This is a genomic window from Clostridium mediterraneense (assembly GCF_900091705.1).
GTDB classification, from domain to species: Bacteria; Bacillota; Clostridia; order Clostridiales; family Clostridiaceae; genus Sarcina; species Sarcina mediterraneense.
On sequence record NZ_LT594784.1, the window covers coordinates 1 to 57671 of the forward strand.

Below are 57671 nucleotides of genomic sequence, written 5' to 3' on the forward strand. Positions count from 1 at the left end.
ACAATAAAGAACTTATACCAGCAGTTTCAAAGACTGGTAAAACAGGAACAGAAACAGGACTTAAAACACCAGAAATTCCAAAAGGATATCATATAGTTAGCATAACTAATGGAAATGGTGAAAAAGTTAGTGGAGTACCAACTGTATTTGGAAATAGCGATAACACAACAATTTATCATGTAGAAAAAGATATTACAGATAAAGTTTATGTTGATGTTAAAACTGAATCAGGAACTGTTTTAACTCCAAGTCATGAAGTAGCAAGTGGGGTACCTGGAGCTAAGATAGATGTTCAAATGCCTGAAATTCCAAAGGATTATCATATTGTAAAAGTTATAGTTGATAATAAAGTGATTACTCCAGATAGTAATGGAAAATACGAATTACCTAATACTTTATCAGATAATCAAAATCAAGAAGTTGATGATCATATAGAAGTTATTGTTGCAAAAAATCCAACAACAACGGTTGAAGAAAAATATCAAGATGGTACAAACGTTGTTCCAGATAAAACAACAATAAATCTTCAAGGAACTAAGGTAGAAACAGGACTTCCAGAGCTTCCAGAAGGATATAAAGTAATTAAGATTACTGTAAATGGAAAGGAAGTTTCACAAAATGAAGTTCCAACTGTTCAAAGTGCAGATAATCAAACAATTGTTTACACAATAGGAAAAATCCCAACAGATACTGGTAAAATAGTTGATGGAAATGGTGGTGGAGATGTAATTCATCATTTAGAAAAAGATATTACTGATAAAGTTTATATAAATGTTGTAACACAATCAGGAGATATTTTAGTACCAAATCATGAAATTGCTAGTGGTAAACCTGGAAGTAAGATAGATATTAAAATACCTAATATTCCAGATGATTATCATATAACTAAAGTAATTGTTAATGATAATATATTAACTCCTAATGAAAATGGAAATTATCAATTACCTAAGACTTTATCATCAGATAAGTCAAAAGAAGTTGATTATAATATTAAAGTTATAGTTGCTAAAAATATTTCATCAACTACAATAAATGAAGTTTATAGTAGTAATAATAAAGATGTTGTTCCAAGTAAAACTATAACAGGACCAGTTGGAAGCAAGGTAGATACTAACATTCCAGAGTTACCTAATGGTTATAAGATTGAAAAAATAATCGTAAATGGTAAGGTTGTAGAAAAATCAGAAGTTCCAACAGTTCAAGGAAATACTAATAACAATATAACTTATATAATAGGTAAGATTAATAATAGTGATATTACACCTAATAAACCAAATCATAATAATACAGGTAATACACCAAGTGATAATCATAATAATGATGATCATAAGAATAATACACCTGATAAACCAAATCATGATAATACAGGTAATACACCAAGTGATAATCATAAAAATGTAGCTCCTAATAAACCTAGTGATTCTACTCATAATAATGATGACCATAAGAACAATACACCTGATAAACCAAATCATGATAATACAGGTAATACAACAAGTGATAATCATAATAATGTAGCTCCTAATAACCCTAGTGATTCTACTCATAATAATGATAATCATAAGAATAATACACCTGATAATAATACAGGTAAAATAGTTGATGATAATAATCATAAAAATGTAGAACCTACAAAGCCAGTTGATACTGGAAATACTGAAGGTAATAAGACTATTAATCCTAAAGTAGATAATACAAATGAGTCTAATAATACTACATCAAAATCAAATGTAGATATTAATTCTTCAGGTGCTGAAAAGCAAATAAATGATCTACCTCATACTGGATTATCAAATAATGATAATAATGTAGCTAAGGAAGCTGGAGTATTAGCAGGTATACTTTCAACTCTTGCAGCATTATTCTTGTTTAGAAAGAAGAAATAAAAATATTTAATTTCTAAACTTAGGAAAGACTAATTTATTATTAGTCATAAATAATAAAAACCTCCATATGTTAAGTTTTTTATTAAAACTATAACAAATGGAGGTTTTTTGATTATAATTAGTTATTTTAAATTTTATAAACTTAAGCTATATCCTTAATTTCATAGCCTTTTTCTTCTAACAATTTAATTATGCTCTCTTCACCAAAAAAATGTAAGTAAGCTACTGCTACTATAAGCTTCTTTTTTAAGATTAAAGCTTAATAACTTTTAGCCTTATATTTTAAATAAATATTTTTTATAAGCCTAGTTATGAAATAAAAAATAATTACATTTACAACTATATCTAAAATATTTAAACTAAAGCTTTTATTATCAAATAGATTAGATAATATACTATCTCCTAAACCTTCTTTATCTTGTAATATAGTTATATAACCATATAAATAACCATATTTGAGGCTCTTACCTAGTCCATCTATATTTTGTATTTGAGGTGGTAAAAATAAGCTTAGAAATGTAAGAGTAGCAGCAATTTTAAATTCAAGTGTTTGAAATCTTCTCAATTATATCCCCCTTAAAAATTTTAATTTATTTCCCTTTATAATAATCTTTATATACATATATTAACATGAAATGGATAATAATGTATTGATTTAACTTTTCAAATTAAGTATTTATATAAAAAAAGAACTCTATATGTTAAGTTTTTATTTAAACTACAACATATAGAGTTCTTTTTAAATAATATATTTTATTTCACTTGATGGGAAATATTCATTTATCTTTTCTGTGAAAAATTCTTTTATTTCAAGCATATCTTCTTTTTTATAAACATATTTTCCATAGCCAAATTGACCATATTTATATGTTCTCTCATCATTATTCATTGGTAATGTATTACTTGGAAATATATCCATTATTAAATTTTTAGCTCGTGGAGTATATCTATGAGAAATAACTTCAAAAGTTAATTTATGATTTAAATCACTAGGTAATTTCTTCTTTAACTCATCTAATAATTCTTCATAATCATTTTTCCAGCCATCATAAATAAATACAGGGGCAATTATAAAGCCTAAAGGATAATTAGCCTTGGCTATTTTTACACTTGCATCTATTCTTCTATTTCTAGAGGCAGTCCTTTTTTCATAATTTTTTATTACAAAGTCTGTATTTATAGTGAATCTTACTTCTGTTTTATTATTATGTTCTAAATCTAATAATGAATCAATATAGGGGTACTTTGTTACAAATCTAAACCTTGCAAAATCATTTTTTGCAAAGAATTCTATTGCTCTTTTTAATGAATTAGTATATGGTTCAACTGGTATTGGATCAGAGGTAGCAGAGCCTTCAAATATTGTAATATTAGGTTTTCTTTCATCAATATATTTTTGAGCTTGATTTAAAATGTCCTCTATATTAACATTTATTTTTAAATAAGGTTTATCACCTAGATTAGTATTTAGATAACAGTACTGACAATTACCAATACAGCCACTTAACAAAGGTAATTGCCAATGTGCTGATGGCTTACATGACTGAAATTTTCCTACTTTCTTAACTCCTACTACAAGTGTGTTTTTCCCCTCTTTATAAAACTGCTGTGCATCATCTCCAGGTATATGCTGCTTTATTCTATTATTTGCAATCTGAATAATTTCTATATTTTTATCATCCTTAAAATAATCATAAATATTCTTTCCAATTTCATAATCTAATGAATTTTTTTCAAATACTATTCTCTTTGGTTTAAACATATTTTTTCCCTCTCATATTAATATTAGTTGTATATTAATATAATCAGCATAGTACCTTGAATTTATACAAAAATATTAAAGGTAAGCTATATTTCAACTTATCCTTGTTTATCTAAATTAAGATTATATGTTCATTTAATGCTTTTTCTACTTCATAAGAGCTTATACCAATATATCTTTGTGTTATAGTTGTGCTACTATGCTGAAGTAATTCTTTAACTAAAGCTATATTATAATTAGATTTTATATATATTTGTGTAGCAAAATATTTTCTAAAGCTATGTGTACTAATATTTTCTAAACCTAGATAATCACAAGCGTATTTAAGCTTTTTCTGTACTGCTCTAACAGATATATCAAATATCTTAGCAGTTGATTTTCTATCATTATCAATTGCATACATCTTTATATAAGCATATATTTCATCTGGAATTGTAAACTTTCTTAACTTCCCAGTTTTATCTTCTATTATATCTAATCTATATCTATTACCATCTTTAATTAAATCATTTAATTTTAAATTTAATACATCTCCTATTCTTAAGCCCAAATTAGCTTGGACAACAAGTATAGTTGCTATCTTATCACTTCCATGAACAGTTTGTCCATTTTCCATAACAAATCCATTTCTTATTAAACTTATTATCTCTCTCATCTGTTCAGTAGTTAAAGCAACTGTTTTTTTATTAGCCATATAATTGTAGTTTCACTCCTTATAAAAATAAATTTTAAATTATTTACTTTTCATAAAAATATTCATACTAATATTATATAATATTAGTTCGTATTTTGCATAAAAAAAGTTCGTTTATTAAAAATATATTTTTTATATTTAAGTAATATAGCTAAAGTTCGTATTATGTTATCAAATACGAACTTTTATATTTTTACTCTAAAATCTATAAAAGTTTTATAAAAAAACAACATATCAATTTTAAGATTTTTTTAAATTTCAAAAAATAATCTTATTGCTAAAGTTAAGTTTTTAATTCATCTTAAAATTTATTTTTCATTAAAATTGAATATAAAATAAATTTAAAAATAATATAAATTTTATGACTTTTTTTGTGACTCTTTATATTACTTTAGTAACACTACAAAAGAACTTTTATTTAATATAATAAAGACATCAAGTGAGGAAAACAAAAAATAAATTTACATAAGATAGATTTTAAGGAGGAAATACAAATGACAATGGAAAGCTGGATACTGATTATAGCATTACTATTATCAGTAATATTTAGACAACTTGGAGAAAGGGAGTTTACTTTTAAAAGTGTATTATTACCATTTGTGATTTGTGGCATATTTGCTTATAAATATTTAAGATCAATACCAACAGATAAAAACGATATAATAGTACTTGTAATAATGACTTTACTAGGAGCAGTATTTGGATTGCTTATGACTGCAAGTGTCAAAACTAAAATTAAGGATAATAAAAAGTATACTATATGTGGAATAACATATCTTTTACTATGGATAGTAGGACTTGGATGGAAAATTATTTTCTCTTATTATGCACAAGACTGGTATCCAGAAACTTTTGGTAAGTTTATGATAACTCACCACTTAAGCTTTAATGTAATAGGACCTGCATTTATATTCTTTACTTTTGCTATGATAATTGTAAGGGTAGTAGGAGTATTAGTTAAGTTTAAAATAAAAGAAAATACTATGATAGCATAAGGAAAAGCTAGCAAATTGCTAGCTTTTTTTCTTATTTTAAAGATATATCACTAATATTTATAATTAATTATTTAAAAATTAAAATTATTTAAAGCTGATAGAGTATACATTACAACATTTATAAGCTTTCCGCTAGTAATTTTTTTATTAAATATAGTATTTAGTAACATAAAAACTTCCCCTTAATTTATTTAGTAATTAATTTAATATATAAAATTTATATATAACTAAATACCTATGATTTATAAGTAATAATAGTATTTTACTTATACATTAATTAATTATATAATTAACTTGTAAACAAGATCACTAAAGAAAATAAATAATAATTTACTTATATAGAAATAAATTATATAATCTATTAGTGGATAAGATTACTAAAGAAAAAAATTAATAATAAAAATACAAATGAAAGGTGATAATATGATTAAATATTTAAAGAAACTTGAAAATTACCCAATAGGCATAAGTGGAACTTGTCTTTCTTTTATAACACTTAGTAACTGCTGGATGCTTAAGGGAATAGATTACTTAAAAGTATTATCAATTATCTTAGCAATTGGAATGCTAACATTGATGGTAATTAGAGCAATTATGTTCCCAAAGAAAATGGCAAAAGAAATTGAAAACCCAGTACTTGGAACATTTTATCCAACAATAGGTATGGTTACTTGGCTAGTTGCTAATTACTTCTATCCAAAGTTCCCAAAAACATGTACAATTTTATGGTTAGCAGCAGTTGTTTGGCACTATGGAATTGCACTAATTTATACTTACCTTAGAATTAAAGAAAGAAACTTTAAAAATATAGTACCTACATGCTTTATTGTTTATACTGGAATGATTACAGGAACAGTTGCAAGTAAAGGAATTGCAGGAGTTGAACCAATAGCTAAATTCATGCTTTACTTTGGATTTATATTCTATACAGCACTTCTACCATTAGTATTATATATAGTATTTAGAAGTGAAAAGATGGAAGATCATAAACTTCCAACAGTAGGAATTATTTGTTCACCTGCCCCACTTGGAATAGTTGGTATGTTAACAATATACCAAAATCCAAATAAATATATGTTATGGTGGTTAATAATAACAGGATTATTACTACTTCCAGTAGTATACTCATACATCATTAAATTATTTAAAGATGGATTTAAACCAACACATGCATCATTTACATTCCCACTTGCAATAGCAACACTTGCTGCATTTAAATTATCAGCATACTTTGGAAGAATGGGCCACAGTAATTTTTCAGCAACATTTAAATTACTTGGAAATATAGAAATATTTATCGCAACTTATGTTGTATTTGTAGTTCTTGTAAACTTCTTAATAATGTTTGTAAAAGCAATAAATCCAAGAGAAGAAGCAAAATTAGAAAGAGACTTTAAGTATATTAAAGAAGCAATAGCAGAAGAAAAATAATAATAATAAAGACAGTATCTGAGTTTTTGATACTGTCTTTTTATATTATAAAATTATCTACTTTTAAATCACCGTATTACCGATTTATTGAATAGTATATAGTTATTATTTTTAGTTGTTTATATATTTTTGATTTCAAATATCATTTACGAGTATTTTATTTAAGCAATACTTTTTCTAAAATAGTTAAGCTTTTTGATAACAACTAATATAAGACATATATATCCTAATATATAAATAGTAAGTCCTATATCAAACTTATCTTCTGAGAAAAATAAAATATCTAATAATGTAGAAAATGTTGAGCTACAAACTATAATACTTGGTAAGATTATTGATTTAATTCTACCTGCTTTAGTTTTTACATCCCTAAGATATCTAATAATTAAGCTCATTATTATAATTCCAATTATATTTATTACAATATAATAAAACTCCTCATTCTGTATAAACTTTTCCCCTAGAAAGTTTGATAATGTAAGTAATATTAATCCACTTATAGAGAAGGGAATACTAGAAAAAGCTACTCCTAGTAGGATATTATTATATATTATGTCACCTGAGTTCTTAGAAAGTTTTAAATCATTATTAGTTCTTTCCTCTAATTTTTCTTTATAATGATCATAATCTTTATACTTTCTTTTAATAAAAATATATCTAAGTATAGGAATTACTAAGGTTGCTACTATTGGAATAGCCCAATATGAATGAAAAATATCTCCCCCATATTTTATATCACCACTTATTCCTGCAATACAAATAACTATATAAATAAAACAATACATATGGCTAAATATATTCTTTAATAAACTATCCTTATCTAGTTTTATTCTAAATAAATTCCATATTAAAGCTACTATTGGAATCTCATATACAATAAGAAAAGTAGTCATAAGCCATAACATACCTGCAATATTATAAATACTCCAAATGCAGCAATAATAAAAAATAATATTGGAACTACTAATATAGCTCTTAAAAATGTAAATATTATAAGTATATTATTTTCTAAAACTCCACTAACATCTACATTATAAAAATAATTATCAAACCTAAATATTTTATGTAATACTGCTTTTAATTCACTAATAAATCCTTTCATAATTCCCTCCACCATTTCTCATATATTTACTATTTTATCATAATTAGAGATATTATTTTTAATTAAATAAATTTTTAGTTTTATATTTTGTATATTAGGAAATATGATACAATACTATTAATATAAATGGGAGTGTTTAAGATGGAGAATATTAATTGTATATTTTGTAAAATTATAAAGAAAGAAGAGTCTTCGCATATTATTTATGAAGATGAACTTTTATGCTGATTTTTAGATATAGATCCTATTAATGAAGGACATGTATTGATAGTTCCTAAAAAACATTGTGATAGTATAGATAAACTAGATGATGATATTTTACTTAGGATTATGAAAATATCTAAACATATATATAAAGCTATAAAGAAAGTATATAATTGTGATGGATATACTATGATGCAAAATGGTGGAGCATTTTCAGATTTTGGACATTATCATATGCACATTTTCCCTAGATATATAGGTGATAAGTTTGAGTGGAAATGCACGGAACTTACTAATACTAATAGTTTAGAGTTTGTCAAAAATAAACTTAAAGCTGAACTTCAAGTTTATTAAAATTAAACTCTTATATTATTATATAAAAATGGTGATTATATAAAAGATTTTAATTATAAAATTAAAAAATAGAATTAAAAATTTTTATATCATAGATAAATAAGGTTTCAGAATTTACTGATAAGTTCTGAAACCTTATTTTATATTTTCTTAAAAATATTTATTACAAAGATAATTTATAAAATTTTTAAAAGATATTGAAGAATTTATAAGTGAGATATGTAATTTATGCTTTTACACTTATACTCTTATATAAAACTGGTATTACAGCTCCTATAAGAATTATACCCATAAAGAATGGGGCAGTATGACCAAGTAATACATAAATCTCTCCTCCAATAATAGGTCCAATTATTATTGCTAGAGATTGAATAGCTTGGCTACCTCCTTGAATCCTTCCTTGTTCACTAGAATCACCAGACTTAGAAAGTATTCCATTAAATGAAGGTCCAAAGATTGAATCACCAAAGGCAAATATAAACATTCCAATAATAACAAGAGGATAGAATGAGAATATTGCTGATGCTGCAATAAAACTATAGCCTATAACTTCTGAACTCATTCCAAGAATCACTATATGTATATCACTAAACTTCTTTAAAAGTTTAGGCATTATAAATGCTTGAGAAATAATATCTTGAATTCCCATAATTGAAAACATAAGTCCAATTATTACAGGACTCCAATTAAAAGTATTTACTGTAAATTCTGAAAAAGTTGCTTGCAGCGCTCCATTTGGTACCCAAAGAAGAAACGCTGAAATAAGTAATCTTCGTAAGTTTTTCATAGAAAGTATATTTACAAGCTGTATAAATGGATTTAGTCTTGTAAAAGTGATATTTTTTAGTCTATTATTTTTATCAAGACTTTCAGGCATATAAATAATTCCATAAATAAGATTTAATAAAGTTATTATTACTACAAAGTACATAGGTACAGAATAGCCAAACTTAGCAAGAAGCCCACCTAGAGTAGGTCCAATAGCTCCTCCTATACCTGCAATAGCACTTATCCAACCAAAATATTTTGTTCTTTGCTCTCTAGGAGTAATATCTGCAAAATATGCAAAAAGAGTACTTATATTACCACCTGTTATACCATCTATTATTCTTCCAAGAAATAGTACCCATAAAGTTCCTCCCATTCCAAAGATTAAATAACCAATTGTGGATCCTAAAAGACAAATTAAAAGTATTGGACGACGTCCATATCTATCACTTAAAGCTCCAAGTGCAGGAGCTGCAAAAAATACACAAACTGCATAAATAGAAGTTAATAGTGTAACAACTATAGCTTGATTTCCAGAATTACTTACATAAGGCTCTACTAAAAATGGAACTATAGGTGTTATTATACTAAAGCCTATTCCACAAAGAAATACAGATATAAGTCCAAATATTAAAGCTTTTTTATCTATAGTTTCTCCTGTATTTTGTTTATTATATGATTTAAATTTAAACAATTAAATTCTCCTTTCAAATTTATAATATTGTTTCCCTGTCAACAATAAAGATAATAAACTATTTTTGTTTCCATGTCAACAAAAAGATAAAACAAAAAAACAGCTTACTTTTAATAAAGTTAGCTGCCTTTAATTTCATTACTTAAATTTATTCTGATTTAATATCTATATCTTGTTTCTTTAATTCTGTATCTAAATGCTTACTGTATCTTTCTACAAAATTAATCATATCTTTAAGTTGCTGCTCTGTTACTTGCTCAAATACTACTTTATCTCTTTCTAAAAACTCCTTATGTAGCTCTTCATGAGTTTCAAAAATTTCTTTTCCTTGCTTCGTAAGCTTAAAATAAATTTCTTTTTTATTTTCTGTTTTTTGGTAACTTTCTATGTAACCTTTATTTATAAGTTTCTTAGTAACTTTACTCATAGCACCTCTAGTCATATAAAAGGCCTCAGCAAGTTTTGTTACGTTGGTATCAATATTTTTCCCAATATATTCAATACAATGTACTTCTGAAGCCTTATATCCTTCAAGGCTTTTCTCCATCTTAGGCTTATTAAGATAAGCTATCTTATTAAATAGTTCCCTAAAACCATCCATAACCTGTTCTTCCTTATTCATGGCCTATCCTCCTATCTTTTGGTACATTACTAATATTATATTAAAGTTTTGTTTCTATTTCAACAATCCTAAAATACCTATCTCAAGAATTGTATAGCTTAATTCTAAAAATATATTCTATATTACAACTCATATAAATCTAATTTCAAAAAAATATAAAAAATATTTATTTTTTCTAAAAAATTCTCTAACTCAGGTATATATACTTAGTAGGGATTAATTCCTTTAAGTTTATAAAAAGTATATAGAAATTATTATGCTAATAGTTAACTACTATTTACATAATAAAATTTAGGAGAGTGTTATATTATGAAAAGTAATGAATTAAAAATAGCTAAAAATAAGTTTTTCACATTAGAAACTGAAAATAGAAGAAAGTTTTATCAAGTACCAAAGCAATTTATGGACAAAAACTCAAAATATTTTAATATGAATCTTATAAGTAAATTATTATATGGAATATTACTAGATAGGCATAGTTTATCTATAAAAAATAATTGGCTTGATAAAGAAAATAGAATTTATTTTATATTTATTCAAGCTGAACTTTGTGACCTTTTAGGAGTTAAAGACCCTAAGACAGTTAGAAAATACTTAAAACAACTTGAAGAATATAATCTTTTATATAGAAAAAAACAAGGCAAAAACTTACCTGATTTATTATACTTACTTCAAATTGATACAGAGCAAAATAATATTTCAGAAGATAATAATAAGACAGGGAAAGATTCCCCATCAAAACAAGGAGATATTCCCTCTCAGGATAAGGATGATTCCCCTAAGAATAATACTGAAATAAATAATATTAATAAAAATAATACTAAGAAAGAAAAGAAAAGTATAAAAGAAATTAATAAAGATATAGTTCAAATAAATATAGAAACTAACTCTAATCTTTCCTTTTCTACTCTTAAAAATAAAGAAAAAGATTTAAAAGTTATACTCCCAAAAGAAATTTATCCACTAGCTACTACACCATTTATTCAAAGACTAAAAGCTGATAGAGATTTTAAGGGGTTAGATTTTGATACAAAAAGCTATAACTCATTAATAGATGCTATAACTATAACATCTGAAAAAGATAAAGTTGAAATGCTTGGAATAAGTCAATATGCTTACTTTAAAAATACTTTAATTAATATACTTAAAATGCAAAAGACAATAAATAATAATAAACAAAATAATTATGCTGATGAAGATATACTTGGTTGGTAAAACTTATTTAAATCTAATTATTAATACTCTAATGATTTCAATGTATTTAAATCTTAACCATTAATTCCAATAAATATAGTATATTTAATTAAAAAGTAAAAGATATCCTTATATAAATTAAAGATATTTATATAAGGATATCTGTAAAATTAATTAGGAGTAATTATATATGACAAAACACGAAACTGTAGAAGAAAGAAGCTTAGATGAAGCGATTGAATATTTTGAAAAAAAGTATAAAAATATAAAGACAAAATCAGATGAATATAATTATTTTAGTGAGCTCTCATATTTTATCAGTGATCAACATAAGAAAATACAAAATTTAAATCTAAATGATCGTAATTGGTGTGTTAGATTAGTAAGTGGTACCAAGTATAAATTTATGATAACTATACCAGAAGTATTTCAAAATGCCCCCCTTACTTTTCAACAAATAGCTGCACTAAAAAGATATTCTGAATATGTATTAGAAAATAAAAGTACAATCAATTTACTTTATAAAAATGGATATTTTCTAATTTATATTATTATAGTTGTATGTATAGTATTTTTAGCAAATAAATAACTATCCTCTTATCTACCTCTTCCATTCTTTATCTTACAATTACTTATAATTGAATTTAATTAATATATTAATATTAGACAATAAAAAAGAAGATTAAAAATCTAACTCCTTACTCTTCAAATAATATATTTAAAAATAATTTACTCTTTACTTTCTACTACAATCCTAAACTTATTTAATACTAAATAAGTTTAGAAATAAGGATCGGGCTTTATAGCTTGTCTAATACCGGCTATATAAACTATAATTATAAATATTAAAAATAATATTTGTAAAATATAACTTTTAGCAAGAACAAAATGAACTATTATATACATTGGTATAGGTAAAATAAATAATAACGTAATAGTTTGTTGTCTCTTAATTTTTTACTTCTATTAATCTACATAAGATTATTTCAGCTGATAGTATAATAATTTCTAGTTTAAATAATAAATTATCATAACCATTCCAAATGAAAAATCCTATTAGATAAATAATAGCTAGTCCTGCTATAAAAAAATGAACTATACTTTCATAATAAAATTTCGCTTAAATATACCTTTCATATACTTTATATTCTTTATTATAAAATATATGAAAAACATAAATTGTATAGAAAATATTATTTGTAAGGTAGTAAATATATTAAAATTATATTTGTTAAGTACAATTTTAGCTTGGCTTAAATCAAGTATTAATATAATCCATGTTATTAATATATACATAAGCATAACACTTAAGTATTGATATTTTTTAATTTTTATCATATGTAACTCCTATAACTAATGTTTATTGATAATAATTATACATAAATTTATATAAATTTAAAAATATAATCCATATAATAACTAAAACTTCTTTAAAAGGGCATAATATCATTTAAAATTCTCTATATTTATTCTGTATATGGAAAATAGTTCTGATTTCTTCTTTTTTTACTTCTCTTAGTTTATTATTTAATGAACATCTACAATATTATTTGAAATATACCTAAGCATATCAGTTATTCTACATAAATTAGATCCTATTACTAGACTATAATATAAATTAAATTCTTTATTATTAAATAAATCTTCTTTAATTCATATAATTATGAATAAGGATTAGTATTTTTAATATTTTTAATACCGCTTATATAAACTATAATTACAAGTATTAAAAATAATATTTGTAAAACATGACTTTTAGCAAGTGCAAAATGAACTATTAGATATATTGGTATAAGTAAAATAATCATAAGAGCAATATTGCTACTTTTATTAAATTTTTTTAATCTATTAACTACATCTTCCCTTTCAAGATAAGTAACAAAATCTTGTAATTCTAAAATTTGTTCCTCTGTAGCACCAATATCTTCATCTTTTTTTCTTTTTAATATTTCTAATTTATACATCGTATTATGACCATAACTTTTAACATTTATATGATATTCACCATTACTTAATGTTTTAATTATTTCTCTTCGTTTTTCTGACATCCCTAAAAAATTCACAAGGTCTCTACCATAAAAAGCTAATTGATCCTCTAATTTTTTGTTACTCAAGTTCTTATTAATTATCTCATTATACCAATTTTTATATTTATCTATAGCTTCTTGAACATCATGGTATATAATCTTTTGAGGTAATAATCCTCCTGGCATCTGATCATCTTCTTTCAAAAATTATACTTATAATAATATATATTATACATTTACTATAAAATAAAAACAAAAAATATCTTGTAAATTAATTATATTTTTATCTGTAATATTTTTAGCAAATAAATAACTATCCTCTTATCTACCTCTTACCTTCTTTATCTCATAATTACTTATAACTAAGTTTAATTAATATAGTAATGTCTAAACATAAAAAAGAAGATTAAGAATCTAACTCCTTAATCTTCAAATAATATATTTAAAATAATTACTCTTCACTTCCTATTACCAATATATATATAATAAAATCTAATAAATACAAAAGTATTTATTAGGTAAATTTTTATTATTCTTTAAATAAAAGGAACTTTTGTAATATACCATAAACTTCTTACATATTCTTATTTTAAATTATTGTTATTATAATTTATCAAATATTATATTTAATAAGCTTTTATAACTTTCTTAGAATATGTTCTAAATTTAACTAATCATTATAACATTAGCAAGTATTAAAATAAAAAATAACTCCCCAATATTATATTTATAATTAATTTCAGTAAAATAATTCTACTAAATATATCTGATTGTCTCCAATCTTTAACCATATAATTTTAACTAGATGTTATATTATAGTATATTTTATATTATAAAGAAGATTTTACAAATGACCAATAATTCAAAAGAAAATTCCTACTTTAAGAAGAGTATTTTACAATATTCATTAATAATTATTATGATTATTCTTTCTATTTACATTGTATTTTATAATCTTTCTCATAATTACCCAGATAAACTTACAAATCAAACACTTTTAATCTGGTTTGTTCCTAGAATTATTTCTTCATTCATAATAGTATTTATATTACTAAGAGCATGTAGTTTATTAGTTATAAATTCTAAAAATTCTTCTTTAAAAGATTTTTTATCAATAAAAAATTATATAGTTCTAGGATCAGTATTTTTAGCAATTCTATCATCTAATTATCTATTTAGTGTTATATCAAATAGTACAGATTTAACACTGAATTTAATGCATAACTTTTCAATATTTATTGTCTTAATTTTAATTTTATTTCTTCTAATAGGAATACTTTTTTTAACAATATTAGGATTACCTAAAAAAGACTAAATATATAAAATAACCCTTAATTATTAGAGTAAATTAAATTTACAATAAGAATTAAAGGTTATTTTATTATTTATCTTTCTTTATATATTTTACTTAATATTTATATTAATAAAATTTTTTAAACCTTGATCTACCCTAAAACTCCTACTCTTTTAAGCTTAAAGAATCCTAAAAGTCCAAGTAGTGCTATACCTCCATCTACTAAAATATACTCTCCACCCCCTTCTATAAGTTTAAGTACATACGGTACTATACCTTCAAATTCTATTCCTATACTATTATCAGGTTGTGGAACTAACTTAATAGTTTCATTAGTTGTATTTATTAAAGTATATACTGTATTAGTGAAAGGGAATACAGTTAATATAAAATTTATAAATAAAACTATAAATACTCTAAAAGAAAATTCTGCTAGATTAATTGAAGAAAAGGGAGAAGATGTTTTAGAATTTTCAGATAAAACTCCAGAGATATTTGAAAGCTTAGATGAGTTAGAAAGTACAGAAAATGAAGAAATTATTATTAATACATGGGAAGATTTTGTTACATGCTTTGATTCACCAACTGGAGAAGAAGTACTTACAGCATTAGCACTTACGCTTTGTTTTTAATCTAAAATTAAATAATAGAGCTTATTTAGGCTCTATTATTTAGACACCATAATATTGTCAGTAATACTATTGTCAAATAAACAGTTGCTACCCTAATATTTTGATATTTAATATATCTTTTAACATCATTTTGCTTTAAATAATCATTAAACTTTTTTAATTCTTTTATTTGCTCTGTTGTTAAATATGTTGTAGATTTTTTTTTATCATTAAAAATATCTAACCTTAAATCATTATTAGTCCATTTTTTAGCAATAACTGTATACTTATAAGCTTCTAAATTATCAATTTTCTCAGAATTAATCTCTGGAGTAATAAAACCATGAAGTCTAGTCATATATCCTTTTTCATCTCGAGTATCTTTAACTTTTTCATAATAATCATTTAAATATTTAATTGCTTCATCTAAATCCATTTCTTCATAAGTGTAATAATTAGGCATAATATCATCTCCATCTAAATTATAGCAATATTTTATATGCAGGTATTTACAACTAAGTAAAATAGATAGCAAAATTCTAAAGATTATCAATAGTTAGTTCTAATGATGATTCACCAAATGAAGATAATTTACGAGATAAAGATGATTTATCATATATAATGGAAATATACCTATACACCCTGATATAATAGAATGAAAAAAATAAGCTAACACTTAGTGTTGTCTTATTATATTAAAAGGAGCAAGAAATCATATGAACTTTACTAAAATATATGACTATATTTTAAATAAATATAATTTAACAAAAGAAGAAGCTGAAATTATAGCAGTATATTCATATAGTTTTTCATACAGCTTTTTTATATTGGATTTAATAAAAGAAGCAAATAAAGTAATTATTGAAAATGGAAGAAAAATTATAAGAGAAGAATTTAGTACTACAGTTATAGAAAAAGATTATATAGGAATAGATGACTCCTATAATGATATTTGTTTTCTTATAGAGGATACAGATAATATAGATGAAGAAAATTTCTTGGAAATAAAGTCTCAATTAAAAGTAAAAATAGATATAAAAAAATTTTTAATGATAATGAGCGAAGTTTGTTATTTAGCTATTGAAGGATACAATAGGACTAATCAAGTTGGTAAATATTCAAAAGAAGAAGCACTTATATTATATAAATTTTTATCAGAGAATATAGATAGATTTTTATTTGACAACTGAACCTTGCATAACCAAGCTCATATGCTTCCCTTATTACTCCGTGAGTTTCTGCTTCATATTTCTCGTAAACCTACTATCTCCACAAATATTAATTTAGATAGTTCGTACCCTACTAAATCTATAATTAATTTAAGTTTATATTCTTAAATCCTTATTTTAAAACATTAATAATAGCATTTTTATTCCTATTCCATTCTGATACACAGTTAATATATATCTAAAATCTAATATCTAATAAATACTTTTCTTTTTCCCCAATTTTAGGAGGTATTATTTTAGTTAATATAAATAGAATAATACATTAATGATAACACTATAAAAATAAATCTAGCCATTAAAATTATATCTGAATATTAAAGCATTTATAACTTTCCTCTACATCATCTTACTCTAAATAAAAAAGTGGATATTTAATACTCATCTCCACTTTTTTTATACTAACATTCAAATTTAATCTATTTCTTCTTTTTATAATCTAAAGCAAGCCCAATAGCAACACCTAGACATAAGCCTATTGGTATTTGATCAAATATTACCCCAAAGATAAGCCCTACTCCAGTAAAAAGAGGAAAATAATAACTACTGTTCTTTTTAGCATTGTTTTCACTCATAAATTTTACCCCCTTAATTAATAACTACTATATTATTATACATAATCTGTATATTATAATTCTAGTGATTATCTAATAAATATAGAACTTATATAATAATTGTGCGGTAATACCTCCATTTAAATTATAAAAATATCTTATATATACTAATATAGATATAATTTATTATTTAATAAACATCTACAATATTATTTGAAACGCTACCTACAATGATAGTAACATTATCACCTATTCTCCATAAATTCGGGCTTGTTACTAAAGCATAATATAAATTATATTCTTTATTACAAAAATAATAATTTTGATCAGGGGAGTTATGCTGGGTTTCTTTTACATTAATACATCTAGCATTAATAACTATATAACTATTAAAAAAGTAATCAAAAATTTTTAAACAAATTGGTCTTCCTATTAAAAATAAAAAAAATACATATATCCCCATAGTAATTAGTACAGAATCACTATTAGTTAATATTTGTGCTAAGGTACTTATAACTCCTGATACCATTAAAGCTTCTATAAAATTTCCTAGTAACAATAACTCATTTCTTCTTCTTTTCTCCCTTAATTGATTTTTTACTATTATATTTTTTAAATAATAATTATACTCATCCTCTAATAAGTTAAATTCACACATTCTAAAAAATATAATTAAAAGTACAAATATAAATACTGGAAGTATTAAATATATATTTATATCTGATTTTAAAATAAAATACATACTTACTGATAGCATAATAATAATTTTATAAATTAATAAAATACTTTTATAAAAGTATATTTTATTAATCTTTTTCAGACTTAGTGCCTTAATATTATTAAATCCTGATATTAATAATATTAATTGTATAGCACTAATTATAAATAAAATAAAATCTTGTCCATAAATAACATGTCCACTTAGATAATTACATGCTAATACCCAAAGCCATACAAAACTCAAATATGTACTTATCTGTGAAAATTTTTTATTATATTTTAAGATAAAATCCATCTTTCTATCGTTCTACTTAAATCTTTATTTAATATTAATATTTCTAAATTTTATTATATATAGCTCCTATAAATGTAGTATATTACCAATATTACATCTAACCTTATGTAAATCCAAAATTACCCATTAACTAGATTTTTATTTATCCTTTAAATAAAAAGAACTTCTGCAATATATCAGAAGTTTTTTTACATATTTCTATTTAAAATTATTGTTATTATTATAATTTATTAAATATTATATCTAGTAAAATCCTATAACTTGTTCAGAATGTAATCCAAATATAACTGTTACAACTTGCTTATTTGTATAAATTCTTTTTTCTGTAGGAATAGATACTCTCATATCTATTCCTACAATTTTTACAATATGATGTCCCCCTGTTCTTTTTCCAGGTTGTTCATACCCAATGCAAATACCTTTAGCTTTTATAAAAGAATTATTTTTACAATCTAACATTTGTGGATAAGGCATTCTATCAATAAAAATATATATAAAAAGTATACAGAAAATTAAATAGGGGTATATAGTATTAGGAGATAAATTTAAATATGTAAGTGGATAAAGTAATGGTATCATTATTAATATAGATACAATTAAAGTTGCAAAAATAGATGAATAAAATCCTTTCCATTTATCATATCTCTCTAATTCTTTTAAACTTATTTTCTGTTCCTGAAACATAATATCTAACTTCACCTGTTCTTCTCTATAAATTTTAAAATCTAATATTATACAAAATATAAGTTCAATAGACATAAAAATAGTAGGTATCCCTACATACCAAAATCCATTAATTAAAAGATATACTCCTTCAATTATACTTAAAAGAAAGAACATACAATTTGATCTTACTCCTTTTAAGTCTTTAAATTTAAAATTAGATATTTTAAATTCATTAAAAGATATTTTATTTTTTTTGATATATCTTATAAATAAAAATGTTGGTATCAGATAAAGAATAAATACTATACCTTTCCCTATTAAAGTAAGTAAAGGGGTAATGCTATATGAAGAAGGTATAATTAAAAAAGCTATATTAGGAAGCAAGAAATTGAATAAATAAATACCATCCTTAATTGATAATTTTTCTTTCATTTAAACTAAATCTCCTAAAAAGTATAAATAATACCTAATTATATCATCTATATTTTCCAAAATAGTAAATATTAGATTTCATTTTTAAATTCTAAAATATACAAATTAGTTTTTATTTTATATTTTAATTCTGCTTTAATATAAATTTAGTCTATATCGTTTCTAATTTTTAACCATATAACTAAAATTAAATTCTATATTTAACCATATTTTTAATTATAAGGGAGATTTTATAAATGGCTAACCATGATTTAAAAGAGAAAAATTCAATTTTTAAAAAATTAATTTTACAATATTCATTAATAGTTTCTATAGTGATGATTTCCATATATATTCTATTCTTTAATGTTTCACATAACTATCCTAATAAATTTAATACTCAAACAGTTTTAACATGGTATTTTCCTCAAATTATATTTGCATTCATAATAGCATTTACCTTACTAGGAATCTGTAGTTTATTAATTGTCAATCATAATATTTCTTCTTTAAAAGATTTTTTATCACTAAAAAATTCTATAATAATACTCTTAATGTTTATAGTAATTTCAATATGTCATTATTCACTTAGTCTTTTACAAACTAGTATAAGCATAGCAGAAAATTTAATGTATGCTTTTGATATATTTTCTGCTTTATTTATAGTTTTATTTATCTTTATAGGAGTCCTATCTTTAACTATATTAAAATCACTCTCTAAAAAATAATTCACTTTATCCTATATAAAAAAAATAAGCTTTAATTCTTAAAGTAAACTAAATTTACAATGAAAATTAAAGCTTATTTTTCTATTCCTATATATTTTTATTACTCTATAATATCTATAATAAAATGTGATGTTCATTCAAGCACTAGAGTAATTTTTTGATCTTTCTTATAAGTCGTTACACGATATAAGATATATAACTAGTATTTTTTCACTAGACTTAATACATTTAACTTTCTCAGGTATTTTAAAATAAGGCTCTGTTAGATAATTGTGTTATTAATTATACTCCAAATAGGTTATAATATAGGTACCAACTATACTTCACCATATTATATAGAAAAGATTACTTATATTATGCAAAAAGTAGATATAAAAGCCATAATTAAAGATTTGAATAATGAGGAACTTAGAGATTTAATTTCAGTAGCACAAGTAGTTTTAAATGCTTTATTTAGTTCTGATAAAATCAAGGATAATATTAAGGAAAGTAGATTTTCTAAGGGATACGGATGTCCTAAATGTCAATGTAAGGATGTTAATAAAAATGATAAGACTAGAGGCAGACAAAGATATATTTGTAAAAGATGTCATTGCACTTTTGATGAGTTTACTATATCACCTTTCTCTAGCACTAACTTAAGATTAGATAAATGACTTAAATACTGTGAATTAATGATACTAAGACTTTCTATAAGACAATGTGCAACTAAAAAAGGAAATATAATATGGGAGCAGTTTGTAATAGTAGAATTACAACTAATGATATCGTTAGATTTTTGATGGAAAAATAGGAGAAGATGTTACTTTCGTGGTTGATAGTCACAAATCTTTCTTTAATATAAATAAAGACCTAAATATTGAATTAAAACGAGTTCTTAGAGGTAAATCTATGCTAGATAGTGTGTTTATCATCTACAACATGTAAATTCTCTTCATAGTGGATTTAAGAGATGGTTAATGCCCTTTGACGGAGTTTCTACTAAATACATCTCGAACTACTTGGCTTGGTTTAAATTTTTGTAATTAAGCAAGAAGAATAAAAATAGTGATAGAATTAAGGATATGTTGGTTAATGTGGCAACTAAAGAAGTTTATATAACTATAAATACTATCAGGAATAGATATATTGAATTAGTTTAAAGCTAAGAAACTCTTAATAAGATTTTTTATTGATTAAAAAGATATTTCATAATTGTTATATAATGTAAAATAAAAATACTGTTGATATAATATAGATAAATAGGAATTTGTAATTTTCTTGTATGTAAAAAAAACGTGCAGATTTGATAATTATAATTGGTAGAGTTAGTTCTTATCAAATAATATAATAAAATTATAAACTGATAAGGAGGAAAAACAATGAAATTAGGAAATAGTTTATTTCATGCAAGAAAAAAATGTGGACTTTTGCAAGAAGAAGTAGCAGAAAAACTAGGTATAAGTAGACAAACTGTTTCAAAATGGGAAACAGATGAGACAGTTCCAGATATTCGTCAGTCGAAAAAAATGGCGGTATTATACAATATATCGTTAGATGAACTGATTGATTTTGATATTGATATAAAAGAAATACAGGAGACTATTGACAAAACAAGTGAAGAAACGGAAGAAAAAATTGACTGGACAAATGCGTGGGGGAAAAAATATCCTATTCTGCTTAAGTATCAAAATATAGTGAATATTCCTAATTACGCTCGTAGATTAAATAAAATGCTGAATGAAATAGAACAGGAATATCAATTTAATGAACAAGATGCTATGTTGGTTCTTAAAGATATTTTGTATAACGTTTGGAAAAATCGTAAAAATAAATCAAATCACTAAATTCTAATTTAGCTAAGATATTGGATAGATAATATTAATATATTACGAAATAATTTATATAAAAATAGCTAGACAACAGAAACTACAATATGTGTAGCTATTTTTTTACTTATTTATCACGCAATTATCTAACAGAACCTAAAATAATTATTAAGTTTTTGTAATTATTTAAAATAACCTGGAGAATAAACATTCACCAGGTTATAAATATTCATAAATATATTTTAATTTACTATTAAAAAATCTTTAGATTTAAATCCTTTATCCTTTAATTTAGACTCCATTTCTCTTCTAGCATAATCTTTATTAGCTTCAGTTACTAGTTTATTAGTATATAATCCATCATCCCTCCAAGAGAATGTTATTTTATAAGGATAGTTATAATTTTCTAAAGTATAATTATATGCCATACCATTAATTCTAGGTGTATTATCATACACTTCTTTTACAGCTTCTTTGATTTGCTTCCTTTCTAGTAAAACTCTTTCTGTTTCTTCTTTTTCATAATCTACTTTTGGCATAAACCCCTTACCATTAATACTATATATATATATAAATCAACAAATAAAACTACAATAAATGTAAATATAGCTACTATAATTCCTATCATTACCTTCTTTAATATATTTTTTTAGGATTTATCTTTTTCTCCATTTAATGTCCCCCTTTAATTGTATAAAATCTATTATCTACTATACAATTCAATTAGAACATTAGTATTAACAAAGCTTTAATTTATACTAAACACCTTTTTTTACTTACATCTAATAATTTTTTTCTATTATAAAAATATATTAATACTATTACATCTTCCTTAAAACTCAGTTATATATTAAATTAAATTATTTTATAATTCACTTATATTTAAAACAAATAAATATATATATAATAAAAATCCATTTAAATATAAGGATCTATTTTAAATAGTAGTTCATATATGATACTTTTTTAAAATAAGTTATAATATATAATTTATGTATAATAAGAATATAAAGTAATGAATTATTATGTTATGTGACGCACAAAATTAATATAGGATTTATTTATGTTTAGGAGAAATGTAATGAATCAAATTAAATTTAAATTACAAGCAAAAGTAATGGCTTTAATATCTTTTATAGGAAGTATATTTTAAATTAGATTAATAATAGGAATTTCAATGAAACATATAGATATATTCATATTTGTCTCTATTACATATATAGAATTTAAAATTTTAGAAAATATTATTTGGAGATGCCCTAAAGGAAAGTATACTAATACTATAAATAAATGTTTATATTGTAACTATGAATTAATCTAATATTTATTACTATAATAAATTATTGAGCTAAGTATATGTTAAAACCCCTACTTTAATATGCTAAGAATAAGTTTAATAAAGCCTTAGAGCTGATGGAATATTATACTTATAACAACTTTAAGAATTATAATTATTATTTTAATTGGATATCTAGCTACTTTAATAATTGTTAAACATGATAAAATAAATTTTAATTTTTTAAATATATATCCTTAAAAGTCAAAAAAATCATTATCTAAAGAACTTTTTGTTCAATAATAATAATTAGCTATAATAGAAACTCTATTTTAATTATAAATTTGAACTAAAAAAATTATAAAAATTAAAATTATAGATACAAGTATAAGATATACATATTGTTGTTTTCTAAATTTTTTTATATTATTTTGTACAGTACTTAGCTCCAGATAATTAATGAATTTTATTAAATGCTCTCTTTGATTATTCGTTAATTTAGTTGCAGATTTTTTGGAATCATAATAAATATATAAGTAATATTTGGTATTAACATTTTTATCATAATAACATTCAGCTTTAACTTCAATTACATACTTATGATTTAAGAATCCATGGACTTTTAAATCATAAAGTTCTTGAGTTTTAAATTCAGGTGCAATAAACGTATTCAATGCGATATCGAAATAATATGCATCAAACTCTTTAGATGAATTTTTTATTTTTTCAATATATAGATTATCAAAATATTCAAAGGCTTCATCTAAAGAACAACTAGTCATATGTCTAGGATTTGGCATGATATTACCTCCATTTAAATTATAACTATATTTTATACCATCTTATATATAAAAGAAGCTTCTATTAAAGTAATTGAAGAATAAGAAGAATATCTATAAGTACATTAATATAGTTAGTGACAATATTAGAATCAATAGAGGGGAATCTAATAACTACTACAATAATAACTATTTATTACTAATTTAAGCTTTAATTAAAGTAAACTATTAAATATTTTTCCTTCATTTACTTAAATAAGAATAAGTATCCTACTTAATTTCTTTAGTATTCTTAGTTCTTTTATAATAATCATTAAAATAATCAATTACTTCATCTAATAGAATATCTCTATAACTATGAAAATCTGGCATTATAATATACCTTCTAACATTCAAAATCTGATATACAATTATTATAAAGAATAAATATGGCAAAAATTATACAAATTCAGGAATTATAATTATTATTTTAGTTGAATATCTAGCTATTTTTTTAATTGCTTCATCTAAATCTATTTCTTCACAAGTGTAATAATTAGGCATTAAACCAACCTCCTATATACAAATTATATAATACTATATAGTTGTATCAATATTATCTATTTTAAATCTAATATCCACCTCATATTACAAGTTTTAACAATAAGTTTCTTTTAAATAAATATCTTAAACATAAATAACAAACTCTTAACTATGTAAATATTTCCTTAATTAAGAAATATTTTACAATTAGTTACTTAATTATTCAAATATAAGCTATATAATGATAATTGTAAAATGATATTAAAAGGAGGATTTATTTATGATAGGGAATATTAAAAGAAGTGGAATGTTATGTTCAGTAAATGGAATGTGGAAAGTTCAAGGAACACCATCAACTACTGTAAGAGCAAAAGAAGGGGATGTAATGCCTAGATTTAGAGGCAAAGATGTATCTTGGAGAATGATACAGCATCTACCAAGATAATAAATATTTTAGGTACTGAATAAAAAAATATTTATTCAGTACCTCATATCCAATATACTAAAAACTCATAAGCCCTATATAGATAAAATTCTTATTAAAATAAAATAAAAAAGGTATAAAGATTATAGAAGCTATAATTTTTGTATCTTTTTTATTTTTATTAGATAAATAACTAAAAATAATCTAAAAAATATAAACAAAAGGCACAATAAATAATATTATACCTTTTATTTAAACTTTAAATTTGTTCAAATTATAAGCTATTATAGTAATTACAATAATATAATTTAAAAACTATATTATTTTATAAATATTATTATCTAAATAAAAATATATCTTATTTAGAAACATTACCTGCTACATTTAGTACATCCCATGTTCTAGCAAAAGGAGGAGCATAACAAAGATCTAACATTCCAAGCTCTGTAGTTGTCATTTTATTATAAATAGCAGTAGCAAGTACATTTACTCTTTGTACTGCATCTTTCTTTCCAACAACTTGCCCACCTAGTATAACTTTACTATCTTTATCATAGATAAGTTTTACATAGATTTTTTCTTGACCTGGATAATAATCTGTTTGATTCATATCTGATATAAATTTAGCTTTATAGTTTATTCCAAGTTTTTTTGCCTCTTCTTCATTTAAGCCAGTACGCCCAGCTTCCATATCTAATACTTTAATGCAGCTTGAACCTAAAATAAGCTGATATTTTGAATCTAAACCACCAAGATTTTCACCAACAATTCTTCCAAGTTTATTAGCACTTGTAGCTAATGGAATATAGCTGTTTCCTTTTAGCATATGAGGAACTATAGCACAATCTCCAGCTGAGTAGATATTTTTAACAGAAGTTTCCCCCTTATTATCTACTATAATAGCTCCATTTTCACTCATTTTAATTCCTGTATTTGAAATAAACTCAGTACTCGGTCTAACACCAGTAGCTAAAACTACAATATCAGCTTCAAAAGTCTTATTTCCTGCTACTACAGATTCAACCTTTTCACTTCCTCTAAGCTCTGTAACAGTTAAATTTGTATATAAAGCTATATTATGATTTGAAAGTTCCTCTTCAAGAATATCAGTTACTTCTTTATCAAAAGCTATATTAAGAATTCTATCTTCTCTTTGAAAAATACAAATTTCTTTGCCATATTGTTTTGCTGCTTCAACAAGTTCTAATCCTATAAAACCAGCTCCTATAATGGCAAGCTTTTTTAACTGTGGATTTTCCATTGCCTTCTTTAAAGCTATACCATCTTCCATACTATGAAGAGTAAATACATTTTTAAGTTTTACATTCTTAATTGGTGGAATTATTGGACTAGCTCCAGTAGCTATCATTAATTTATCATAATTATCACTGACCTCTTCACCAGTTAATAGATTTTTAGCTATTACTATTTTTTTATTTACATCAATACTAATAATTTCATGCTTAGTTAATACATCTATACCAGAGGATATTGCCTGCTCTTTAGTTCTAGCTATCATAGTATCAGTACTTTCAAAGAAGTTTCCTACATAATAAGGAAGACCACAAGCACCAAAAGATATATAATCTCTTTTTTCATAAATAACTATTTCAGCCTCTTTATTAATTCTTCTTAATTTAGCTGCGACGCTCATACCAGCAGCAGTACCTCCAATTATTATTACACGCATTCCTATTTCCCTCACTTATATCTAGCATATTAGTTTCCTAATATTATATTAAAAATTTCTATATCATTTTATTTATTTTTATATTAACAAATCTAAATAAATAATTTTATTCTTCAGATTCTGCTTCCTTTTTAATATTCATATCTTTAAATTGCTCCATATCTACTTTTCCTAACATTTTATCAACCATCATTGCATTAGTTAAAGCACCACTAACATTTAAGAAAGTTCTGCCCATATCTATTATTGGGTCAATAGCAAGGATTGGACTAACTAATGGGAATAAAGAAGCCATTCCAACTCCAGATAAAGAAACTGATGCAGCCATAGTAGCTGTTCCTGGAATACCAGCAATCCCAAATGATCCTAAAGCAACAACTATAATAGCCATTCCTATAAAAGTAAAATCTATTTGCATTCCTGTTATATTAGCAACAAATACTAATAATAAAGCAGGGAATATACCAGCACAACCTTGCATACCAGCTGTTGTTCCAAGTCCTGCAACAAAACTAGCTGTTCCATTATTAACTCCCATTTTATCTGATAAAGTCTCAATTGTAACTGGTAGACATCCAACACTTGAACGAGATGTAAATGCTAAAACCATTGCAGAGACTGCTTTCTTTATATATATTACTGGATTATATCCAAATAAAGATATTGCTATAAGTTGAATAATAAACATTACTATTACAGCTACATATAAAGCAATTACAAATATACCAACATCTAAAATACTAGAGATACCTCTTTGAGCTATTGTATTTGCTAATAGTGGAATAACAGCATAAGGCATATATTTTATAATAGTCATAGCTACACTCATAATAATTTTATGGAGTGCATTAATCAAATCAAGAAAAGGTTTTATAACATCATAGTATCTTTTCTTCATTCTATTAGCTCCAAGGCCAAAGAATACTGAGAAAATTACTAAGGCTATAACATTAATATTTACCATTGCTTCAGCAGGATTTGCTGGTAATAATCCTCTTAATGTATCAACCATTGTTTTTACTTCTCTTATTTCAGAAACTTCACCTGTAATATTCATACCACTACCAACATTAAATATCATACCAACAGTAAGACCAACAATAGCGGCAATAACAACCATTACCATAGTTACAATAATAGAGTTTTTAGTAAGTTTACCTATATTAGTACCCTCTTTCATGTTTATAATAACATGAACAATAGATACCATCACTAAAGGAACTACTAGCATTTTGATAAGGTCAATAAAGCCATTACCTATTAATCCATACCATTTAGTTGTCTCAGTTACAAAGCTAATCTTCATAGGATCATTAGAAAATCCAGATACAGCTTGAATTAATATACCTAATATTAGTCCAATCCCTGTACCAATAAGCATCCTCCTAGAGAAATTAACTTTTTTCTTTTGTAATCTATTCATTATAATAAATAATATTACTAGTATAGCTAAAAATAAAATTGTTTTGAGTTCACTAATCATTAGAAAGTCTTTAAAAAATACATTGTTCATAAACTGCCCCCGTTTTTTATTATTTTTTATGATTACTTTTCTCCATAAGTACTTTTAATGCATTATGGCATTATCTTTTGATTTATCTTTATAATTTATAAGTTATATCCTGTTAGCTAAATCTCCTAATTTTACTTTAAATAATTGCCCCTTATTATTTTTATAGTAAACTTCTCAAGTACTGAAGATATAAAAGAAATTGCTATATTACAACTTAATAAACTATAAAGTTTGTTCTTATTAATATAAGTTATTTTATAAATATAGAATATATAACCTTATTGTTACAATAAATGAATCTATAAAACTAATAATGTTCATTTTATTTGTTTATTTTAATTTATAAAATTATAGTATTCTAAAAATCTCTTATTGATTTTAATATATATATATTAAATCGAATTATTTTATAATTCATTTATATTTTAAAATAATATAAATATATATATTAAAAATATATATTTATATAAATAGCTTTTATTAAAATCAAAATAAAAAATGAGGAGTATTTAAATAAAGTTACTCCTCAAACTAAATAATATATTATTTCTACTTTTTTAAATATTTTATTAAATTAAATATCTTACTAAATTATAAATCTTGAACTCCTCCACCATTAATCATTAAGCTTTGTCCTGAAACCCAATTAGCTAAAGGTGATACAAAAAAGAAAATAGCTGATGCTATATCTTCTGGTTGTCCTAGTCTTTTTAATGGGGTAGATTTTAACATATCTTTTTCAATATCAGAATTTAAAACACTTTCTAAAGCAGGTGTTTTAATTGCTCCTGGCATCACACAATTAACTCTAATTGGAGCTAAATCAACAGACATTGATCTTGTTAGCTTTGCAACTGCTGCCTTTGTTGTTGCATATACAGACATATCTTTACTATTAATTATACTAGACATAGAACTTACATTGACTATAGAGCTAGTATCATTTTTAGGCATATATGGTAAACATAATTTTACTATTCTAAAAATACTAAAAAGATTTAAATTATATATTTTCTCTATATATTCATCACTTAACTCTTCAAAATATTCTCTTCCCCCACCTCCTCCACCAACATTATTAACTAAAATATCTATAGTCTTAAATTCTTTAGAAATTATATCAACCATTTCCTCACACGCTATACTATTTGAGACATCACACCTTATAGCTAAGGCATCACCTCCCATATCTTCTATTTCATATCTTACTCTATCAGCTTTTTTATAATCAATGTCACATACAGCAACATTTGCTCCTGCCTCAGCTAACATTAATGCTGTAGCTCTACCTATACCAGATCCTCCTCCAGTAACTATTGCATTTTTACCTTTTAAACTTAAATTTTCTAAAACACTCATTAAAATATTCATCTCCAAATTATAATAAATTAATACAGTAAACTCCCTATTTATAATTCTCAATTATAGATAAAGTTATTGTAGCTATAATTAAATATATAGTTTTTATTTTTTATTTATAATCTTTCTAAGCTATAATTTATTAAAACTTTTCTTAAAAGTAGTATTTAAATTCTAATATAAATTAAAGAGATAAGCTTATAGCCTACCTCCTTTAAATTTAATTTATATAATTTTCTATAGAAGACCTTGGGATATTTATCTCAATATAATCACCAATTGCATGAGGAACACTTAAGATAAGTACTACTTCATTACTTGTAAAATAAGATTGAGCTTCAGAAGTAGAACTACTATCAGTCTGTTGTAATAAGCTATTTAGATTCTCAAGTTTTAAATTATCAGGTGCTTGTACACCAAGTGATTGGAATTTTGATTCTACTGCTTTATTAAGGATATCTATAAATTTTTCATTTATATTAGCAATTTCATTAAGGCGCATTAAACTTCCTTTTTCTATATTTATATTTAATGTAGACCTAAATTTACTTGGGTAAGCAGCAGTAGGAGAATTTATATCGCCTGAAAAGTAAATTGATATATATTTATTATTTTGAAACATAATCTGATAATTTATATTTAGTGTTGCTTCACCATTAGAATTATATAGACTATCAAGTTTCTTTACATAATTTAATACTACTTCATTTACCTTATCTTTATTATTTATATTATTAAAAGTAGGATAAGGTATTCTTTTACTTAAATTTTCCTCTGTTTTACTAGCTGATTCTTTCTTTGAGCTAGTATTTTCATTAGAATTATTATTTGTTGATTTAGTTTCTTCTTTTTCTAAATCTGTAGCTGTACTTTGAATATTATCTTCCTTTTCTACCTCTAAACTTTGGCTCTCATTTTCCTTTATATCTTCATTTTGAAGCTGATTTAAACTTGTAGTATTTTCTTTATTACTACATGATGTCATAGCTAAAGATGTTGCAATAAGAAAAGCACTAGTAATTAAATAAATTTTAGATCTTTTCATAACTCTCTCCATTCCTAGTATAAAACTTTTAGTGTAATTATTACTTAGAGTATATTTTTAATATTATCTAAATTAAATTTTTTATTATATTAACTTTACACTCCACTAACATTCTAAATTACATTATTTGTAATTATATTACAAAATATTACTTTAGTAAAGAAATATATTTGATTCTAGATTTTATTTTTATATAAAAGAATTATTTTAAAATTCATTTATATTAGTAAAAAATATAAATATACTTTATTAAAATATATAGTTATATAAATAGCTATTATTTTAATTATTATAAATATTTCTAAATAATAATTTTATTTTTAAGCTTTAAATATAAGACTCTACTTTAAATAAATATTGATAATAAAACTTATAAAAGTGGACAAATTAATTTGTCCACTTTATTTATAAATCATAATACTTTAAGATAATTTATTTATCCTTTATAGATTTAAATTTAGAAATAATTATCTATCCAAGCCATTGTCCATAATAAGCTATTACTCCAAGAGTTCCCCCAATAAGACTAAAAACTACTGCTACTCCTAAGATAGCAATAGGATTATTACAAATATTATTAATTTTTTCTTTCATAAAAAATCCCCCTTCTATACCTCTTATTTATTCTAATACTTCAATACCTTGTATTCTTATTATACATAAAATATGGATTATAATTCCAATAATTATATAAATTAAGTAAATAAAGAAAACTTAATCTACTCCATTAATAAAAATATATTTAAATAAAAATCAAACTTTTCTATTTAGCTCTAAACTTAAGTTTTTTTATTTCGATAATAATCTTAAAAGAATATAGGGGGAATAAAATTGAATAAGAAACTTTTAATAGTTCTTAGCTTGGTTTCTATAACTCTTTTTTCATTTGTAGGATGTGCAAATGAAAAGAAAACGCCTGCTAAGAAAAATACATATGAAGTTTTAGAAGAAAAGAAGGTTAATGAAAAGGATATTAAGGGAGTTATATCTGAAGATTATAAAATTGAATGGGTTGAAATTAAAGATAAAATCTTAGTAGTAAAAGTTAGTGCAGATTTAGATAATGTAAATAGCGTATATAGACTTGGAAAAGATATTTCTGAATATATTAAGGAAAATAATAAAGATAAAATAGCTAAAGATTCTGTAACAAAGACTGAAGTTGAATTTATTGGAGCAGAAACTAACTGGCTATATGATGGAACAAATACTATAAAGAAAATAAAGTAGGTGAAATAATTTATGTATAAGAAAAAGATAAGCTTAGTTACATCTTGTGCATTAGCTTTAAACTTATTTTTAGGAGCAAATGTATTTGCACTTGAAAAAGATACAATAAATATAAAAGATAATTCTGCATCAATAGAAGAATATGCAAAGCTTTTAGGTGGAACTTTTGAAAAAGAAAAAATAACAGAGAACTTTGGAAATAAAAATTATCCTAAGAATAAATATATTGTTAAATTTAATGATGGACTAGAAGAGGAAAATGGAGCAACAATTGAAATCTATGAAAATAGACAAGAAATTTATATTAATGAAAAATATACTCCACTAGCAACAGATGAGGTTAATGGCTTTGTTGTACCTTCTGATCAAAAAATAGTTATTGAAAAGGATAAAGTAAATTTACCTGTTGAATTCTTTGAGAAAAATTTAAGTACAAAGCTTGAAGGAGAGAAATTAAAAATAGTATTAGAAGAAGAAAAAGATACTGAGTTAGAAGAAGAAGATACAACTGATGAAAATACTAAAAATCAAAATACTTTAGAAACTAATACAGCTATTAATAATACAGAAAATACTACTCAAAATAATCAAACTAGCAATAATACTAATTTAAATAATTCTCCAAATAATAATAACACTAATAACTCTACTAACAGTAATAATTCTAGTTCTGATACACAAAAACCAAGTAAGCCAAATAACTCAAATAGCTCAAATAATTCAAACAGCTCAAATAAACCAAGTAAACCAAATAATTCTACAGGTAACTCTAATACAGGAACAACAACTCCACCAGTAACTCCACCAACAACACCAGTTATTCCTGAAACACCAGTTATTCCTGAGACACCAAATCCACCTGAATCATCAGACTCTAATACTTCAACTCCAGATGATTCACAAAATCAATATGACTCATCACAATCTGAAAATGCTACAAATCTTACAGATACTAATTAAATATAAAAGAACTCCTATTCTCTAGGAGTTCTTTTTATTTTAAATTTCTTTTTAAAAATTTTATTATGAACGTTTATAATTGTTTTTGATTGTTTTTGAAATATTTTGATTGATTTTTATTTTTATTTATCTTATAATGATATTGTAAACAATTACTTTTGAAATTTTATTTGATTTAAAAGTTAAAAATAAATATTTTGAATAGGAGATAATATTATGTTGACAGAAAAAAGACATGAAATAATTTTATCTTTATTAAATAAGAAAAATTTTGTTAGTTTAAAAGAGATATTAAAAGCTACTAATAGTTCTGAATCTACTATTAGAAGAGATTTAAAATCCTTAGAAATAGAAAATAAACTTAAAAGAGTTCACGGAGGGGCAAAATCACTTTCACGTAATTCTATTGAAGCGTCTTATAATGAAAAATCTTCTTTAAATATAGATGAAAAGAAATCTATAGCACTTTTAGCTAGTACTTTAATTGAAGATGGAGATTGTATCTATTTAGATGGTGGAACAACAACTTATAGTCTTATAGAATTTTTAAGTACTAAAAAAGATATTTTAGTTGTTACTAATGGAATACATCATATAAATGCTCTTCTTGATAATAATATTAAATGCTTTATAGTTGGAGGTAATTTAAAACAATCCACTAGAGTAGTTTTGGGATCAGAAGCTATAAACTTCTTAAATAAGTTTAGATTTGATAAAGCTTTTTTAGGTACTAATGGTGCTCATTGTGAACTTGGATTTACTACTCCAGATATAGAAGAAGCTTCTATAAAAGAAGCAGCTATAAAACTATCTAAAGAATCCTTTATTTTATGCGATAGTTCTAAGATTGATGCTGTATCTTTTGTAAAATTTGCTGATATAAATCAATGTACTTTAATAAGTACTTCAAATGAAAAAATAAATAAATTTAAAAATTTAACTGAGATAAAGGTGGTAGATTAGCTATGATATATACATTAACATTAAATCCATCTATAGATTATTTAGTAAATGTAGATGATTTTACACTAGGAAAAGTTAATAGAGGAATTTCAGATAATAAGTTTCCTGGTGGTAAGGGAATAAATGTTTCTCGAGTATTAAAAAATTTTGATATAGATAGTATATGTCTTGGTTTTATTGGTGGGTTTACTGGAGAATTTATAGATAACTTTTTAAAATCTACAGGGGTAAAAACAGATTTTATTAAAGTTTCTGGAGATAGCAGAATAAATGTAAAAATAAAATCATCAAAAGAAACAGAATTAAATGGTTCTGGACCTAAAGTAAATAATGATGATTTAAACAAGCTTTTTGATAAATTAGACGCTCTAAATTCAGAAGATATCTTAGTTTTAGCTGGAAATATTCAAAGTTCTCTTCCTAGTAATTTGTATCTTAAAATACAAAAACTTTTAGAGAAAAAAGGAGTTAAAGTTATTGTAGATACTTCAGGTAAACCTTTACTAGAAGCAATACAACTAAAACCATTTTTAATCAAACCAAATAATCATGAAATTGAAGAAATATTTAATGTTAAAATTTCTAATGATGATGAATTAATATATTATGGTAAAAAATTAGTTTATATGGGGGCTGAAAATGTAATTATATCATTAGGTGGTAATGGAGCTATTTTAATTACAGAAGATAAAGTTTTCAGGGGTAATGCACCTAAAGGTATTGTAAAAAATTCAGTAGGTGCTGGTGATTCTCTAGTTGCTGGCTTCCTTTCAGAGTATATCAAAAATAAAAATATAGTAAATTCCTTTAAGATGGGTATTGCAACAGGAAGTGCTAGTGCATTTTCAACAGATTTATGTACCAGAAATGATGTTAAACATCTTCTTTGTGAAATAACTATAAAAGAACAACTATAAAAGACATTTAAGGGGGATAAAAAATGAAAATATCAAATTTGTTATGCAAGGCAACAATAAACTTAGATTTAAAAGTTGAAAATAAAAATGATGTTATAGACCAACTAGTTGAGCTTTTAGACTTTGCTGGTAAATTAAATAATAAAGAAAAGTTTAAAGAAGAAATCCTAAAAAGAGAAAATCTCAGTTCTACTGGTATTGGTGAAGGTATTGCCATTCCTCACGGTAAAACTTCTGCTGTTAAAGAAGCTTCTCTAGCTCTTGGTATTGTAAAAAATGGTGTTGACTATGATTCTCTAGATGGAGAACCTGTACACATAGTATTTATGATAGCAGCTGGTGAAAGTGCTAATGCCGATCATTTAGAAACTTTATCTAAATTATCAGTACTTCTTATGAACCCTGAGTTCAAAAGTGCTCTTCTATCACTTAAAACTCCAGCAGAAGTACTAGACTTAATTGATAAATTTGAAGATGATGAGGAAGAAGAAGAAACTCCTCCTATTAGTAATAATAAAAAATATATTTTAGCTGTTACAGCTTGTCCAACTGGTATTGCTCATACTTATATGGCCGCTGATAGTTTAAAGAAAACTGCTAATGATCTTGGTTATGATATAAAGGTTGAAACTAATGGTTCAACAGGGGTAAAAAACAAACTTACAGATGAAGATATTAAAAATGCTGATGGCATTATAGTAGCTGCTGATAAGCAAGTTGAAATGGCTAGATTTGATGGTAAAAGAGTTGTTATTGTTCCAGTTGCACAAGCAATAAAAAAATCAAAGGAATTAATAGAAGAAAGTATTTCTGGAAAAGCTCCAGTATATTCAAATAAAAATACTTCCTCTTCTACTTCTTCTGGTAAAAGTGAAAGAACTGGTTTTTATAAACACTTAATGAATGGTGTTTCAAATATGCTTCCTTTTGTAGTAGGCGGTGGTATTTTAATAGCTATATCATTTATGTTCGGTATTCATTCTGCTGACCCATCTAGTTCACAATATAATCAATTTGCTGCTTTATTAAATACAATTGGTGGTAAAAATGCATTTGCATTAATGATACCTGTTCTTGCTGGATTTATTGGAATGAGCATTGCTGATAGACCTGGCTTTGCTCCTGCTATGGTAGGTGGTTTTATTGCAGCTAATAGTGGAGCTGGTTTCCTTGGTGGTTTAATAGCTGGATTCCTTGGTGGTTATAGTATTATTTTATTAAAAAAATTATTTGCAAAGTTACCAGAATCTTTAGATGGAATTAAACCAGTATTACTTTATCCTTTATTCGGTGTATTAATAACTGGTGTTGTAATGTACTTAGTTGTAGTTGGACCTGTAGGTGCTTTAAATAATGGTATGGCTGACTGGCTTAATGCTTTAGGAACTGGAAATAAAGTTTTACTTGGTTTAGTTTTAGGTGCAATGATGTCTATAGATATGGGAGGTCCTTTAAATAAAGCAGCTTATGCATTTGGTATAGCTCTTGTAAGTACTGGCAATTATTATCCTATGGCTGCTATAATGGCTGGTGGAATGGTTCCTCCATTAGCAACTGCTATAGCAACTACATTCTTTAAAAATAAATTTACAGCTGATGAAAGAAAAGCTGGTTTAACAAATTATATAATGGGTGCTTGTTTTATAACAGAAGGAGCTATTCCATTTGCTGCTGCTGACCCATTAAGAATAATCCCATCTTGTGCAATTGGTGCTGCTATAACAGGGGCTCTTACAATGCTTGCAAATATTCAATTACCTGCTCCTCACGGTGGACTTTTTGTAATTCCTGTTGTAATGGGAAATCCTTTATTATATATTCTTGCAATAATCGTTGGATCAGTGATTTCAGGAATATTAATAGGAATATTAAAAAAATCACCTCAAAAAGCTTAATTAATTTAAAATATTATCTTAGTTAAGGACATAAAAAAAATCTTAAACTCTATAAACTTAAAAGATGATTTTGGTATTAAACCAAAGTCATCTTTTTTAATTCTATTAAACTCTATTATTATTGTTTTTCACTTTTATTAGATCAAATTCCATTTAAAGGTATATTAATTAAAAAGTCATATACTTAAATATATATTTTATAATAAAAGTATAAAAAGTTACTATTTGAAGGAACAAATAAAAAACTAAAATATATGTATTCTATATTAGGAAAATTAAAGATCTTATTAAAAAAGTAGTCTTAGAAAAAAACTACTTTTTATTTTTAAGCCATTATTTAATTTATAAAAATTTATAAATTAGTATTTTAATTAAATTAAAAGTGATATAAATAGAAAATATTATGAAAACAAAAATAGTTTTAAATATTAAAGATAAAAATAATTTATTAAATAAATCAATTATTATTTGAAGATGTTAATCTTGAATATACAGAAAAAATTTTAGCAGTAGTAAGTATGCTTGAAGATTTAGTGAATAAAGATATATGCATAACAGCAGATAATAATGAAATACATAATAAAGAGTTAGACGAAGCAATCCTATTAACATTACTTAATTCAAATTTATTTTCTGAAGTACTAATTCCTAAGCAAGACTAAGTATAGTTGTTAACCCCTTATAATAACCTTTCTACCATTATTATAAGTTACTTCATAATTTCCTTTTTTATTAAAATCATTTACATTTTATAATATATTATGTAAAATAAGTTAATAAATGTAATAATATTATTATTAATTATTAATAACTAAATAGGAGGATATATGAGATTAAAACTTATAGGAAAAATAATTGAAGATCTTGATAAAGATAATACAAGTCTTAATCACGAAACCTATAGTATGATATTAGCTAATATAAACACAGAAATGGCTAAAAGATTACATACAAAAGATAGATTTAAACGACTTTTTACCTTTAGTAGAGTTTATATAAATGGAGATGGTCTTCATCTATACATTTCTGGTGAAGATAGCTTAATGAAAGATTTTATAAACTATTTGATGTTTAATCAAATGATACGAATTGGAAGTAAAGTTATTGTTATAAACGCCATTAATCCTTTAAAAAATAAAGTAAATGAAAAAGAATTATATACCTTTAAAGCAAATCTAATTGTCAATGAAAAAGAAAATAGAAAGGTATGTTTATCACAAGATTTTGATTACATAAGAAAAAGAATAAACGAAATAGCTACTGATAAATATAAAGAAATATATCATAAAGATCCAGAAGGTTCAATTGAAACAACTATAATTCAAGCTAAAAAAACTTATACAAGATATAAAAATCACTATCTCAACAGTTGGAAAATGATTTTTAATCTTAAAGGTGATTATGAGCTTATAAACTTAATTTACAATGTTGGAATAGGAGAAAATACAGCATCAGGACACGGATTAATGTGGGAGGTGTAAAATTTGCTTAAATTCAAAATACCTAAAACATCAAATGATATAGAAGATTTATGTATAACATATGGAATAGTTGCTCTATTGGAGCATGTAGATGCTGAGATAGAAATAATTAAAGATAGTCTTAATCATTATCTTATAGAATGTGAAGATTTTAATCTTGAAAAGGTTAATCAAAAAGATTTTAAATTAACACTAGATGATATGAAAAGTACTACTCCCTTATTAAATAAAAAAAATATAGAAAATAATATTCAAGCTATATATAAATTAATAAAAGAACGTGGAAGTGATATTTTAAATTACTATCTAACAGAAGATAAGTCCTATATAAAAGGCTTAAACAATGATAGTGTTGGTTTTTGTGGTAATGTATTTTTCATGACAGGATTAAGATTAAATGCTACAGTCTCATCTTTTAAAACACCAAAACATCAAAAATATTTATCTTTAATTGGATGGAGCAAATATGTTAGTAAGCTTCAAATAATAAAGAAAAATAGTAAGATAAATGATAAAAATACTGAACACTTTATTTACTTAATTCCAAAAATAAAAGAAGTTGAGCAAATTGATAAGATAGTTTTATGGAGTAAAGACCGTGAGACAGGACTTAATAAAGAACTTAATTTTATTAGCGATGAAAGTGTTAATACAGCTTTAGCTAAAGTCTTATTGTCAAACATAGAACATGAAATAACTTCAGATGGATATGATGGATTTTATTCAGTAGTTTTAATACCATCTAATCAAAAAACTATACCAAATACATTTAAAACAATTAATTTTTTAGATGAATTATTAAGTAATAATTTAATTGAATGGTTTAATCTAAAACTTTATAACATTGACATTAGAGAATATGCCGCAAAATTTATACTTGATATGAATAATTATTCAAAACTATCTAACTTTATAAAAATAATGTCTAAAAAAGATTATTATGAAAAAAATGGTGAAGTTAAAATGGGATATATCCCTCAAAATATAATTAAGGAGTTGTTATCCATGCAAAATGATAAAGTTATAGAAATCTATAATAACAAATCAGTTAAAATACTTGGACGAGGGTTAAATAGACTATTAAAAGATAATAAAGGATATGAAGTACAAGTCAGTATTCTAAATACTAATAATCTAGAGCAACTAATGAAAGGAATAACCAAGCTTTGTACATTATATAGAAGATATTATAGTGAAGAAAATAAAATTAAATCTATTATAAATGATGAGCAAATAGATAAAATATTTAAGCTTATAGATAATAATAAGGATGCAAAAGTTGTTGCAGATGCAATACTTTTTAATTCTAAAATATTTTTAGCTGAAAATAATACTGATAATAAAGTAAAAGATGAGGTAAATAGCTAAATTATAAAGTTAAATATATATATAAGATTTAAGGAGTGTAATAATAATGAATAAAATAGCAATAATGATGAAAATTAAATTAGCTGCAGAAGCTTTAAATAATGAAGAAAGTATAGGAAATGTAGTAATTCCAAGACAAATAACAATAGATGGAGAAAATAGACAAGCGATTTCTGGGGACATGTTAAAGCACTTACACACAAGAAATTTAAGACTCCTAGCAGATGAAACAGAATTATGTGAGGGCTGTAAAATATTTAGCCCTAATAAAAATTCATCACCAGTAGAAAAAGATGATAATCTTAGTGAATCAGGAAATAGAGTTAAGAATTGTATAATTGATGATGTTGAAGGCTTTATGGATCCAAAGGGTTCAGCTAAAAGAAGAAGTCCTATCAATTTTAGCTTTGCTATAGCTATTGAAGAAAATGAATATCAAAATCTACTTCATACTAAAGTAGATACTACAGATGAAGCTGGAAAAAAGAAAAAGAAAATTAGTAAAATTCCTAAAAAAACTGACCCTAATGAAAACAATAACAAAATCGTTGAAAGTTTATTATTAGATGAAAGTAATCAATCAGATGAATCAAAAAATCAAAACGAAGAAAGTAAGAATACACAAATGATATTTTATAAACCAGTTAGAAGTAATGAATATGCTCTAACAATACAATTAGAGTTAGATAGAATAGGACTTGATGATCAAAAATTAAAATATTCAGTGGATGAAGCTACTCAAAAATTAAGACAACAAAAAGCTATAATGGCATTAAGAAATATGTTTTTAGATATGGAAGGAGCTATGTGTTCAACAAGACTTCCACATTTAATAAATATAGAAGGTATCTTAGTTAAAAAGACTGATAAAAATCAAGTTTTAAGTAAATATAGTGCTTTAAATGATGATTATAAAGAAGTAAATCAAAAAATATCTAATGAAAGTCTTATTTTTAATAATATAGAAGAATTCTGTGATGTAATAAATTCATTAATTTAAAAGCTAATTTTCATTATATTTTACCAGATACTTTTTGCTATTCAGCTTATAATTCCAAATAATAAAAATATAAATCACTGGTAAAAAATAAATAAAATAGTCCTATTAATGGATTTATAAAGTTTTTTTATTTTTAAAATGGCTATTTTACTATTATTAGAATTTTATATAAGTATTATCAAATAAAATTTAATCTTAAAGGAGAAATTTATGAAAAAAGTAACTTATAAAACTAGCAATCTATTTAGCTTTAAAAAATATAATCATGCAGATACTTTAGCACAAAGCTATGAATATCCAACTATTTATGGAATTAGATGTGCTATTATAGGAGCAATAATTCAAACTGACGGAATAGAAAAAGCAAAAGAATTATTTTTTAAAGTAAAGAATAGCAACATATATATTCAATATCCAAAATCATATTTTAAAACTGTTGTTAAACAAAGTAGATTAAAAACAACTGATAAAAGAAGTAAAAAAGAAAAAGATGATGATGAAAAGAATGGAATAACTCCTAATTTGACAGTTTCAACTATGGGTGCAAGAGAATATTTAGATTTAAAGGAAGTTATATTTTATATTGATAATTTAATTCCCAATATAGAAATGTATTTAAAAAATATAGACTGGATAGGAAATGCTGAAAGTATAGTTTATTTAGACAAAATAGAAGAGGTTAATTTATTAGAAAATATACTAAAAAAATGGGATAAAAAAAATTGTGTTGAAATTTTTGAACAACATGATTGGAATAGCAAAACAAGTTTTGATTCTATATATACATATAGCAACAAATATAAACATCATCATGATACTTTTTACTGTGAAATAAGTAATATCCAATTATAATTTTACCAGGCAATCTTACCAAAGCTAGTTATAATCACAAATCTAAAAAATATAAATCGCTGGTAAAAAACAAATAGAATGGCTCTATTAGTTAGTTTATAAAGTATTTTATATTTTTAAAATGGCTATTTTACTATTATTAGAATTTTATATAAGTATTATTAAAAGTAGCATTAGAATTTTTCTTAGTAGCATCTGCTGCACATTAGAATTTTATATAAGTATTATTAAAAGTCACCAGCTCTGAATAAAGAAATATTATTTGTTGTACATTAGAATTTTATATAAGTATTATTAAAAGGCACTTCTTAAGACATCTCCAGTATCATTATCTGGTATTAGAATTTTATATAAGTATTATTAAAAGTTACCAACCTTATTAGGATTAAATTCTAAAGTAGCAAATTAGAATTTTATATAAGTATTATTAAAAGTATAGCCTTGTAGCATAAACTTTACGTAAACTGTGACATTAGAATTTTATATAAGTATTATTAAAAGTTTGTAAACTCCATAAAATCACCCCACTTTTTGAATTAGAATTTTATATAAGTATTATTAAAAGAGATGCTCATTTTCCATTTATTAATTTTACAATCGAATTAGAATTTTATATAAGTATTATTAAAAGTATGCTTAGCACAAAACAAAGCTCCTTGCAAAGATTTATTAGAATTTTATATAAGTATTATTAAAAGAATAAAGGGCTTTTAATTAATGCTGATATAAATGGAATTAGAATTTTATATAAGTATTATTAAAAGAGTTAAATATAATTATTTTTTAAAAGATTTAGCTAATTAGAATTTTATATAAGTATTATTAAAAGCTTCTCTATTAATCTTTTCATTGAGGCTATCTACATTAGAATTTTATATAAGTATTATTAAAAGAATAGAAATTCTATTCAAGTATATTTTCAAAATGGATTAGAATTTTATATAAGTATTATTAAAAGAAATAAAGCTACACAAGCTCTAAATGACGCTAAAAGATTAGAATTTTATATAAGTATTATTAAAAGTTAAAATAATTAATTAATTCTTCTTCAATCCCCATATTATTAGAATTTTATATAAGTATTATTAAAAGTCTTTCCAGTAAAGAGTTTTTACCTTAGTAGCATATATTAGAATTTTATATAAGTATTATTAAAAGCCTAATGGATTTGGTGCAGGATTTGGAAATAATAAATTAGAATTTTATATAAGTATTATTAAAAGGTTTTTACTGGATTTACAATTCCAAGTAATATAAGTTATTAGAATTTTATATAAGTATTATTAAAAGTTTATTATTAGGATTTAAAGAAGCTATTAAAGATAATTAGAATTTTATATAAGTATTATTAAAAGATCTATCATTGATATTAAGTTTGAGAATGATTTAGAATTAGAATTTTATATAAGTATTATTAAAAGTTATTTTCTTAGCTTTTTTAATAGCATAACAACCATTAGAATTTTATATAAGTATTATTAAAAGGATATGACTAAAGTACTTATAGATGATTATGTTAAAATTAGAATTTTATATAAGTATTATTAAAAGTGTGTAGCCTTTTCGGCAGGTCTGAATATGTCAGATTAGAATTTTATATAAGTATTATTAAAAGTTATCAGTTATTACATCTTTTATTCTTACAGAAATTAGAATTTTATATAAGTATTATTAAAAGAACCTGTAAAATTAGTAAAAATAATAATGAAATATATTAGAATTTTATATAAGTATTATTAAAAGAATCCATACTTTTTACCAATTCCTCCACTATTCCAAATTAGAATTTTATATAAGTATTATTAAAAGTAATAATGAGACTCGCTTTGTAATGCCCATGCTAAGATTAGAATTTTATATAAGTATTATTAAAAGGAATTTTTCAATGAGGATTTAGAAGAAGAAAGTGGAATTAGAATTTTATATAAGTATTATTAAAAGAATCTACGACAAACAATAGAACGAGATAAAAACATAATTAGAATTTTATATAAGTATTATTAAAAGTTGTTTTATTGTATTTTCTTAGCTATTTTATAAGAATTAGAATTTTATATAAGTATTATTAAAAGTTAAGATTAATAGACGTAAATTTTGGCATAACTTTAATTAGAATTTTATATAAGTATTATTAAAAGTATTAAAATCTTTAACCATTACAGTTGCTTTAAATATTAGAATTTTATATAAGTATTATTAAAAGTGGAAAAAGGGATCTGGGATTTAGATTACGATAAGGATTAGAATTTTATATAAGTATTATTAAAAGTTGGACTGCTTTTGCTAATGGTGTTGGAGTTTATGAATTAGAATTTTATATAAGTATTATTAAAAGGCAACACTATAATGCCTATACATTGTAAAAAACTCAAATTAGAATTTTATATAAGTATTATTAAAAGTAATAGAAGATAAAACTATAAATAAAGCAAGTCCACATTAGAATTTTATATAAGTATTATTAAAAGAAAAAGGGGTGCTATACATTTCCATTGCATATTTTTATTAGAATTTTATATAAGTATTATTAAAAGTTTATACAGTTCTTTGACGAGTTTATGACCATGAAGATTAGAATTTTATATAAGTATTATTAAAAGGTAGGAGAGTATGGTGGTTCTAGGTATATGGATTTATTAGAATTTTATATAAGTATTATTAAAAGTATGATAGTTCTGTGACTTCTAGTGTTTGACCGTATTAGAATTTTATATAAGTATTATTAAAAGTATTAATGCCCCCTTTCCTCTAGAACCTCTTTATAAATTAGAATTTTATATAAGTATTATTAAAAGATGAAAACAATAATGAAAAAGGTTATGGATGGAGAAATTAGAATTTTATATAAGTATTATTAAAAGATAGTTTTGGAAATTCAACAGCTAATGGAGTTGAAGATTAGAATTTTATATAAGTATTATTAAAAGAGAACTCGAAGAACTATTCTTAACAAGTCTTAATAAATTAGAATTTTATATAAGTATTATTAAAAGTTTGATAAGTACCATTAGGATTTAATTTAGTTTTTAAATTAGAATTTTATATAAGTATTATTAAAAGTTGCTTTTTCAGGATTGTCTATTTCAGAAATATTATAATTAGAATTTTATATAAGTATTATTAAAAGTTGATAATCCGTACTTATCCATTAGCTTTGCTGCTTATTAGAATTTTATATAAGTATTATTAAAAGATTATAAGAGCAGTTCCAGTCCAGTTATTTTCATCTAATTAGAATTTTATATAAGTATTATTAAAAGAAAAAATGAGGAGCTTCTTAAACAAATAAAAGAAAAATTAGAATTTTATATAAGTATTATTAAAAGATTAATGATGATATGATTATTTCCAAAGTGCAGCTAATTAGAATTTTATATAAGTATTATTAAAAGTATCCAGTTCGTTCTTTTATGATCACCTTTTCTTATTAGAATTTTATATAAGTATTATTAAAAGTAGAGAAGATAAAGATGATAACTATGATTATGGTATATTAGAATTTTATATAAGTATTATTAAAAGCCTTTAGTTATTAGTTATATAATAGAAAGGCAATTAATTAGAATTTTATATAAGTATTATTAAAAGAGATTTTTAAAATAACTTATATATTCAGCTTCTTTATTAGAATTTTATATAAGTATTATTAAAAGATATTCTACTGGTATTTTTGTAGCTGCTATAATTCTATTAGAATTTTATATAAGTATTATTAAAAGTCAGCTAAGGCATCTTCTTTAACTCCTGTATGATCTAATTAGAATTTTATATAAGTATTATTAAAAGACATGTGCTAGTCTTAATATTGATGATCCCCTAGAATTAGAATTTTATATAAGTATTATTAAAAGGGGCTTAGAGCAACAAATTACAGGGCTTATACCAGGATTAGAATTTTATATAAGTATTATTAAAAGGAAATACAGGAAGCTGAAAATTATAATAATGAAAATATTAGAATTTTATATAAGTATTATTAAAAGAGACTAGTTTCAGTTTCTTCAAGTGCTTCTGCTAATTAGAATTTTATATAAGTATTATTAAAAGTTATGAAAGTAAGGTTGTAGTAAAAAACTTAAATAGATTAGAATTTTATATAAGTATTATTAAAAGTTAAGTATCTGCCAAGCTCTTTGACGTGATATAGGTTATTAGAATTTTATATAAGTATTATTAAAAGACATATGAATAATTATTATTATCATATTGGTTTATAATTAGAATTTTATATAAGTATTATTAAAAGTAAATTCCTTCTTCATCTAATTCTCTAAAATCTACATTAGAATTTTATATAAATATTATTAAAATTTTTATATTAAATAATCATAAAGGAGTAAAAATGAAAGCTAAAGAATTCTTTGAAAAAATAGGTTTTAATGAACTAAGCGAAATACAAGAAAAAGTATTAAATAGTAATAAAAATATCTTAATCCTTGGGAGTTGTGGAAGTGGTAAAACAGAAGCTATGCTTTCAAAACTTATTGAATGGGATGACAAAGGAATATTAATAGAACCAATGAAAACTCTAGCTTCAAGTTTAAAGGATAGGCTTAATTATTATAGTGATATATTACATTTAGATAGCTGGACTATTCAACATAGTTCAGATTCAGAGGATAAATTTTTATCTAATAAATATTGCGTTACAACAATAGATCAAATATTAAGTGGATATTTAGCGATAGGTATGCAATCTTTTATACGTGGAAAAAATGTTTTAAGAAGTAATTTAGTTTTTGATGAAGTTCAATTATTTGATCCAGATAAAATGCTTTTAACAACTATAAATATGCTTAAAGATATAAATAAGCTTGGAAATAAGTTTATTATAATGACTGCTACAATGCCTGAATATTTAATTAATTTTCTTAAAGATGAATTTAATATGGATGTTATTATATCAGAAACAGTTAGGGTTAAGAATAGAAAAAATACTATACGTTATGTAGATGTACTTAATTATAAAGAAATAAATAATTATCAAAATAAGCAGATAATTATATGTAATACTATAAAATCTATGAAAGAAATTTATTCTAAGCTAGATAAAGACAGAGTTATTATTTTAAATAGTAAGTTTTTAAAAAATGATAGGGAAAAGATTGAAAAAGAAATGCTTTATTATTTTGGAAAAGATAGTACTGAAAATAATAAAATACTTCTAACTACTCAAATAGTTGAAGCAGGTATGGATATAAGTGCTAATAGATTATATTCAGAAGCCTGTCCTATTGATAATCTAGTTCAAAGAGATGGACGATGTGCTAGATGGGGTGGATTAGGTGAAGTAATTGTTTTTAATTCTAATGAATCTAAAAATATATATAATACTGAAATTGTCCAAAAAACTAGTGAATATATAATAAAAAATCAAGGTATAGAATTTAGTTGGGATATTCAAAAGCAATGGATAAATGAAATATTAAATGACTTTTATAAAGAAAAGATAAATAATATTCAGTTAGAATGTAATAAAGTTGATTTTAGATTTACTGATAGGAACAAACTTATAAGATGTATTAAAAATGTAAATATAATAGTTAGAAATGACGAACTAACAAAAGAAGATTTCAAAAGAGCTAGCATAAGTATATCTTTAAATGAACTTGATAAAATAGCTTTACATAATAATCTTTATATATTAAACAAAGGTCGAATAGAAGAAAAAGGAGTTGCAAGCATAGATATAGGTGAAACTATTATAATTCAAGGTAATAATTGTGTATATGATAAATTAGGATTTAGATATGAAGAAAATGTCTTTATAGATGATAATTTTATAGATGATTTTCCCTTAATAGAAACTGATGATTTAAAATTTGATGATTATGTAATTGAAACTTGGCTAGAACATGCGACTTCAGTAAAAAATAAAATGAAAGAAAGATTAGAAAAAGAAAATTTTAATGATTATATTATAAATAATATTAATGATATATCTTTCTATGCAGGACTACATGACCTAGGTAAATTAGATAAGGAATGGCTTTCTAAAGCTCCTGGTAATATCCCACTAGCCCACTTTCCTTTTAATCCAAAAGCAAGAAAAGCAGCTAAAAGAGATCATGCTGCTATAAGCTATTATAATATAAAAGATTATACTGATAAAATAATAGCAAATATGGTCTTACAACATCATGGAAGATATTCAACTGGTCAAGCACATAGAATTACCACAACTCCTTGGGATTTTCATAATAATAGTAAATCTATATTACAAGAATACGGCTTTATTGAGGATATAAATTATAGTAGTAAAGATAAAATTATAAAAAATAAAGAAGTTATAACACCTGCTAAAGATGAATGGATAACATTACTTTATCTTACAGGTACTTTAATGGAATGTGAAATAGACGCTATAAAAAAACATATATTAAAGCATAAATAATAAAGGGCTAAAGAAATAATCTTTAGCCTTTTTATTACCTATAAGAATATATTAAAAATTCTCCTTAAATTGAAATTAATAATATAAATAGGTTATAATCTAGCACATACTAATAAGTATAAATAATAAGTAATGGAGAACTTTAAAATGAAACGTTTATTAGATAAATTAAAGAATACTGATATTTCTAAAAAAGTTTATACTATTGGAATTGATGGTTTAGGAGGAGCAGGAAAAAGTACTTTAGTTGAGTCATTAAAATTAGAATTACAGAAAGAAAACTATAATTCTTATGTTTTACATATTGATGATTTTATTCATCCAAAGAAAGTTAGATATAATGATTCTAAGGAAGAATGGTATTGTTATTATAATTTACAGTGGAGATATGATTATTTAATAAAAGAAATTTTAAATCCTATAAAAAATGGAGAAGAAATAGATAAAGATATAGAATTCTATGATAAAGAAAATGATATATATATTAAAAAGCATATCTATATACCACATAATTCTGTCCTATTATTAGAAGGAGTATTTCTTCAAAGAAAAGAACTAAAAGATTATTTAGATTTTGTAATTTATCTTGATGTACCACAAGAAATTAGATTAGATAGAGTTTTAAAAAGAGATGTTTATATAGGCTCAACTGATGATATAAAAAATAAATATAATAGAAGATATTTCCCAGCTGAGGATAGATATATACTTGAATGCTCTCCTTCTAAGAATGCTGATTTTGTATTAGAAACTAAATAATATTAAATTTTTTACTAATACTTTGATATATCTTTAAATAATTTATAGGTATATTTTTTAAGTAAAATAAAAGGAAGCTTTTTTAGCTTCCTTTTAAAATTTATATATTAAATTAGCTTTAACTACTTATTCTATAATGGTGTAATACTCTTTTTGAAATAGCTCCATGTATAATAACCACTTTATCAGTAATATCATACATATCCCCCTCATCTTTTGATACACGTATATACATATATCTTTCATTTTCAAAATCTACAATTTTATAAAAATAACCTGTTACACCACTATGTCTAGTTCTTACTTTGCCCTTATCTATACATATTCCAGTAGTCTTAACATAAGTTCCAAATATTTTATCAATTATATATCTAGGTAATGCTGTGAAGTTCATAAATATTATTGCAAAAATAAGTACATACCAATCAAAACTGCCCATTATAAGAAATATAAGTCCAAGTACAAACCATACTCCTAGTATATTTTCTTTTCTAGGATTGTTAGGTAAATCTTTTATATCAAATCTTGGATTAAACCAAAGCTTAAATCTCCATAATATATTAGGCTTTCTATATTCTTTATTACTACTATTCATAGCTGCCATCCATTTAAGTTGTCTTTCACTTAGCTTTTTGTCATCTATTAAATCTAAAATAACAGCTTGAACTATTAAAATAGATATTAAAATTATACTAGGAATTAACTCAAAAAGATTTAATGATGGATACTTCTTCATTGCTATAAATATATATGCTCCTAATACTAAAACTAACAAAGTAATTTTTATATATTTAGATAATACATCTTTGAGCTTTATTCTTTTTAATTTATCCCTTGAACTAAATATTGCAAAAGCACAAAATACCTCTACTATAATAAACCAAGTGATCTCACTGTGAATTGAATAATATAATTCTGTAGAACTAACTAAATTATAAAAACTTAAAGCTAAAGTAATTATTACAAAGTTTGTAAGTCTTAAACTTCCACTTCCCCTTGACATATAACTCCCCCTCTTCTTTTGTTTATAAATTATATTAAAACATATATAAATAAACTGCCTTTGAACTATATTTAAATATATTAATAATTTTAATTATGTACTCTATAAATCTACTGATAAAATAAAAAATACCAAGAGCAACTCTCTTAGTATTTTTAATTTGTTATATTAAGAATAAATAAAACATGCTGATATATCATTATAAATGTATAAAGCGCTTTGAACTTTAAAACATTAAATTTCTATTTTATTATACTAAACATCTTATATTGTATTTTAAAATAATTCAATTAAATTAAAATGCAATATATTTTTATAATAAAAAAATACTATTTTAATTCTTTATTCAACAAATTAATAAACTTAGATTTTATATCTATAAAATTACTAACATTCTTTTTTATTTAGAACTACTCTTTCCTACTTTTTATATTCAAATATATTAATTAATCCCTTTTACACTTACAAACTTTTTTTATTATATTATTATTTGGCTCTATTTTAAAGCAGCATTGATAATAGAACTTATAATTAATTTGTCCACTTTACTTCTTAATCCTAATAATTTAAATTATTCATAAATTCTAGTTATTGCTTCATCCCAGTTAGATTGTGATAACTTAGATGATTGTGTTCTATAACCATACCAAACATTTCTTTTTTTAGGCCTAGATACTTTAAATAAAACACTTATGATAAGTAATAAAATTGAAATCTCCATTAACATTATAAATACTCCTCCAATACCAATACTTTAGCTTTTAATCATATTTTATACAATAAAGACTTTATAAGATAGTAAAATTATAATTCATATTTTTAGAAATACATCAAAAATCAACTAAATTAAATTATATTTTTTTAGTATTAATGTTATATTTTTTTAATTCTAATTTCATTAATAACATTAAATTGTATTTTTATGCTATAATATGTCTATTATTTTACATAGGGAGAAAACAAATGAAAAAAATACTAATATTTATAATATTATTTGCTGCAATTGGTAGTGGTGCTATTGCATATGCTTTTGAAAAAGACTCTAATAATTCAGTAAATTCTACAGAGTCAAATAACCAACAAGCTTTTAATAATTCATCAAGCAATAATACAGATAATTCAGATTCTCAGGTAGCTCAAAATACTGAAAATCAATCTAATAACTCAAATAGTAGTAATAATGAAAACTCAAAATCTAATATTGAGCTTAATAAAGTTATACCTATTAATAAATATGTATTCTATAAAGGTAATGAATTAAATATATATGAAGAAATGAATATGAATAGCAATATCAAGGGTACAGTATCTTGGGGATTCTATATTGTATCAAAAGAAACTATCGAAAAAGATCGAAAATATCAAGATTGGTATAAAATTAGATTTGGTGGAGCAATGTCTCATGTTTATGAAGGATATATACAATCTAATGATTTGAACAAGCACATAAAATATGTAACTGAAAAAGAATTTGGTGGAAGCCTTACAGGTAATTTCTTTGATCCACCTATAGCAACTAATACTAATTCTGAAGCTCCATATGTACCATCTGATTTTTATGGTACTTGGACAGCTACAAAGATTACAGGAACAGACTCTTTCTTTGGTGATGCAACATTATCAACAATAGATAAAAATATTACTATAGGAAAAGATTCTTTTAAATTTAATGAATCTAATTTCAAAGGAAATTGGCAAGTAGAACCTTTTGATGCAGATAAATTCTTTGCTAGAGTTAAATGTTCTACTTCACAAGCAGGACTATTTTCAATAAAATATATACTTATTAATAACTCTGAATTTTATTTATATATTGTAGATAGAAATCATTTAATTTTTAATATGGAGGGTGTCTTCTTTGAATTCCAAAGGGATTAATAACTAAAAACTATACTTAGTATAAATTAAATATAAAAATAAAAAGTAGATTCATTTTTTATGAATCTACTTTTTTAATATTTTTATTTATAAGCTTAAAAATATTAAATAATAATCTGTTATAAATATACTACTAAACCTCATAAATCGAATTTTAAAATAATTCAATTGAATTAATATTAAATAATAAAATATTGTTTAATATTTTATTTTAGATTTACATCTAATTCTAAATTTAAAGAACTCATAAACTTAGAATTAATCCTATTCTTGTAACCCCATTCCCAAAGGATAACCAGTAGTACTATTAACATACCAATAAGGTCTTTTATCTCCAAAGTAGTTAGTATATACATAATAAACTCCTTCACCTTTACTATTTTCACGATATACTACCTTTGTTATTTTTTGATGTTGATCAGATGAATCTAACATTTCTTGAATATTCTTTGTAGCTTGTTGTAATGTAAAAGGTACAGCTGGTACTATTTTAATTAATTCTTTAGCTGCTTTTTTAAATTCACCTGCTGTAATATTCTTGCTAAGAGCCTCAGTACCATTAGCTTTTACAAACGCCTCTACTAATTGTGAATCTGAAACAGTATTAAACCAAGGTTTTGACCACATTGTTCCATTAGCCCAAGAATTATTAAAACAATTATACTGAGCAGTTAGAATCCAATATCTCATAAAACTACTTAACTGAGAATTAGAGATAGCTTGTCCTGTTGTATTTTCAACAATAACAGTATTAAGGATAAATGATTGATTAGGTGCTGGTTTTATAAGCTTAATTTCTTTCTTATTACCATTTATATCTTTATTAAAGTAATTAATAGTTGCATTTAAAGTAACAGTTGGGATATATCCATAAAAATTATTTACTTTTATATAACTCCAGCCATTAGAGTGATTTATAATCTCAACTTTATAATTACCACTAAGAAGTGTTGTTACAACCTTAGAATAAAAATTAGGCTTTATATTCATTTTAAGACTTTCGCCATAAGGTACAGATATATTTATATCTTCATAATTATTAGAATTTTGTATTTTAGGCTTTAATATAGGTATCTTGAGTACTCCTCCTATATTTATTATTCCAACATACTCTTGATAAATATAGCCTATAGTTCCATCATAATTTACCTTATACCACTGACCTTTTTTACCCAATATATCAAGTCTTGCATCATTTTTTAATTTAGCAAGAATATCTGACCCCATTGTAGCATTAGCTCTTAAATTAACTCTACTACTTACATTAATAATAAATCCTTGTTGATCAATAGACTTATAAGGATCATTAACTCCACTAGTTATTATTTGTAGATTATTAGCTGAGATATAGCCTACTGCCCCAGTTTCTTGAACCTTAACTTTATAAAAATTATTTCCTGAACTTTGTATTGTAAGCATTTCTCCTACTGAAATATAACTTGTTATATTTGAACTAGCACTTGCACTTGAATATAAAACAATTGGACTATTATCCCTATTTACTACTACCGCTCTTTCTCCTATTGTACTTGTTGGTGCTGAAAGTAAAACTTTATTTACTACCTTTGTATTATCATTAATTGTTTTTATATTATTAATAGCATTTGCTCCTATCATAACTCCTGATAGCATTAAGCTTCCCATAATAATACTTGTTATCTTATGTTTTAACATATTAAAATCTCCTTTTAATATCTACATTTATTCTAAAAATATCTAAATAAACTGTTATATCATAACAAATATAAAAATATTTTTTATTGCAAAATACTATATCTAGCTATTTGAATTTTTATATAATATAAAATTATTATTTTAAAATATTTTTGCATTATAATATCTGAATCAAATTAATTTTGATTCAGATATTATACTTATATTTATAAGCCTGATTTATTTGTATCTTTCCAATCTATATAATCTGTTTTATTACCAAATATCTTTGCAAAGTTTTCGTAGAAGTTTGGTAAATAAACAAGTCCTGTTCCACTAACATATAGCTGAGCTGTTGGATTTTTAAATCCATTTGAATGATTTGGAGTATATCTTACAGAATAAAGAGTTTGTCCATCTTTAACTATTGTTTTATTTAAATCTATATCAAGTTTTGGAACGTCTTGATTTAAAGACTTGGAAACATCATTATCTACTATATATTGTGTTGCTATTTGATAAATTTGCTTATACTTTTCTTTATTACTTAAGCTATTAAATTGATTTATAAGTGGTGTTAAATCATTAGATTTTAATCTTTTACCTGATAAACTTACATATCCATATACTTGCTCATGAGGAGGAAGTCCTCCCATAGCTAAAGCTTCTGATAAACCATTATATAGATAATAATATTTAGTTCCATCAACTGTAGTACTTAAATTAAGATTAGTAACAATATAAGGTCCTGGTATACATTCCATTGATGTTTTAGCTCTTAATGTATCATAAAGCTTTTGATATTCATTAGAGAATAATTGTGTGTTATTAGAATTATTTGATTTAACTTTATTAACATTATTAGATTGTACTGAAGTTGTATTACCCTTAGTATTATTTATATTTATATTTTTATTACTTGATAAATCAGCACTACTTAAACCAATATATTCTTGATAAATATAGCCTACAGTCCCATCATAATTTACTTTATACCACTGACCTTGTTTTCCAAGTACATTAATCTTTGTGTTATTAGTTAATTTATTAAGTATATTTGAATGCATTGTGGCATTTGCTCTTAAATTAACTTTGCTACTTACATTTATTATGTAGCCCTCTTTATTAACTGTATTATAAGGATCATTAACCCCACTAGTTATTATTTGAATATTATTAGCTGAAATATATCCTACTGCTCCTGTTTCTTGAACCTTAACTTTATAAAAATTATTTCCTGGAGCTTGTATTGTAAGCATTTCTCCTACTGAAATATAACTTGTTATATTTGAACTAGCACTTGCACTTGAATATAAAACAAGTGGGCTATTATCCCTATTTACTACTACTGCTCTTTCTCCTATTGTACTTATTGGTGCTGAAAGTAAAACTTTATTTACTACCTTTGTATTATCATTAATTGTTTTTGCATTATTAATAGAATTTGCTCCTATCATAACTCCTGATAGCATTAATGTCCCCATAATAATGCTTATTATCTTATGCTTTAACATTTTAAAGTCTCCTTTTTTAAAAAATATATATTCTAAAAATAAAATTTAATATTTCTTTCTTTAATTCCAATTTATCACTTTAGTAACTATAAAAAGAGTCGAAAATTTTCCAAATTAAATTTATTTTGCTAAATTAAAGAAACAAAGTTATTATGATATATTTCAAAATATTTACTTAATAAAAACATTAGAAACCATATTATTAAAACTAATATTTAAACTAAATTTTAATATCTTAATAATTTATATTATATGTATTTTTACTTTTAATCCTTTTAATGGTATATTTATTTTAATAAATTAAAAGGAGATTAATTATTTATGATTTTATTAAAAAATATAACTAAACAATATGGTACTTTTAAAGCAGTAGATAATCTTAATATTGAGATATCAGAGGGGAATATTATAGGCTTAATTGGTCCAAATGGCTCTGGAAAAACAACTACTATTAATATGATTGTAGGTTTATCAGAGCCATCAAAGGGTACTATTGAGATATTTGGTGAAAAAATAAATGAAAATCCTATTTTAATAAAAAAGAACCTAGGATATGTTAGTGATGAATCACATAGGTTTTTAAAACTTAAAGGAATAGAATATCTTAATTTTATAGCAGATATTTATAAAATTCCTACTGATAAAAGACAAAAGTCCATTTTAGAACTATCTGAAATTTTTGAAATGACAAATCATTTAGATAAAAGAATAGAAAAATACTCAAAAGGAATGAAACAGAAGATAACTATTATTTCCTCTCTATTACACAATCCAAAATTATGGATTTTAGATGAGCCGTTTAATGGATTAGATCCTACATCATGTTATACATTAAAAAAATTTATGAAAGAATATGCAAAGCAAGGAAACATAGTATTAGTTTCATCTCACATATTAGAAATAATGGAGAATTTATGTGATGAGCTAATTTTAATTAAGTATGGTAAAACTATATATCACGGGAATATAGAAACTTTAAAGAAAAACTTTAAAGAAGATAAGTCCTTAGAAGAAATCTATATGGAGGTACTAGATAATGAAGGAATTTTTGAGCTTGGTTAAAGTTGATTTAAGAATAAAATACAATACAATTTTTAATTCAGATAATAATCTTGAAAAAATAATTATAGCTGCTATTGCTCTATTATTGCTAGTAATACCACTAGAAATTATAATTATCAAAAATTATCCAATATTAAATTCTCTTAATGCAGAAAATCTTATATTCAATATTATAATAAATATTGAAAGTTTACTTATATTTATTGTAACTATAATTGGAATAAGTAATAACTTTTTCTTAGAACATGATATTTTAAGTTTATGGTTCTATCCATTAAAATCCCAAAGTATATTTTTTTCTAAATGTATTTTAGAATATTTAAAAGGATTATTAATAGGCTTAATAGGACTAATTTTTCTAATAACTTATGGAATACTAAGTAATTGGACAATCTACTATTATTTAAAAGCAATATTTTTAACTTTAATAATTCCAATAATATGTATAATTATTATACTAAATACTTTTCTATTTATATCAACATTCTTTACTAATATAAAAAAGAGTTTATTAAATAAAATATTTTTTTATATTGTACAATCTTTAAATATAATTTATATATATTTTTATATTACAAATACTAAAATCAATTTTTTCAGAATCAATAATTTTATATCATCATTATTTTTTAATAAAATATCATTTAATTTTATAATACTATCTTTGCTTTTTCTTAATATAATTTTATTTTTATTTTATACAAGTGATATATATTTAGATATAGTTCTATCTAATTTCAAATTAATCTCTCCTAAAAATAAAGTTAAAAGAAATAAAAACTTAAATTTCAAAGTATATAATATTCTATATTCCTCTATAAAAAGAGAATTAAAAGAGATTTTAAGAACTCCAATTTTAATAGTAAATGCTATTATACCTAATATTGTATTTCTTATATTAATTATATTAATAACACCTTCAATATCTAATGCTATAAAATCAGTTGATTTCTTTTTAATATTTTTAATTGTTTTACTATCAATAACTATGACAAGCCTTAATACTGTTTCAAATTTTGCTTTTTCAAGGGAAACTAATAACTTAAAATATTTAAGATATCTTCCTCTAAGTATCAATCAATTATTTATTTCAAAAATTATTTTAGCTTTCTTATTTAATATAATAAATCTAATTTCTATAAACATATTAATTATATCAATTAATAAAAATGTACTATATATACTATTCTTAAACATAATTGCAATATTAACTATGCTCTCAATAATTCTAATAAATATTACTACAGATTATAATTCAATAAAAAAATCAATATTAAATTTATCAGATTTATTTAATGATATAGAATTAATTCTTAAACCCATTATAAAAACTATACCTTTAACACTAATTTATATGATAGTATTTGTTTTTACTGTAAGAATAAACTTATCATATAATTTAAAAGGCATAATAATAATTACAACATCTTTATTATTAAATATATTACCTATAATATTAAATTGTAATAAGATAAAATCTTTTAAAATAAATAATCTATTTGATTAATCTAATAATTGTAAACTTTTATTATTTAATTTTTTAATTTTTAAAGAATTTATAAACCTTAAATATTAGACTATATTATAATTAAGTAAATAAAATCCAATAAAGGTATTTTATTAAAGATTAATAAGTTTAATATTTATTATATAAAACATTAAATAAACTATGATAAAAATACTTAATTTAATCTAATAAGACTATCTCATAAAGGGATTTTTTCCTTTGAGATAGTCAATTTTTATTTTAAATATATAATTTATAAGTTTATTTTTCCTAAGACTTAGGAACTAGACTTATAAATTATAAGAAAATAATAATGCTATATTAAATATAGAGGGGTGAACTATATGTTAAACACTAGACAGCTACATATTATTGATATTTTAAATGATAATCTTACTTGGATAACAGGAAAAGAAATATCAAATATTTTAAATGTATCAGATCGTACAATTCGTCTAGATATTTCTACAATTAATAATCACTATAATTCTTTATTAATAGAATCAAATAAACGCTTTGGATATAAGATAAATAAAACTTTACTTCATAAACAAAATGTTAAAACTAGAGATGTAGTACCA

50 protein-coding genes, 2 pseudogenes and 1 CRISPR repeat array (1 of these 53 running past the window's edge) are annotated in these 57671 nt (G+C 23.6%); of the genes and pseudogenes, 29 read left to right on the plus strand and 23 right to left on the minus strand.

What is annotated here, in order from left to right:
* Positions 1 to 1886: pseudogene (locus tag BN8917_RS14270) on the plus strand (hypothetical protein); the annotation flags it as partial.
* A gap of 259 nt (positions 1887 to 2145) precedes the next feature.
* Here BN8917_RS14270 and BN8917_RS01300 read toward each other — a convergent pair.
* The 3 genes from BN8917_RS01300 to BN8917_RS01310 form a co-directional block, all read right to left on the minus strand.
* Positions 2146 to 2451 carry a hypothetical protein gene (locus BN8917_RS01300; RefSeq protein WP_066869524.1) on the minus strand — a complete coding sequence of 102 codons (306 nt, stop codon included), beginning with the start codon at positions 2449 to 2451 and terminating at the stop codon, positions 2146 to 2148.
* 174 nt (positions 2452 to 2625) lie between these two features.
* Positions 2626 to 3648, minus strand: coding sequence for a spore photoproduct lyase (gene splB / locus BN8917_RS01305; RefSeq protein ID WP_066869527.1), 1023 nt, complete (start codon positions 3646 to 3648; stop codon positions 2626 to 2628).
* Between the two features lie 112 nt (positions 3649 to 3760).
* Positions 3761 to 4342, minus strand: a complete 582-nt coding sequence (locus BN8917_RS01310) for a tyrosine-type recombinase/integrase (RefSeq protein WP_066869530.1) — start codon at positions 4340 to 4342, stop codon at positions 3761 to 3763.
* Between the two features lie 494 nt (positions 4343 to 4836).
* Here BN8917_RS01310 and BN8917_RS01315 point away from each other — a divergent pair, with 494 nt between their 5' ends.
* Entirely contained in the window at positions 4837 to 5337 is a 501-nt protein-coding gene (locus BN8917_RS01315; RefSeq protein WP_066869533.1) for a hypothetical protein, read from the plus strand.
* A gap of 423 nt (positions 5338 to 5760) precedes the next feature.
* Positions 5761 to 6768: a TDT family transporter gene (locus BN8917_RS01320; RefSeq protein WP_066869536.1), complete on the plus strand. Its 1008-nt coding sequence runs from the start codon at positions 5761 to 5763 to the stop codon at positions 6766 to 6768.
* A gap of 161 nt (positions 6769 to 6929) precedes the next feature.
* On the opposite strand, the gene BN8917_RS01325 is transcribed toward BN8917_RS01320, so the two are convergent.
* Both BN8917_RS01325 and BN8917_RS01330 read right to left on the minus strand, forming a co-directional pair.
* Positions 6930 to 7661 (minus strand): hypothetical protein, encoded by a 732-nt coding sequence (locus BN8917_RS01325; protein WP_141668648.1) that lies wholly within the window; start codon positions 7659 to 7661, stop codon positions 6930 to 6932.
* Positions 7658 to 7870: a hypothetical protein gene (locus BN8917_RS01330; RefSeq protein ID WP_066869542.1), complete on the minus strand. Its 213-nt coding sequence runs from the start codon at positions 7868 to 7870 to the stop codon at positions 7658 to 7660. The genes BN8917_RS01325 and BN8917_RS01330 overlap by 4 nt, the downstream gene beginning before the upstream one ends.
* Positions 7871 to 8107: 237 nt before the next feature.
* On the opposite strand from BN8917_RS01330, the gene BN8917_RS01335 reads away from it, so the two are divergent.
* Positions 8108 to 8428 (plus strand): HIT family protein, encoded by a 321-nt coding sequence (locus BN8917_RS01335; protein ID WP_265327629.1) that lies wholly within the window; start codon positions 8108 to 8110, stop codon positions 8426 to 8428.
* A gap of 226 nt (positions 8429 to 8654) precedes the next feature.
* Here the strand turns inward: BN8917_RS01335 and BN8917_RS01340 are convergent, their stop codons facing one another.
* The gene (locus BN8917_RS01340) at positions 8655 to 9890 is read right to left on the minus strand and encodes an MFS transporter (RefSeq protein WP_066869545.1); all 1236 of its coding nucleotides are present in this window, start codon (positions 9888 to 9890) and stop codon (positions 8655 to 8657) included.
* 148 nt (positions 9891 to 10038) lie between these two features.
* Complete coding sequence (locus tag BN8917_RS01345) at positions 10039 to 10512, minus strand: MarR family transcriptional regulator (RefSeq protein ID WP_066869548.1); 474 nt, start codon at positions 10510 to 10512, stop codon at positions 10039 to 10041.
* Between the two features lie 309 nt (positions 10513 to 10821).
* Between BN8917_RS01345 and BN8917_RS01350 the strand changes: the two genes are divergently transcribed.
* Together BN8917_RS01350 and BN8917_RS01355 are read left to right on the plus strand one after the other, a co-directional pair.
* Positions 10822 to 11727 (plus strand): replication initiator protein A, encoded by a 906-nt coding sequence (locus tag BN8917_RS01350; RefSeq protein WP_066869550.1) that lies wholly within the window; start codon positions 10822 to 10824, stop codon positions 11725 to 11727.
* A gap of 169 nt (positions 11728 to 11896) precedes the next feature.
* Positions 11897 to 12295 carry a hypothetical protein gene (locus BN8917_RS01355; protein WP_066869553.1) on the plus strand — a complete coding sequence of 133 codons (399 nt, stop codon included), beginning with the start codon at positions 11897 to 11899 and terminating at the stop codon, positions 12293 to 12295.
* 1072 nt (positions 12296 to 13367) lie between these two features.
* Here BN8917_RS01355 and BN8917_RS01365 read toward each other — a convergent pair.
* Positions 13368 to 13937 carry a hypothetical protein gene (locus tag BN8917_RS01365; protein ID WP_207644755.1) on the minus strand — a complete coding sequence of 190 codons (570 nt, stop codon included), beginning with the start codon at positions 13935 to 13937 and terminating at the stop codon, positions 13368 to 13370.
* Between the two features lie 646 nt (positions 13938 to 14583).
* On the opposite strand from BN8917_RS01365, the gene BN8917_RS01370 reads away from it, so the two are divergent.
* Both BN8917_RS01370 and BN8917_RS01375 read left to right on the plus strand, forming a co-directional pair.
* Entirely contained in the window at positions 14584 to 15048 is a 465-nt protein-coding gene (locus BN8917_RS01370; RefSeq protein ID WP_066869561.1) for a hypothetical protein, read from the plus strand.
* A gap of 125 nt (positions 15049 to 15173) precedes the next feature.
* Positions 15174 to 15659: a hypothetical protein gene (locus BN8917_RS01375; RefSeq protein WP_066869563.1), complete on the plus strand. Its 486-nt coding sequence runs from the start codon at positions 15174 to 15176 to the stop codon at positions 15657 to 15659.
* Positions 15660 to 15684: 25 nt separating this feature from the next.
* On the opposite strand, the gene BN8917_RS01380 is transcribed toward BN8917_RS01375, so the two are convergent.
* Positions 15685 to 16101 carry a hypothetical protein gene (locus BN8917_RS01380; protein WP_066869566.1) on the minus strand — a complete coding sequence of 139 codons (417 nt, stop codon included), beginning with the start codon at positions 16099 to 16101 and terminating at the stop codon, positions 15685 to 15687.
* Between the two features lie 253 nt (positions 16102 to 16354).
* Here BN8917_RS01380 and BN8917_RS01385 point away from each other — a divergent pair, with 253 nt between their 5' ends.
* On the plus strand, positions 16355 to 16828 hold the full coding sequence (locus tag BN8917_RS01385) for a hypothetical protein (protein ID WP_066869570.1): 474 nt from the start codon (positions 16355 to 16357) through the stop codon (positions 16826 to 16828).
* 455 nt (positions 16829 to 17283) lie between these two features.
* Here BN8917_RS01385 and BN8917_RS14485 read toward each other — a convergent pair whose 3' ends face one another.
* The 3 genes from BN8917_RS14485 to BN8917_RS01395 form a co-directional block, all read right to left on the minus strand.
* Complete coding sequence (locus BN8917_RS14485) at positions 17284 to 17439, minus strand: glycine zipper domain-containing protein (RefSeq protein ID WP_187117184.1); 156 nt, start codon at positions 17437 to 17439, stop codon at positions 17284 to 17286.
* 169 nt (positions 17440 to 17608) lie between these two features.
* Entirely contained in the window at positions 17609 to 18382 is a 774-nt protein-coding gene (locus tag BN8917_RS01390) for a hypothetical protein (RefSeq protein WP_207644756.1), read from the minus strand.
* Between the two features lie 294 nt (positions 18383 to 18676).
* Complete coding sequence (locus tag BN8917_RS01395; RefSeq protein WP_066869576.1) at positions 18677 to 19531, minus strand: hypothetical protein; 855 nt, start codon at positions 19529 to 19531, stop codon at positions 18677 to 18679.
* Between the two features lie 236 nt (positions 19532 to 19767).
* On the opposite strand from BN8917_RS01395, the gene BN8917_RS01400 reads away from it, so the two are divergent.
* The 3 genes and pseudogenes from BN8917_RS01400 (at position 19768) to BN8917_RS01410 (ending at position 22064) form a co-directional block, all read left to right on the plus strand.
* A complete protein-coding gene (locus BN8917_RS01400) occupies positions 19768 to 20238 on the plus strand; it encodes a hypothetical protein (RefSeq protein WP_066869579.1) in 471 nt (156 codons plus the stop codon).
* 356 nt (positions 20239 to 20594) lie between these two features.
* Positions 20595 to 21380 (plus strand): annotated as a pseudogene (locus BN8917_RS01405) (IS1/IS1595 family N-terminal zinc-binding domain-containing protein).
* Between the two features lie 219 nt (positions 21381 to 21599).
* Positions 21600 to 22064: a helix-turn-helix transcriptional regulator gene (locus BN8917_RS01410; RefSeq protein WP_066869582.1), complete on the plus strand. Its 465-nt coding sequence runs from the start codon at positions 21600 to 21602 to the stop codon at positions 22062 to 22064.
* 224 nt (positions 22065 to 22288) lie between these two features.
* On the opposite strand, the gene BN8917_RS01415 is transcribed toward BN8917_RS01410, so the two are convergent.
* Both BN8917_RS01415 and BN8917_RS01420 read right to left on the minus strand, forming a co-directional pair.
* Positions 22289 to 22585 (minus strand): hypothetical protein, encoded by a 297-nt coding sequence (locus BN8917_RS01415; protein WP_066869585.1) that lies wholly within the window; start codon positions 22583 to 22585, stop codon positions 22289 to 22291.
* A gap of 1069 nt (positions 22586 to 23654) precedes the next feature.
* Entirely contained in the window at positions 23655 to 24122 is a 468-nt protein-coding gene (locus BN8917_RS01420; RefSeq protein WP_066869588.1) for a hypothetical protein, read from the minus strand.
* A 781-nt stretch (positions 24123 to 24903) separates the two neighbouring features.
* Between BN8917_RS01420 and BN8917_RS14275 the strand changes: the two genes are divergently transcribed.
* On the plus strand, positions 24904 to 25068 hold the full coding sequence (locus BN8917_RS14275) for a hypothetical protein (protein WP_159426715.1): 165 nt from the start codon (positions 24904 to 24906) through the stop codon (positions 25066 to 25068).
* A 337-nt stretch (positions 25069 to 25405) separates the two neighbouring features.
* On the opposite strand, the gene BN8917_RS01425 is transcribed toward BN8917_RS14275, so the two are convergent.
* The 5 genes from BN8917_RS01425 to BN8917_RS14670 all read right to left on the minus strand — a co-directional run bounded on the left by BN8917_RS01425 (position 25406) and on the right by BN8917_RS14670 (position 31248).
* Positions 25406 to 26737 carry a CoA-disulfide reductase gene (locus BN8917_RS01425; RefSeq protein WP_066869591.1) on the minus strand — a complete coding sequence of 444 codons (1332 nt, stop codon included), beginning with the start codon at positions 26735 to 26737 and terminating at the stop codon, positions 25406 to 25408.
* Positions 26738 to 26843: 106 nt separating this feature from the next.
* Positions 26844 to 28250: a cation:dicarboxylate symporter family transporter gene (locus tag BN8917_RS01430; RefSeq protein ID WP_066869594.1), complete on the minus strand. Its 1407-nt coding sequence runs from the start codon at positions 28248 to 28250 to the stop codon at positions 26844 to 26846.
* A gap of 591 nt (positions 28251 to 28841) precedes the next feature.
* A complete protein-coding gene (locus tag BN8917_RS01435; RefSeq protein ID WP_207644757.1) occupies positions 28842 to 29621 on the minus strand; it encodes an SDR family NAD(P)-dependent oxidoreductase in 780 nt (259 codons plus the stop codon).
* Positions 29622 to 29829: 208 nt separating this feature from the next.
* Positions 29830 to 30654 (minus strand): hypothetical protein, encoded by an 825-nt coding sequence (locus BN8917_RS01440; RefSeq protein WP_066869599.1) that lies wholly within the window; start codon positions 30652 to 30654, stop codon positions 29830 to 29832.
* Between the two features lie 471 nt (positions 30655 to 31125).
* A complete protein-coding gene (locus tag BN8917_RS14670) occupies positions 31126 to 31248 on the minus strand; it encodes a hypothetical protein (RefSeq protein ID WP_265327626.1) in 123 nt (40 codons plus the stop codon).
* A 237-nt stretch (positions 31249 to 31485) separates the two neighbouring features.
* On the opposite strand from BN8917_RS14670, the gene BN8917_RS01445 reads away from it, so the two are divergent.
* The 12 genes from BN8917_RS01445 (at position 31486) to BN8917_RS01495 (ending at position 48473) form a co-directional block, all read left to right on the plus strand.
* Positions 31486 to 31884, plus strand: a complete 399-nt coding sequence (locus BN8917_RS01445; protein ID WP_066869603.1) for a hypothetical protein — start codon at positions 31486 to 31488, stop codon at positions 31882 to 31884.
* A gap of 12 nt (positions 31885 to 31896) precedes the next feature.
* On the plus strand, positions 31897 to 32844 hold the full coding sequence (locus BN8917_RS01450; protein ID WP_066869606.1) for a hypothetical protein: 948 nt from the start codon (positions 31897 to 31899) through the stop codon (positions 32842 to 32844).
* 216 nt (positions 32845 to 33060) lie between these two features.
* Positions 33061 to 33807, plus strand: a complete 747-nt coding sequence (locus BN8917_RS01455; RefSeq protein WP_066869610.1) for a DeoR/GlpR family DNA-binding transcription regulator — start codon at positions 33061 to 33063, stop codon at positions 33805 to 33807.
* A gap of 2 nt (positions 33808 to 33809) precedes the next feature.
* Positions 33810 to 34724, plus strand: a complete 915-nt coding sequence (gene pfkB, locus BN8917_RS01460; protein ID WP_066869614.1) for a 1-phosphofructokinase — start codon at positions 33810 to 33812, stop codon at positions 34722 to 34724.
* Positions 34725 to 34747: 23 nt separating this feature from the next.
* On the plus strand, positions 34748 to 36619 hold the full coding sequence (locus BN8917_RS01465; protein ID WP_066869617.1) for a PTS fructose transporter subunit IIABC: 1872 nt from the start codon (positions 34748 to 34750) through the stop codon (positions 36617 to 36619).
* A 518-nt stretch (positions 36620 to 37137) separates the two neighbouring features.
* Entirely contained in the window at positions 37138 to 37281 is a 144-nt protein-coding gene (locus BN8917_RS14280) for a hypothetical protein (RefSeq protein WP_159426716.1), read from the plus strand.
* Between the two features lie 165 nt (positions 37282 to 37446).
* Positions 37447 to 38100, plus strand: coding sequence for a CRISPR-associated endoribonuclease Cas6 (gene cas6, locus BN8917_RS01470; RefSeq protein ID WP_066869621.1), 654 nt, complete (start codon positions 37447 to 37449; stop codon positions 38098 to 38100).
* Positions 38101 to 38103: 3 nt separating this feature from the next.
* Entirely contained in the window at positions 38104 to 39468 is a 1365-nt protein-coding gene (locus tag BN8917_RS01475; protein ID WP_066869624.1) for a hypothetical protein, read from the plus strand.
* Between the two features lie 46 nt (positions 39469 to 39514).
* On the plus strand, positions 39515 to 40468 hold the full coding sequence (locus BN8917_RS01480; protein ID WP_066869627.1) for a DevR family CRISPR-associated autoregulator: 954 nt from the start codon (positions 39515 to 39517) through the stop codon (positions 40466 to 40468).
* Between the two features lie 210 nt (positions 40469 to 40678).
* Positions 40679 to 41320 (plus strand): hypothetical protein, encoded by a 642-nt coding sequence (locus tag BN8917_RS01485; RefSeq protein WP_066869630.1) that lies wholly within the window; start codon positions 40679 to 40681, stop codon positions 41318 to 41320.
* Positions 41321 to 41458: 138 nt separating this feature from the next.
* Positions 41459 to 45631: a CRISPR direct-repeat array (repeat unit 30 nt; unit sequence ATTAGAATTTTATATAAGTATTATTAAAAG).
* A gap of 31 nt (positions 45632 to 45662) precedes the next feature.
* Positions 45663 to 47714 (plus strand): CRISPR-associated helicase Cas3', encoded by a 2052-nt coding sequence (cas3, locus tag BN8917_RS01490; protein ID WP_066869633.1) that lies wholly within the window; start codon positions 45663 to 45665, stop codon positions 47712 to 47714.
* Between the two features lie 147 nt (positions 47715 to 47861).
* Positions 47862 to 48473 (plus strand): nucleoside/nucleotide kinase family protein, encoded by a 612-nt coding sequence (locus BN8917_RS01495; protein ID WP_066869635.1) that lies wholly within the window; start codon positions 47862 to 47864, stop codon positions 48471 to 48473.
* A 118-nt stretch (positions 48474 to 48591) separates the two neighbouring features.
* Here BN8917_RS01495 and BN8917_RS01500 read toward each other — a convergent pair whose 3' ends face one another.
* Both BN8917_RS01500 and BN8917_RS14285 read right to left on the minus strand, forming a co-directional pair.
* Positions 48592 to 49476 (minus strand): hypothetical protein, encoded by an 885-nt coding sequence (locus BN8917_RS01500; RefSeq protein ID WP_066869638.1) that lies wholly within the window; start codon positions 49474 to 49476, stop codon positions 48592 to 48594.
* A gap of 571 nt (positions 49477 to 50047) precedes the next feature.
* Positions 50048 to 50203, minus strand: a complete 156-nt coding sequence (locus BN8917_RS14285; RefSeq protein WP_159426717.1) for a hypothetical protein — start codon at positions 50201 to 50203, stop codon at positions 50048 to 50050.
* Between the two features lie 236 nt (positions 50204 to 50439).
* Between BN8917_RS14285 and BN8917_RS01505 the strand changes: the two genes are divergently transcribed.
* Positions 50440 to 51354, plus strand: coding sequence for a hypothetical protein (locus BN8917_RS01505; RefSeq protein ID WP_066869642.1), 915 nt, complete (start codon positions 50440 to 50442; stop codon positions 51352 to 51354).
* Positions 51355 to 51618: 264 nt separating this feature from the next.
* Here the strand turns inward: BN8917_RS01505 and BN8917_RS01510 are convergent, their stop codons facing one another.
* A complete protein-coding gene (locus tag BN8917_RS01510) occupies positions 51619 to 53028 on the minus strand; it encodes an SH3 domain-containing protein (protein WP_066869645.1) in 1410 nt (469 codons plus the stop codon).
* A 206-nt stretch (positions 53029 to 53234) separates the two neighbouring features.
* Positions 53235 to 54521, minus strand: coding sequence for an SH3 domain-containing protein (locus BN8917_RS01515; RefSeq protein WP_066869648.1), 1287 nt, complete (start codon positions 54519 to 54521; stop codon positions 53235 to 53237).
* 321 nt (positions 54522 to 54842) lie between these two features.
* Between BN8917_RS01515 and BN8917_RS01520 the strand changes: the two genes are divergently transcribed.
* The 3 genes from BN8917_RS01520 to BN8917_RS01530 form a co-directional block, all read left to right on the plus strand.
* Positions 54843 to 55583, plus strand: a complete 741-nt coding sequence (locus tag BN8917_RS01520; RefSeq protein ID WP_066869652.1) for an ABC transporter ATP-binding protein — start codon at positions 54843 to 54845, stop codon at positions 55581 to 55583.
* Positions 55558 to 57090 (plus strand): ABC transporter permease, encoded by a 1533-nt coding sequence (locus BN8917_RS01525; RefSeq protein ID WP_066869655.1) that lies wholly within the window; start codon positions 55558 to 55560, stop codon positions 57088 to 57090. The genes BN8917_RS01520 and BN8917_RS01525 overlap by 26 nt, the downstream gene beginning before the upstream one ends.
* A gap of 344 nt (positions 57091 to 57434) precedes the next feature.
* Positions 57435 to 57671, plus strand: the 5' portion of a protein-coding gene (locus BN8917_RS01530; RefSeq protein WP_066869657.1) for a BglG family transcription antiterminator. It continues 1671 nt past the right edge of the window; only the first 237 of its 1908 coding nucleotides appear in the window; its start codon is at positions 57435 to 57437; its stop codon lies off the right edge, out of view.

Excerpts from the sequence above, each read along its gene's own strand:
- splB (WP_066869527.1), bottom strand. The coding sequence starts at position 3,648 with ATGTTTAAACCAAAGAGAATAGTATTTGAAAAAAATTCATTAGATTAT.
- BN8917_RS01310 (WP_066869530.1), bottom strand. The coding sequence starts at position 4,342 with ATGGCTAATAAAAAAACAGTTGCTTTAACTACTGAACAGATGAGAGAG.
- BN8917_RS01315 (WP_066869533.1), top strand. The coding sequence starts at position 4,837 with ATGACAATGGAAAGCTGGATACTGATTATAGCATTACTATTATCAGTA.
- BN8917_RS01320 (WP_066869536.1), top strand. The coding sequence starts at position 5,761 with ATGATTAAATATTTAAAGAAACTTGAAAATTACCCAATAGGCATAAGT.
- BN8917_RS01325 (WP_141668648.1), bottom strand. The coding sequence starts at position 7,661 with ATGACTACTTTTCTTATTGTATATGAGATTCCAATAGTAGCTTTAATA.
- BN8917_RS01330 (WP_066869542.1), bottom strand. The coding sequence starts at position 7,870 with ATGAAAGGATTTATTAGTGAATTAAAAGCAGTATTACATAAAATATTT.
- BN8917_RS01345 (WP_066869548.1), bottom strand. The coding sequence starts at position 10,512 with ATGAATAAGGAAGAACAGGTTATGGATGGTTTTAGGGAACTATTTAAT.
- BN8917_RS01350 (WP_066869550.1), top strand. The coding sequence starts at position 10,822 with ATGAAAAGTAATGAATTAAAAATAGCTAAAAATAAGTTTTTCACATTA.
- BN8917_RS01355 (WP_066869553.1), top strand. The coding sequence starts at position 11,897 with ATGACAAAACACGAAACTGTAGAAGAAAGAAGCTTAGATGAAGCGATT.
- BN8917_RS01370 (WP_066869561.1), top strand. The coding sequence starts at position 14,584 with ATGACCAATAATTCAAAAGAAAATTCCTACTTTAAGAAGAGTATTTTA.
- BN8917_RS01380 (WP_066869566.1), bottom strand. The coding sequence starts at position 16,101 with ATGCCTAATTATTACACTTATGAAGAAATGGATTTAGATGAAGCAATT.
- BN8917_RS01385 (WP_066869570.1), top strand. The coding sequence starts at position 16,355 with ATGAACTTTACTAAAATATATGACTATATTTTAAATAAATATAATTTA.
- BN8917_RS14485 (WP_187117184.1), bottom strand. The coding sequence starts at position 17,439 with ATGAGTGAAAACAATGCTAAAAAGAACAGTAGTTATTATTTTCCTCTT.
- BN8917_RS01395 (WP_066869576.1), bottom strand. The coding sequence starts at position 19,531 with ATGAAAGAAAAATTATCAATTAAGGATGGTATTTATTTATTCAATTTC.
- BN8917_RS01400 (WP_066869579.1), top strand. The coding sequence starts at position 19,768 with ATGGCTAACCATGATTTAAAAGAGAAAAATTCAATTTTTAAAAAATTA.
- BN8917_RS01410 (WP_066869582.1), top strand. The coding sequence starts at position 21,600 with ATGAAATTAGGAAATAGTTTATTTCATGCAAGAAAAAAATGTGGACTT.
- BN8917_RS01415 (WP_066869585.1), bottom strand. The coding sequence starts at position 22,585 with ATGCCAAAAGTAGATTATGAAAAAGAAGAAACAGAAAGAGTTTTACTA.
- BN8917_RS01420 (WP_066869588.1), bottom strand. The coding sequence starts at position 24,122 with ATGCCAAATCCTAGACATATGACTAGTTGTTCTTTAGATGAAGCCTTT.
- BN8917_RS14275 (WP_159426715.1), top strand. The coding sequence starts at position 24,904 with ATGATAGGGAATATTAAAAGAAGTGGAATGTTATGTTCAGTAAATGGA.
- BN8917_RS01425 (WP_066869591.1), bottom strand. The coding sequence starts at position 26,737 with ATGCGTGTAATAATAATTGGAGGTACTGCTGCTGGTATGAGCGTCGCA.
- BN8917_RS01430 (WP_066869594.1), bottom strand. The coding sequence starts at position 28,250 with ATGAACAATGTATTTTTTAAAGACTTTCTAATGATTAGTGAACTCAAA.
- BN8917_RS01435 (WP_207644757.1), bottom strand. The coding sequence starts at position 29,621 with ATGAATATTTTAATGAGTGTTTTAGAAAATTTAAGTTTAAAAGGTAAA.
- BN8917_RS01440 (WP_066869599.1), bottom strand. The coding sequence starts at position 30,654 with ATGAAAAGATCTAAAATTTATTTAATTACTAGTGCTTTTCTTATTGCA.
- BN8917_RS14670 (WP_265327626.1), bottom strand. The coding sequence starts at position 31,248 with ATGAAAGAAAAAATTAATAATATTTGTAATAATCCTATTGCTATCTTA.
- BN8917_RS01450 (WP_066869606.1), top strand. The coding sequence starts at position 31,897 with ATGTATAAGAAAAAGATAAGCTTAGTTACATCTTGTGCATTAGCTTTA.
- BN8917_RS01455 (WP_066869610.1), top strand. The coding sequence starts at position 33,061 with ATGTTGACAGAAAAAAGACATGAAATAATTTTATCTTTATTAAATAAG.
- pfkB (WP_066869614.1), top strand. The coding sequence starts at position 33,810 with ATGATATATACATTAACATTAAATCCATCTATAGATTATTTAGTAAAT.
- BN8917_RS01465 (WP_066869617.1), top strand. The coding sequence starts at position 34,748 with ATGAAAATATCAAATTTGTTATGCAAGGCAACAATAAACTTAGATTTA.
- BN8917_RS14280 (WP_159426716.1), top strand. The coding sequence starts at position 37,138 with ATGCTTGAAGATTTAGTGAATAAAGATATATGCATAACAGCAGATAAT.
- cas6 (WP_066869621.1), top strand. The coding sequence starts at position 37,447 with ATGAGATTAAAACTTATAGGAAAAATAATTGAAGATCTTGATAAAGAT.
- BN8917_RS01480 (WP_066869627.1), top strand. The coding sequence starts at position 39,515 with ATGAATAAAATAGCAATAATGATGAAAATTAAATTAGCTGCAGAAGCT.
- BN8917_RS01485 (WP_066869630.1), top strand. The coding sequence starts at position 40,679 with ATGAAAAAAGTAACTTATAAAACTAGCAATCTATTTAGCTTTAAAAAA.
- cas3 (WP_066869633.1), top strand. The coding sequence starts at position 45,663 with ATGAAAGCTAAAGAATTCTTTGAAAAAATAGGTTTTAATGAACTAAGC.
- BN8917_RS01495 (WP_066869635.1), top strand. The coding sequence starts at position 47,862 with ATGAAACGTTTATTAGATAAATTAAAGAATACTGATATTTCTAAAAAA.
- BN8917_RS01500 (WP_066869638.1), bottom strand. The coding sequence starts at position 49,476 with ATGTCAAGGGGAAGTGGAAGTTTAAGACTTACAAACTTTGTAATAATT.
- BN8917_RS14285 (WP_159426717.1), bottom strand. The coding sequence starts at position 50,203 with ATGTTAATGGAGATTTCAATTTTATTACTTATCATAAGTGTTTTATTT.
- BN8917_RS01505 (WP_066869642.1), top strand. The coding sequence starts at position 50,440 with ATGAAAAAAATACTAATATTTATAATATTATTTGCTGCAATTGGTAGT.
- BN8917_RS01510 (WP_066869645.1), bottom strand. The coding sequence starts at position 53,028 with ATGTTAAAACATAAGATAACAAGTATTATTATGGGAAGCTTAATGCTA.
- BN8917_RS01515 (WP_066869648.1), bottom strand. The coding sequence starts at position 54,521 with ATGTTAAAGCATAAGATAATAAGCATTATTATGGGGACATTAATGCTA.
- BN8917_RS01520 (WP_066869652.1), top strand. The coding sequence starts at position 54,843 with ATGATTTTATTAAAAAATATAACTAAACAATATGGTACTTTTAAAGCA.
- BN8917_RS01525 (WP_066869655.1), top strand. The coding sequence starts at position 55,558 with ATGAAGGAATTTTTGAGCTTGGTTAAAGTTGATTTAAGAATAAAATAC.